Annotated in this window: 61 protein-coding genes (2 of these 61 cut by a window edge); 16 read left to right on the top strand and 45 right to left on the bottom strand. The window is 60.8% G+C overall.

Annotated elements, in window-relative coordinates; translation table 11 throughout:
• Positions 1-3,268, top strand: the 3' portion of a protein-coding gene (locus C0V73_RS09700) for a vitamin B12-dependent ribonucleotide reductase (RefSeq protein WP_102019806.1). The gene continues 515 nt to the left of window position 1, outside the view; the window shows 3,268 of its 3,783 coding nt (coding positions 516-3,783); its start codon lies off the left edge, out of view; it ends in the stop codon at positions 3,266-3,268.
• 108 nt (positions 3,269-3,376) lie between these two features.
• Positions 3,377-4,384, top strand: coding sequence for a hypothetical protein (locus C0V73_RS09695; protein WP_102019805.1), 1,008 nt, complete (start codon positions 3,377-3,379; stop codon positions 4,382-4,384).
• Positions 4,385-4,900: 516 nt separating this feature from the next.
• Here the strand turns inward: C0V73_RS09695 and C0V73_RS09685 are convergent.
• Positions 4,901-5,182, bottom strand: a complete 282-nt coding sequence (locus C0V73_RS09685) for a GIY-YIG nuclease family protein (protein ID WP_102019803.1) — start codon at positions 5,180-5,182, stop codon at positions 4,901-4,903.
• 1,261 nt (positions 5,183-6,443) lie between these two features.
• On the opposite strand from C0V73_RS09685, the gene C0V73_RS09680 reads away from it, so the two are divergent.
• The gene (locus C0V73_RS09680) at positions 6,444-6,755 is read left to right on the top strand and encodes a DUF1883 domain-containing protein (RefSeq protein ID WP_102019802.1); all 312 of its coding nucleotides are present in this window, start codon (positions 6,444-6,446) and stop codon (positions 6,753-6,755) included.
• Between the two features lie 59 nt (positions 6,756-6,814).
• On the opposite strand, the gene C0V73_RS09675 is transcribed toward C0V73_RS09680, so the two are convergent.
• From C0V73_RS09675 to C0V73_RS09655, 5 genes are all read right to left on the bottom strand, one after another.
• Entirely contained in the window at positions 6,815-8,230 is a 1,416-nt protein-coding gene (locus tag C0V73_RS09675) for an NAD(P)/FAD-dependent oxidoreductase (protein WP_102019801.1), read from the bottom strand.
• Positions 8,220-9,713, bottom strand: a complete 1,494-nt coding sequence (locus tag C0V73_RS09670; protein WP_102019800.1) for a diguanylate cyclase — start codon at positions 9,711-9,713, stop codon at positions 8,220-8,222. The genes C0V73_RS09675 and C0V73_RS09670 overlap by 11 nt, the downstream gene beginning before the upstream one ends.
• An 82-nt stretch (positions 9,714-9,795) precedes the next feature.
• Positions 9,796-11,109 (bottom strand): replication-associated recombination protein A, encoded by a 1,314-nt coding sequence (locus C0V73_RS09665; protein ID WP_102019799.1) that lies wholly within the window; start codon positions 11,107-11,109, stop codon positions 9,796-9,798.
• Positions 11,106-12,512 (bottom strand): DegQ family serine endoprotease, encoded by a 1,407-nt coding sequence (locus C0V73_RS09660; RefSeq protein ID WP_102020334.1) that lies wholly within the window; start codon positions 12,510-12,512, stop codon positions 11,106-11,108. The genes C0V73_RS09665 and C0V73_RS09660 overlap by 4 nt, the downstream gene beginning before the upstream one ends.
• A 107-nt stretch (positions 12,513-12,619) precedes the next feature.
• Positions 12,620-13,669 (bottom strand): serine hydrolase, encoded by a 1,050-nt coding sequence (locus C0V73_RS09655; RefSeq protein ID WP_102019798.1) that lies wholly within the window; start codon positions 13,667-13,669, stop codon positions 12,620-12,622.
• Between the two features lie 150 nt (positions 13,670-13,819).
• On the opposite strand from C0V73_RS09655, the gene C0V73_RS09650 reads away from it, so the two are divergent.
• Complete coding sequence (locus tag C0V73_RS09650; protein ID WP_102019797.1) at positions 13,820-14,185, top strand: hypothetical protein; 366 nt, start codon at positions 13,820-13,822, stop codon at positions 14,183-14,185.
• A gap of 142 nt (positions 14,186-14,327) precedes the next feature.
• Here the strand turns inward: C0V73_RS09650 and C0V73_RS09645 are convergent, their stop codons facing one another.
• Complete coding sequence (locus C0V73_RS09645) at positions 14,328-15,254, bottom strand: LysR family transcriptional regulator (RefSeq protein ID WP_102019796.1); 927 nt, start codon at positions 15,252-15,254, stop codon at positions 14,328-14,330.
• A 117-nt stretch (positions 15,255-15,371) separates the two neighbouring features.
• On the opposite strand from C0V73_RS09645, the gene C0V73_RS09640 reads away from it, so the two are divergent.
• Together C0V73_RS09640 and C0V73_RS09635 are read left to right on the top strand one after the other, a co-directional pair.
• A complete protein-coding gene (locus tag C0V73_RS09640; RefSeq protein ID WP_102019795.1) occupies positions 15,372-16,508 on the top strand; it encodes a TauD/TfdA family dioxygenase in 1,137 nt (378 codons plus the stop codon).
• Positions 16,505-17,269 (top strand): class II aldolase/adducin family protein, encoded by a 765-nt coding sequence (locus C0V73_RS09635; protein WP_102019794.1) that lies wholly within the window; start codon positions 16,505-16,507, stop codon positions 17,267-17,269. The genes C0V73_RS09640 and C0V73_RS09635 overlap by 4 nt, the downstream gene beginning before the upstream one ends.
• Positions 17,270-17,329: 60 nt before the next feature.
• Here C0V73_RS09635 and C0V73_RS09630 read toward each other — a convergent pair whose 3' ends face one another.
• Positions 17,330-17,782, bottom strand: a complete 453-nt coding sequence (locus C0V73_RS09630) for a DMT family transporter (protein ID WP_102019793.1) — start codon at positions 17,780-17,782, stop codon at positions 17,330-17,332.
• A complete protein-coding gene (locus C0V73_RS09625) occupies positions 17,779-18,192 on the bottom strand; it encodes a DMT family transporter (RefSeq protein ID WP_280951004.1) in 414 nt (137 codons plus the stop codon). The genes C0V73_RS09630 and C0V73_RS09625 overlap by 4 nt, the downstream gene beginning before the upstream one ends.
• A 108-nt stretch (positions 18,193-18,300) precedes the next feature.
• On the opposite strand from C0V73_RS09625, the gene C0V73_RS09620 reads away from it, so the two are divergent.
• On the top strand, positions 18,301-19,266 hold the full coding sequence (locus tag C0V73_RS09620; RefSeq protein WP_102019791.1) for a LysR family transcriptional regulator: 966 nt from the start codon (positions 18,301-18,303) through the stop codon (positions 19,264-19,266).
• A gap of 48 nt (positions 19,267-19,314) precedes the next feature.
• On the opposite strand, the gene ilvD is transcribed toward C0V73_RS09620, so the two are convergent.
• On the bottom strand, positions 19,315-21,150 hold the full coding sequence (gene ilvD, locus C0V73_RS09615) for a dihydroxy-acid dehydratase (protein WP_102019790.1): 1,836 nt from the start codon (positions 21,148-21,150) through the stop codon (positions 19,315-19,317).
• Between the two features lie 232 nt (positions 21,151-21,382).
• Between ilvD and C0V73_RS09610 the strand changes: the two genes are divergently transcribed.
• The 3 genes from C0V73_RS09610 to msrQ all read left to right on the top strand — a co-directional run bounded on the left by C0V73_RS09610 (position 21,383) and on the right by msrQ (position 23,737).
• Complete coding sequence (locus tag C0V73_RS09610; protein WP_210200158.1) at positions 21,383-21,985, top strand: thermonuclease family protein; 603 nt, start codon at positions 21,383-21,385, stop codon at positions 21,983-21,985.
• 157 nt (positions 21,986-22,142) lie between these two features.
• Positions 22,143-23,093 (top strand): protein-methionine-sulfoxide reductase catalytic subunit MsrP, encoded by a 951-nt coding sequence (msrP, locus tag C0V73_RS09605; protein ID WP_102019788.1) that lies wholly within the window; start codon positions 22,143-22,145, stop codon positions 23,091-23,093.
• Entirely contained in the window at positions 23,090-23,737 is a 648-nt protein-coding gene (msrQ, locus tag C0V73_RS09600) for a protein-methionine-sulfoxide reductase heme-binding subunit MsrQ (protein ID WP_172450151.1), read from the top strand. Before msrP ends, msrQ begins: the two co-directional genes overlap by 4 nt.
• On the opposite strand, the gene C0V73_RS09595 is transcribed toward msrQ, so the two are convergent.
• Complete coding sequence (locus C0V73_RS09595) at positions 23,734-24,156, bottom strand: DUF2809 domain-containing protein (protein ID WP_102019786.1); 423 nt, start codon at positions 24,154-24,156, stop codon at positions 23,734-23,736. The two genes, msrQ and C0V73_RS09595, sit on opposite strands and share 4 nt — an antisense overlap.
• A gap of 52 nt (positions 24,157-24,208) precedes the next feature.
• On the opposite strand from C0V73_RS09595, the gene C0V73_RS09590 reads away from it, so the two are divergent.
• From C0V73_RS09590 to C0V73_RS09575, 4 genes are all read left to right on the top strand, one after another.
• Complete coding sequence (locus tag C0V73_RS09590; RefSeq protein WP_102019785.1) at positions 24,209-25,081, top strand: DUF817 domain-containing protein; 873 nt, start codon at positions 24,209-24,211, stop codon at positions 25,079-25,081.
• A 111-nt stretch (positions 25,082-25,192) separates the two neighbouring features.
• Positions 25,193-25,630: a YciI family protein gene (locus C0V73_RS09585; protein WP_102019784.1), complete on the top strand. Its 438-nt coding sequence runs from the start codon at positions 25,193-25,195 to the stop codon at positions 25,628-25,630.
• Positions 25,631-25,636: 6 nt separating this feature from the next.
• Complete coding sequence (locus C0V73_RS09580; RefSeq protein WP_102019783.1) at positions 25,637-26,065, top strand: VOC family protein; 429 nt, start codon at positions 25,637-25,639, stop codon at positions 26,063-26,065.
• Between the two features lie 67 nt (positions 26,066-26,132).
• Positions 26,133-27,434, top strand: a complete 1,302-nt coding sequence (locus C0V73_RS09575) for a DUF6596 domain-containing protein (RefSeq protein WP_348627177.1) — start codon at positions 26,133-26,135, stop codon at positions 27,432-27,434.
• Positions 27,435-27,486: 52 nt separating this feature from the next.
• Here the strand turns inward: C0V73_RS09575 and C0V73_RS09570 are convergent, their stop codons facing one another.
• Complete coding sequence (locus C0V73_RS09570; protein WP_102019781.1) at positions 27,487-28,065, bottom strand: DoxX family protein; 579 nt, start codon at positions 28,063-28,065, stop codon at positions 27,487-27,489.
• A gap of 323 nt (positions 28,066-28,388) precedes the next feature.
• On the opposite strand from C0V73_RS09570, the gene C0V73_RS09565 reads away from it, so the two are divergent.
• Positions 28,389-29,027, top strand: coding sequence for a hypothetical protein (locus tag C0V73_RS09565; RefSeq protein WP_102019780.1), 639 nt, complete (start codon positions 28,389-28,391; stop codon positions 29,025-29,027).
• 106 nt (positions 29,028-29,133) lie between these two features.
• Here the strand turns inward: C0V73_RS09565 and rplQ are convergent, their stop codons facing one another.
• From rplQ to rpsL, 31 genes are all read right to left on the bottom strand, one after another.
• Entirely contained in the window at positions 29,134-29,556 is a 423-nt protein-coding gene (gene rplQ / locus C0V73_RS09560) for a 50S ribosomal protein L17 (protein WP_102019779.1), read from the bottom strand.
• Between the two features lie 116 nt (positions 29,557-29,672).
• Complete coding sequence (locus tag C0V73_RS09555) at positions 29,673-30,683, bottom strand: DNA-directed RNA polymerase subunit alpha (protein WP_006728661.1); 1,011 nt, start codon at positions 30,681-30,683, stop codon at positions 29,673-29,675.
• A gap of 97 nt (positions 30,684-30,780) precedes the next feature.
• Entirely contained in the window at positions 30,781-31,170 is a 390-nt protein-coding gene (gene rpsK / locus C0V73_RS09550; protein ID WP_015915761.1) for a 30S ribosomal protein S11, read from the bottom strand.
• Between the two features lie 128 nt (positions 31,171-31,298).
• Positions 31,299-31,667: a 30S ribosomal protein S13 gene (rpsM, locus tag C0V73_RS09545; RefSeq protein WP_006728664.1), complete on the bottom strand. Its 369-nt coding sequence runs from the start codon at positions 31,665-31,667 to the stop codon at positions 31,299-31,301.
• Between the two features lie 231 nt (positions 31,668-31,898).
• Positions 31,899-32,549: an adenylate kinase gene (locus C0V73_RS09540; RefSeq protein WP_102019778.1), complete on the bottom strand. Its 651-nt coding sequence runs from the start codon at positions 32,547-32,549 to the stop codon at positions 31,899-31,901.
• Positions 32,546-33,886: a preprotein translocase subunit SecY gene (gene secY, locus C0V73_RS09535; RefSeq protein ID WP_102019777.1), complete on the bottom strand. Its 1,341-nt coding sequence runs from the start codon at positions 33,884-33,886 to the stop codon at positions 32,546-32,548. The genes C0V73_RS09540 and secY overlap by 4 nt, the downstream gene beginning before the upstream one ends.
• 240 nt (positions 33,887-34,126) lie before the next feature.
• Entirely contained in the window at positions 34,127-34,606 is a 480-nt protein-coding gene (rplO, locus tag C0V73_RS09530; RefSeq protein ID WP_102019776.1) for a 50S ribosomal protein L15, read from the bottom strand.
• 16 nt (positions 34,607-34,622) lie between these two features.
• Positions 34,623-34,832, bottom strand: coding sequence for a 50S ribosomal protein L30 (gene rpmD / locus C0V73_RS09525; protein ID WP_006728669.1), 210 nt, complete (start codon positions 34,830-34,832; stop codon positions 34,623-34,625).
• 14 nt (positions 34,833-34,846) lie between these two features.
• Positions 34,847-35,416: a 30S ribosomal protein S5 gene (gene rpsE, locus C0V73_RS09520; RefSeq protein WP_102019775.1), complete on the bottom strand. Its 570-nt coding sequence runs from the start codon at positions 35,414-35,416 to the stop codon at positions 34,847-34,849.
• A gap of 143 nt (positions 35,417-35,559) precedes the next feature.
• Positions 35,560-35,922 (bottom strand): 50S ribosomal protein L18, encoded by a 363-nt coding sequence (rplR, locus tag C0V73_RS09515; protein WP_054150972.1) that lies wholly within the window; start codon positions 35,920-35,922, stop codon positions 35,560-35,562.
• A gap of 12 nt (positions 35,923-35,934) precedes the next feature.
• Positions 35,935-36,468 carry a 50S ribosomal protein L6 gene (gene rplF, locus C0V73_RS09510; RefSeq protein ID WP_102019774.1) on the bottom strand — a complete coding sequence of 178 codons (534 nt, stop codon included), beginning with the start codon at positions 36,466-36,468 and terminating at the stop codon, positions 35,935-35,937.
• 41 nt (positions 36,469-36,509) lie between these two features.
• A complete protein-coding gene (gene rpsH, locus C0V73_RS09505; protein ID WP_102019773.1) occupies positions 36,510-36,908 on the bottom strand; it encodes a 30S ribosomal protein S8 in 399 nt (132 codons plus the stop codon).
• 12 nt (positions 36,909-36,920) lie between these two features.
• Positions 36,921-37,226 (bottom strand): 30S ribosomal protein S14, encoded by a 306-nt coding sequence (gene rpsN, locus C0V73_RS09500; RefSeq protein ID WP_102019772.1) that lies wholly within the window; start codon positions 37,224-37,226, stop codon positions 36,921-36,923.
• A gap of 33 nt (positions 37,227-37,259) precedes the next feature.
• Positions 37,260-37,817, bottom strand: a complete 558-nt coding sequence (gene rplE, locus C0V73_RS09495; RefSeq protein ID WP_102019771.1) for a 50S ribosomal protein L5 — start codon at positions 37,815-37,817, stop codon at positions 37,260-37,262.
• Complete coding sequence (rplX, locus tag C0V73_RS09490; RefSeq protein WP_102019770.1) at positions 37,810-38,118, bottom strand: 50S ribosomal protein L24; 309 nt, start codon at positions 38,116-38,118, stop codon at positions 37,810-37,812. The genes rplE and rplX overlap by 8 nt, the downstream gene beginning before the upstream one ends.
• 14 nt (positions 38,119-38,132) lie before the next feature.
• Positions 38,133-38,501: a 50S ribosomal protein L14 gene (gene rplN / locus C0V73_RS09485; RefSeq protein WP_006728677.1), complete on the bottom strand. Its 369-nt coding sequence runs from the start codon at positions 38,499-38,501 to the stop codon at positions 38,133-38,135.
• Positions 38,502-38,729: 228 nt separating this feature from the next.
• Positions 38,730-38,966: a 30S ribosomal protein S17 gene (gene rpsQ, locus C0V73_RS09480; RefSeq protein ID WP_102019769.1), complete on the bottom strand. Its 237-nt coding sequence runs from the start codon at positions 38,964-38,966 to the stop codon at positions 38,730-38,732.
• A 12-nt stretch (positions 38,967-38,978) separates the two neighbouring features.
• Positions 38,979-39,179, bottom strand: a complete 201-nt coding sequence (gene rpmC / locus C0V73_RS09475; protein WP_006728679.1) for a 50S ribosomal protein L29 — start codon at positions 39,177-39,179, stop codon at positions 38,979-38,981.
• Between the two features lie 11 nt (positions 39,180-39,190).
• Complete coding sequence (rplP, locus tag C0V73_RS09470) at positions 39,191-39,604, bottom strand: 50S ribosomal protein L16 (protein ID WP_006728680.1); 414 nt, start codon at positions 39,602-39,604, stop codon at positions 39,191-39,193.
• 39 nt (positions 39,605-39,643) lie between these two features.
• Positions 39,644-40,375: a 30S ribosomal protein S3 gene (gene rpsC / locus C0V73_RS09465; protein ID WP_102019768.1), complete on the bottom strand. Its 732-nt coding sequence runs from the start codon at positions 40,373-40,375 to the stop codon at positions 39,644-39,646.
• Positions 40,375-40,764 (bottom strand): 50S ribosomal protein L22, encoded by a 390-nt coding sequence (gene rplV, locus C0V73_RS09460; protein ID WP_102019767.1) that lies wholly within the window; start codon positions 40,762-40,764, stop codon positions 40,375-40,377. Before rplV ends, rpsC begins: the two co-directional genes overlap by 1 nt.
• Before the next feature lie 2 nt (positions 40,765-40,766).
• On the bottom strand, positions 40,767-41,045 hold the full coding sequence (gene rpsS, locus C0V73_RS09455) for a 30S ribosomal protein S19 (protein WP_102019766.1): 279 nt from the start codon (positions 41,043-41,045) through the stop codon (positions 40,767-40,769).
• Positions 41,046-41,060: 15 nt separating this feature from the next.
• The gene (gene rplB, locus C0V73_RS09450) at positions 41,061-41,897 is read right to left on the bottom strand and encodes a 50S ribosomal protein L2 (RefSeq protein ID WP_006728684.1); all 837 of its coding nucleotides are present in this window, start codon (positions 41,895-41,897) and stop codon (positions 41,061-41,063) included.
• A 17-nt stretch (positions 41,898-41,914) separates the two neighbouring features.
• Complete coding sequence (locus tag C0V73_RS09445; RefSeq protein WP_006728685.1) at positions 41,915-42,208, bottom strand: 50S ribosomal protein L23; 294 nt, start codon at positions 42,206-42,208, stop codon at positions 41,915-41,917.
• A complete protein-coding gene (rplD, locus tag C0V73_RS09440) occupies positions 42,205-42,825 on the bottom strand; it encodes a 50S ribosomal protein L4 (protein WP_102019765.1) in 621 nt (206 codons plus the stop codon). Before rplD ends, C0V73_RS09445 begins: the two co-directional genes overlap by 4 nt.
• A 13-nt stretch (positions 42,826-42,838) precedes the next feature.
• The gene (rplC, locus tag C0V73_RS09435) at positions 42,839-43,477 is read right to left on the bottom strand and encodes a 50S ribosomal protein L3 (protein ID WP_102019764.1); all 639 of its coding nucleotides are present in this window, start codon (positions 43,475-43,477) and stop codon (positions 42,839-42,841) included.
• A 172-nt stretch (positions 43,478-43,649) separates the two neighbouring features.
• On the bottom strand, positions 43,650-43,958 hold the full coding sequence (rpsJ, locus tag C0V73_RS09430) for a 30S ribosomal protein S10 (protein WP_006728688.1): 309 nt from the start codon (positions 43,956-43,958) through the stop codon (positions 43,650-43,652).
• A gap of 376 nt (positions 43,959-44,334) precedes the next feature.
• The gene (gene tuf, locus C0V73_RS09425) at positions 44,335-45,510 is read right to left on the bottom strand and encodes an elongation factor Tu (protein ID WP_102019752.1); all 1,176 of its coding nucleotides are present in this window, start codon (positions 45,508-45,510) and stop codon (positions 44,335-44,337) included.
• A gap of 71 nt (positions 45,511-45,581) precedes the next feature.
• Positions 45,582-47,681: an elongation factor G gene (gene fusA, locus C0V73_RS09420; RefSeq protein ID WP_102019763.1), complete on the bottom strand. Its 2,100-nt coding sequence runs from the start codon at positions 47,679-47,681 to the stop codon at positions 45,582-45,584.
• Positions 47,682-47,713: 32 nt separating this feature from the next.
• Positions 47,714-48,184 carry a 30S ribosomal protein S7 gene (rpsG, locus tag C0V73_RS09415; protein WP_006728778.1) on the bottom strand — a complete coding sequence of 157 codons (471 nt, stop codon included), beginning with the start codon at positions 48,182-48,184 and terminating at the stop codon, positions 47,714-47,716.
• An 86-nt stretch (positions 48,185-48,270) separates the two neighbouring features.
• Positions 48,271-48,642 carry a 30S ribosomal protein S12 gene (gene rpsL / locus C0V73_RS09410; protein WP_003507760.1) on the bottom strand — a complete coding sequence of 124 codons (372 nt, stop codon included), beginning with the start codon at positions 48,640-48,642 and terminating at the stop codon, positions 48,271-48,273.
• Between the two features lie 508 nt (positions 48,643-49,150).
• On the opposite strand from rpsL, the gene C0V73_RS09405 reads away from it, so the two are divergent.
• Positions 49,151-49,444 carry a transcriptional regulator gene (locus tag C0V73_RS09405; RefSeq protein ID WP_102019762.1) on the top strand — a complete coding sequence of 98 codons (294 nt, stop codon included), beginning with the start codon at positions 49,151-49,153 and terminating at the stop codon, positions 49,442-49,444.
• A 202-nt stretch (positions 49,445-49,646) separates the two neighbouring features.
• On the opposite strand, the gene rpoC is transcribed toward C0V73_RS09405, so the two are convergent.
• Positions 49,647-53,858 carry a DNA-directed RNA polymerase subunit beta' gene (gene rpoC, locus C0V73_RS09400; protein WP_102019761.1) on the bottom strand — a complete coding sequence of 1,404 codons (4,212 nt, stop codon included), beginning with the start codon at positions 53,856-53,858 and terminating at the stop codon, positions 49,647-49,649.
• Between the two features lie 193 nt (positions 53,859-54,051).
• Positions 54,052-54,839, bottom strand: partial view of a DNA-directed RNA polymerase subunit beta gene (gene rpoB / locus C0V73_RS09395; protein WP_102019760.1) — the final stretch only. The gene runs 3,346 nt beyond the window's last position; the window shows 788 of its 4,134 coding nt (coding positions 3,347-4,134); its start codon lies off the right edge, out of view; its stop codon occupies positions 54,052-54,054.

Here is a 54,839-nt window from a genome sequence, read left to right as displayed (position 1 = left end):
GGGCCATTTCTATGTCGACCCCTTCACGGGCAAGCTCGTCAAGTCCAAGTCGGCCTATGAGCACCCGCAGCCGCATGCCTGCTTCATCCAGTCCGTCGAAGACGACCTGGTCAACGAAGGTGGCATCATGGACCTCTGGGTCCGCGAAGCCCGTCTCTTCAAGTATGGCTCCGGCACCGGCTCCAACTTCTCCTATCTGCGCGGTGAAGGCGAAAAGCTTTCCGGCGGCGGTCGCTCGTCCGGCCTCATGTCTTTCCTGAAGATCGGTGACCGCGCAGCCGGCGCTATCAAGTCTGGTGGTACCACCCGTCGCGCGGCGAAGATGGTCGTTGTCGACATCGACCATCCGGATATCGAAGCCTATATCGACTGGAAGGTGAAGGAAGAGCAGAAGGTTGCCGCCCTCGTCACCGGCTCCAAGATCGTCGCCAAGCACCTCAAGGCGATCATGAAGGCCTGCGTCAACTGCGAGGCTGACAACGGCGCTTGCTTCGACCCGAACGAGAACCCTGCCCTCAAGCGCGAAATCAAGGCCGCGAAGAAGGACCAGGTTCCGGAAAACTACATCAAGCGCGTCATCCAGTTCGCCCAGCAGGGCTACAAGGATCTTGATTTCAAGACCTATGACACCGACTGGGATTCGGAAGCCTATCTGACCGTCTCCGGCCAGAACTCCAACAACTCGGTTTCGCTGAAGGACGACTTCCTGCGCGCCGTCGAGAATGATGGCGACTGGAACCTCACCGCCCGCAAGGACGGCAAGGTCATGAAGACGCTGAAGGCCCGCGACCTCTGGGACAAGATCTCCTATGCCGCCTGGGCATCGGCAGACCCGGGCCTCCACTTCAACACGACGATGAACGACTGGCACACTTCGCCGGCAGCCGGCCCGATCCGCGCATCGAACCCGTGCTCGGAATACATGTTCCTCGACGACACGGCCTGCAACCTGGCTTCGCTCAACCTGCTCCGCTTCAAGGATCAGAAGACCAAGAACATCGACATCGCCGACTACGAACACGCCGTTCGTCTGTGGACCGTCGTGCTCGAAGTCTCCGTCATGATGGCGCAGTTCCCGTCGCGCCAGATCGCCGAACGCTCCTATGAATACCGCACGCTCGGCCTCGGCTATGCCAATATCGGCGGCCTCTTGATGTCCTCGGGCATCCCCTATGATAGCGCCGAAGGCCGTGCCATCGCCGGTGCGCTGACCGCCATCATGACCGGCGTCTCCTATGCGACGTCAGCCGAAATGGCTTCGGAACTCGGCCCCTTCCCGGGCTTTGCGCCGAACCGCGACAACATGCTGCGCGTCATCCGCAACCATCGCCGCGCAGCGCTCGGCCTGTCGGACGGCTATGAAGGCCTCTCCGTCAATCCCGTGCCGCTGGTCCACGCCGAATGCACGGATCCGGCCCTGATCGCCCATGCAACGGCTGCCTGGGACAAGGCGCTGGAACTCGGCGAGAAGCATGGCTACCGCAATGCCCAGGTCTCGGTTATCGCCCCGACCGGCACGATCGGTCTCGTCATGGACTGCGACACGACCGGCATCGAGCCCGACTTCGCGCTCGTCAAGTTCAAGAAGCTCGCCGGTGGCGGTTACTTCAAGATCATCAACGCTGCCGTTCCGGAAGCGCTGCGCACCCTTGGCTATTCGGAAAGCCAGATCGCCGAGATCGACGCCTATGCCGTCGGCCATGGCAACCTGAACCAGGCGCCGGGCATCAATCCCTCGACGCTCAAGGCCAAGGGCTTCACCGACGAGAAGATCGAAGCCGTCAACGGAGCTCTGAAGGCTGCCTTCGACATCAAGTTCGTCTTCAACCAGTGGACGCTCGGCGCCGACTTCCTCAAGGAGACCCTGAAGGTCTCCGACGAGCAACTCGCCGACATGAGCTTCAACCTGCTCGACCACATGGGCTTCTCGAAGAAGGACATCGAGGCCGCCAACATCCACGTTTGCGGTGCGATGACGCTTGAAGGCGCCCCCTTCCTCAAGAAGGAGCACCTGCCCGTCTTCGATTGCGCCAATCCGTGCGGCAAGATCGGCAAGCGTTATCTCTCGGTCGAATCCCACATCCGCATGATGGCAGCGGCCCAGCCGTTCATCTCGGGTGCGATCTCCAAGACGATCAACATGCCGAACGAAGCCACCGTCGAAGATTGCGGCTCCGCCTACATGCTGTCCTGGAAGCTGGCACTGAAGGCCAACGCGCTCTACCGCGACGGCTCGAAGCTCTCCCAGCCGCTCAACGCCTCGCTGATCGAGGACGAGGATGACGAGGACGGCGTAGACGAACTGCTGCAGCAGCCGATGGCGGCCCAGGCGGTCACGATCACGGAACGCATCGTCGAGCGCATCGTCGACCGCGTCGTGCGCGAACAGGAAAAGCTGCCGACCCGCCGCAAGGGTTACACCCAGAAGGCCAAGATCGGTGGTCACACCATCTTCCTGCGCACCGGCGAATATGACGACGGCCGTCTCGGCGAGATCTTCCTTGACATGAACAAGGAAGGCTCGGCCCTTCGCGCCTTCATCAACAACTTCGCCATCTCCGTCTCGCTCGGCCTGCAGTATGGCGTGCCGCTCGAGGAATATGTCGACGCCTTCACCTTCACCAAGTTCGAGCCGGCCGGCATGGTCACCGGCAACGACGCGATCAAGAATGCGACGTCGATCCTCGACTACGTCTTCCGCGAACTGGCGATCTCCTATCTCGGTCGCCACGACCTCGCGCATGTCGACACCTCGGACTTCTCGACCACGGCGCTTGGCCGCGGCATGAAGGAAGGCAAGGCTGACGTCGTTTCCAAGGGTCTGACCCGCGGTTACAAGCCGACGCTCGTCTCCAGCCACATGCCGGCAGCCGCCAGCGCCGAGCCCAAGGGTGCAGCAACCGCCGCCCCCGCCAAGGCCTCGGCCACCGTCACCGCCTTCTCGTCTTCGGGCGCCACTGCCCGCAAGCTCGAAGTGACGACCGCTGTTGCCACCTCTGAAGTCGTGTCCTTCAAGCGCGACTACGAGGAGCGCGCCGTGGAACTGGCCGAGGAGATCGCGTCGGAAAGCGTCTTCTCCGACGCCGCCGCCGACGAGGCAGCAGCCGCCAAGGCCGACGCCAAGAAGCTCGAGGCCTCGCGCCGCATGCGCTCGATCGCGCAAGGCTATACGGGCAACATGTGCTCGGAATGCCAGAACTTCACGATGGTGCGGAACGGCACTTGCGAGAAGTGCGACACGTGTGGCGCGACGAGCGGGTGCAGCTGATTAGCTGAGATTTGAGTGAGATTTCGGCCCGGGGGAAACCTCGGGCCGAAGTGCAAGGCGGAACGAAAGATATACGAATATGTAACATAAAGCGAACTGGAGCTCTGGATGCATTTTCGGGATTACCTGCGCCATGAACGTCTGTTTACAGATGATCCTTATCAACAAGAGCAGTTGAGGCCTAAGATCAGGCTTAGCGAACGTCCCCAAGCGGTGATGTTCGATAACGTTTACCGAAGCGCAAAGCACAAGATTTTCTGCCACATCTGCGGCTCCCACCGACATAAAAATGGGATCACTGGTCTGTTGGGAAGCGGTGACAGAATACTTTTTGGCAGCACGTGCGCGAAGGAGTTCTTCGGTAATGACGTGATGAGCCGATGCGCCGGGGAATTGCGGGCAAAGACGAAGAGGGCTCTCGACCGATTTTTAATCCTCGAAGTGGCTAACTCAATCGAACCCGTAGAAGCGTGGATAAATTCCTACAAGCCCATCGTTTTCCATGTGGAGCGTGCATGGGCTGACATCCACCTTCGTTACGAGGCACCTGTAACTGAGTTGATGAACCATCTTCAAAGAAATAAAGGGCGTCTTCTTCAGTCCGAGATCAAATCAGTCGGCGGCAGCGCGACAAGGCAACGCGACTTTGAACATCACACTATAATCACCACGATTGCCGAGCCTGAATCGATCAGGAATTTGCGGCAACTCTCCCAACGCCTCACCCTTATCGAGCAATTCATTTACGCTGTTAAGACGGTCAGAACCCAGCCTAGCGACCAGATGTTCTCCAATCTCTCTGGCATGTACCTAAAAACGATGAACGCAGCGATAGAGATTGATGCATGCCTGTCATTCACTAGAGACTTTTTCCAACAGCCGAGAATAACCATAATTGGCGCATGGCTGGAAGAAAAGCGTCGCAGTAGACTAGTGGATGTGAAGGTAATGACACGCCAAGACCTTAGTTACAAATTTGTAAAAATAATGGGTAGTGGCGTCGAGGCGCCACCCTCACTGGTTACGTCTTTGAATTCTACTGAAATTCCTGAAAAGCTCAGTTTACGTAACGCGTCTTCACAGATCGATATAGTTTCGCACTGCCGAAGAGGCTGAATTAATGGGGGCTAGCTACCTCTTCTAACCCACACCTCTCCCTTTTGTAGGAAAGGTTGCAAAATCGAAGGCTGAAGTGAACGAAAAGGCCTGTGTTTGGATCCTCGGGTCAAACCCGAGGATGACCGAGGGTGGGGAGGCTGCAGGTATCCTCCTCTACCGTCTTCATCGCACGACGCCTGAGGAGAATACCCAGCCACTCCCCTAAAGTCGTCATCCTCGTCCTCGGGTTAAACCCGAGGATGACCCGAGGATCCAAACACAAGCCCTTCAGCGGCAGCGACTGGCACAAGTGCCACCGGAACCCTAACATCAACTCGTAATGCCAAATCCCGCCAGCCCTCACGGAGCATGGGGGCGCTGCTGGGTCTTCTTCCCTACCGTCTTCACAGCACAAGGCCTGCGGAGAATACCCTTCCACTCCCCCAACGGTCGTCATCCTCGTGCTCGGGTTTAACCCGAGGATGACCCGAGGATCCAGACACAAGCCCTTCACCAGCGGCGGAAAGCACAGCCTCACAACTCGAAATACAAATCCCGCCAATCAGGATTGAACCCCTCGATCAGCTCGATCTTCCACTGCCGATACCAGCGCTTTAGCGACTTCTCCCTCTGGATCGCCGTTCCAATGCGGTCATGCTCCTCGTACCAGACCAGTTGCCGACAGCCATACTTGGAGGCGAAGCCCGGCGTTTGGCCTTCCCGATGCTCGTAGATCCGCCGCTCCAGATCGGATGTCACACCGATATAGAGCGTGCCGCGTTTGTGGCTGGTGACGATGTAGACATATCCCGCCATGCGTGCAGTGTGCTTGTGTTTGGATCCTCGGGTCAAGCCCGAGGATGACGGAGTGAGGGGGAGCGGCTGGTATCCTCCTCCACCGCTCCCATCGCACAGCGCATGAGGAGAATACCCTCTTCCACTCTAGGAAGGTCGTCATCCTCGGGCTTGACCCGAGGATCCAGACACAAGCCTTCCGAGGCCAGACAGTCACCTCAAACCACTCCGTCTTCCGAAAAAAAGGGGGGGACGAGTTTGACAAAATCCCGAACAAAATCAAACCCCGACATGTTTTTTCATCCCCCACCATTTGCACCCTTTTACACTCATCCCCGTCCCGCCCTCGGATACACCTGACGATGCGATGTCAGGCGAGGCGGGGCCGGCGCCGGGATGGAGGGTTGTCGCAGACCTAAAACCCCGGCCTGCTGCAACGGTCTCCCTCCGGACGAAGGGGTGGAAGTGATGGTGAACGGTCGGATGCCCGACGCCTGAAACCCCTGATCGGAAGGACGTGCCTCAGAGGCACACAGACAAGGCGCCAGCGCTGTCGCGAACATCCAGACAGCGGGGCGAAACAAACGGCGGGGATGAGCGCCGGGCCGCCAATGGCCAGACGATCATCCCCCGGGCGAGGGTCCCGGTCGGAATGGTGCACCATCCGGCGGGAACCTCCCGGGCCACCGGCCAGGCTGAAGCGTCATCATGTGACGCCGCAGCCGGACCCGCGCCCGGTCAATCTTCGGTCATCCTCGGGCCTGACCCGAGGACCGAAGACCGTCGTCGCCTTGCCAGAGAGACGCATGCAGCGGGAATAGACGCCGAACGGGGCGCCGGAAGGAGCCACATAAAACTACTTAGACAGGTTGCTTCTGGCGCCTCGTCCGAGACAAGCATGAACCGACCCGGAGGGAGCAATCCCGACCGGCGGCGAAGCTTGGGGTTTTTGACATCGATAGGTCACCCCTCATCCTGAGGTGCCCGACACAGTCGGGCCTCGAAGGACGAGGCCACAGATACAGCATCATCGAGGGATGCTTCGAGGCCCTCGCTTTGCGAGGGCACCTCAGCATGGGGGGCTAGGAATGCGCGGAGCCCATCTCCCCCACCAAGGGGGAGATGGGCCTCGCACACGCAGGTCCCTCTTTCATTCCGCTAAACGCAGCGTCCCAAAAAAGTCCGCCCTGCCCGGCCCTTCGGCACCCTCCGGCCAACGCTTCCTTAACGGCCTTGCGGTACATTACGATAGATTAAAAGACTGGACGGAGACCCGAGCGAAATGTCCAAACCGACCTTCCGCTTCACCCATTACGACCTGAAGGAACAGCGCGCCGGCACCATTATCGAGGTGACGCTGTCGGCCGTGAACAATGTGCGGCTGATGACGCCGACGAATTTCCAGCGCTTCAAGGAAACGCTCGATTACAAGTTTCTCGGCGGCGTGGCGAAGAAATCGCCGCTCAAGATCGTCATTCCGGAAAGCGGCCACTGGCACATGATCGTCGATATGGAAGGCCATCACGGGCTGGCCGAATCCAAGGTCAAGATGATCGCGGCCCCTGCCGTGCAGCCGAAGCAGAAGGCCTCTTGAGGCCTTCACCCCTCCCCTTGGCCACTGCCCTTCACCCCGCGTAATCGGCGGAGAGCGGACTAGCCCTTGCGATCTGCAAGGACCTCCCTGGCCGCCCGTTCACCGCTCAGCATCGCGCCATGCACCGTGCCGAAATAGTCGGCGCTCACATGTTCGCCTGCCAGCAGAAGGCGCGGGCCTGCAGGTTTTGACAGCGTGTCGTGATCGGCAGGCTCTGCACCGACAGCGGGGAAGGAGTAGGCCCCGAGCGCATGGGGATCGGTCGACCAGGCATGGCGGGCGATCGCTTTCGGCTCTGGCACGTCATCCCCGAACATGTCGCGCAGCACCGCCGTGATATCGGCGACAAGAGCCGCCTCATCCATGGCGTCGACATGGGCTGCGTAATCGCCGCTTGCGATCAGCGTCAGCACAGGCGCATCCTGGATCGACATCAGGTTCAGCATGTCGGCGAACCGGCCACGGTCATTCCCGGCATAGCCCAGGAAATGCTGGTCCTTCGGCCAGAAGGCCGCGTCGAAAGCAACCGAGACCTTGGCCAGCTGGCCGAAGCCGATGGCGGCAATCGCCTTCTGCTGCGGCTCCGGCAGCGGCGGATCAAAGGCGATGCGCCCCGCCTTGAGAACGCCGAGCGGCACGGTGACGATGCAATGATCGGCCTCGAAGCGGCCATTTTCCGTTTCGACGATGACGCCATCCTGCGTGTGGCGGATGCGATTGACCGGATGGCGGAGGCGGATATCGAGCCCCTTGCCCAGGAATGTCGGCAGGCGGTCATAACCTTCGCGGAGCACGGCGTCCGGCCCGTCGAACATCTCGCCGGCATCGACATGCAGGGCCGAAATCTGCGACAGGGCTGCCGCAAACTCGCCCTCATAGGTATCGGTGAGCGCCCAGTTGCCAATCGGCTCCTGAAGCAGGGCCGGGTCGAGAAGCTCGATGACATCGAGCAGCGACACGGATCCATCGCCATCGGCCTCCTCGACGGCTTTCTCGGCAATCTGCTCGAGATCGTCGAAGACATCGTCGATCTCGAAGTCCTCGGGCTCGACGCCACCGGGCTGGAAGAGCTGCCAGCGCTCCTGGTCGATGAAGAAGGGCGTGGCGCCGGCTTTTGCCGCGAGCTCAGCTGCCGGATTGCCGTTGAAGCCGTGGATGAAGTTGGCCCCGTGTTCGATTGGCACCCCGAGGCTGCGGTCGGTGAAGATACGACCGCCGATCCGGTCCCGGGCTTCGAGGATAATCACCTCGGCACCGGCCTCGGCGAGAGTCGTAGCGGCTGAGAGACCCGCCATGCCAGCGCCGACGACGATGACCTTCAGCCCCTTGCCGGCATCGGAGCTTGTCGCAGCCGCACCGCTTGAGGTTGGCGGCGAGGTTTGCGCCAGGGCACCGCGAACTGACCACGCGGTCGACAGGCCGGCGGTGGCGGCGAGCAGAAGGAGTAGCCTGCGGCGGATCAGATCAGGCCGCATCGACCGCCGGCTCCTCCTCTTCCGGGGCCAAATCCTCGGCGAAGAAGGCCCGACCGCGGCCGCCTTGCTTGGAGGCGTAAAGCGCCCGGTCGGCAATCGCCATGATCGGGCGGGCCGCTGCACCGTTTTCAGGCGCAATCGCAATGCCGAGGCTGATGCCGATATCCACCACCGCGCCGCTCGAGAGCGTGATCGGCTGGGAGATGGAGGTGATGATATGCTGGGCCAGCATCGCAAGGCGCGGACGGTCGCGGAAGGCGTTGATCAGCACGACGAATTCGTCACCGCCGACGCGCCCGACCAGCCCGTATTCGCCGACGGCCTCCCGCAGCCGATCGGCCACCACGCGGATGACCTCGTCGCCGGCGCCATGGCCGTGGAGATCGTTGACGGCCTTGAAGCGGTCGAGATCGCTCGCGATCACCGCAAAGGGCGCATGGGCAAGCCGGTCGGCGGCCTCGTTCAGCGCCTTGTCGAAGCAGAGGCGGTTGGCAAGCCCGGACAGGGCATCGCGATGGGCAAGTTCGCGGTTGCGGCGCTCGCTCTCCTCGAGCCGCTCCGAGAGGCGGCCGATATAGCGGCCGAGCACGAAGCTGGCGGCAAACAACAGACCGCAAAGCAGGACGACGGTCGGTACGACCAGTGTCCAGATATCGGCGCCCGGTTTGAAAAGGGTAAAGTCGAAACTGCCGAGAGTGTCACCATCGACGCCCTTTACCGCCAGCAGCCCGTCGCTGTTGCGGTTGAACTGTAGGCCGCCATATTCGAGCTGGCTGTTGATGTCGGCAACGAGTTCCGCGTCGATCGGCCGGGCTGAGACCAGAATGACGGGATCGCCCTCCGGCAGCGCCACCTCACCGTCGTCGGGCACGATCGCCATGGCCGTGGTCAGCATGACATCACCGTCAATCTCGGCGAAACCGAAGGCGGCGATGGCATGAACCTGCGAGGGGGGGACCTGCTTCTGGCCATAGCCGCCGTCGATCGTGGTGCGATGGGCGTGATGCTGGGTGAGCGCCAATTCGGCGATCGCCTTGAGATCCTCGCCGGGCTTGAGATCACGGGCGGTCAGATCCACCTCGTCCTGAACGGCCGACATCAAAAGGCGACCGCCGGGGCCGATCAGGAAGCTGCGCTCATGGCCGAAATCGTACCAGAGCGAGGAGACGAATTCCTCGACGACGTAAGAGGGGCGAAATTTCAGGGTGATGTATTTGACCGAGCGATCCCAGCGCGCCAGACCCAGCTGATCGCGGGCAAGAAGGCTGTGGCGATCCCGCAGGACGTTTTCCAGCATCAGGATCTGCTTTTCGACCGCGATATCGTCGGCCTTTCGCGACGCGATGTAGCCGATGAAAAGCAGCGACAGCGCCGAGAGCGTGATCAGCACCAGGGAGAAGAGCTTGACCAGCGTCGGCAAGCCAATGCGCGGCGGCTCCGTGCCTCCGGCGTGCAGATAGCTCAGTTCGGTCTTCTTCGGCATGCGCAATCCCTAGGTTCGGACAAGAACACTAGGGCATAGCGCTTAAAAGCAGCTTAAGCTGAAATGACGATAGGCAAGCGGCTTAGCCGCCTCCCCTCTCCCGGCGCAGTTTTGCCCACCAGTCGAGGCGCTTCTTTATCTCTCGCTCGAAGCCGCGCTCCGGAGGATCGTAGAAAGTCTGGCGTCCCATCTTTTCGGGGAAATAGTCCTGGCCGGAAAAGGCGTCGGGCTCGTCGTGATCGTAGCGATAACCCTCGTTATAGCCTTCAGCCTTCATCAGCTTGGTCGGGGCGTTGAGGATATGCTTGGGTGGCAGAAGCGAGCCGTGCTCCTTGGCCGCCCGCATGGCGGCCTTGTAGGCGACATAGACGCCGTTCGACTTCGGCGCGGTCGCGAGATAGACGCAGGCCTGGGCAAGCGCCAGCTCCCCTTCCGGTGAACCTAAATAGTCGTAGGCGTCCTTGGCGGCTTTGCAGACGACCAGCGCCTGCGGGTCGGCAAGCCCAATATCCTCGACGGCCATGCGCACGAGCCGGCGTCCGAGATAAAGCGGATCCTCGCCGGCATCGAACATGCGGCAGAGATAGTAAAGGGCTGCATCCGGATCGGACCCGCGCACGGCCTTGTGGAGCGCCGAGATCAGATTGTAGTGACCGTCCTGGCCCTTGTCGTAGACCGGTGCGCGGCGCTGGACGATTTTGCCTAAGCCCTCTGTGTCGAAGACCTCGCCCGGGCGGGCGGCGCGCCAGACTTCTTCGGCGAGCGTCAGCGAGGCGCGACCGTCGCCATCGGCCATGCGGATCAGGGTTGCGCGCGCATCCGCGTCGAGCGGCAGCGGCTTGGCTTCCGTTTCCTCGGCACGCTTCAGCAGCGTCTCGATGCTCTCGGCATCATGGCTCTTGAAGGTGAGCACCCGCGCCCGCGACAAAAGAGCCGCGTTCAACTCGAAGCTCGGGTTTTCGGTCGTGGCACCAACCAGGATGACGGTGCCATCCTCCATGACCGGCAGAAAGCTGTCCTGCTGGGCGCGGTTGAAACGGTGGATCTCGTCCACGAAGAGCAGCGTCTGGCGGCCCTCCATGCGGCGGAGCCGAGCGCTTTCGAAAACCTTCTTGAGGTCGGCAACACCCGAAAAGATCGCCGAGATCTGCTCGAAGGCGAGCCCCGCCTCACCCGACAGCAGCCGGGCAACGGTGGTCTTCCCGGTGCCGGGCGGGCCCCAGAAGATCATCGATCCCAGCGAGCCCGCCGCGATCATGCGGGCCAGCACGCCATCCTCGCCGGTCAGGTGTTCCTGGCCGGTGACTTCGGCCAGGTTTTTCGGCCGCAGACGATCGGCGAGCGGACGGCGCTCTGCCATTTCCTTCGACATCTGCGGCGCGAAGAGGTCACTCATCGGAAGATCTGCCGGATGCGCTGACCGTCCCGTTCGATCTCGACCCGCCAGAAGCCGGGATCGCTCTCGGCGATCTTCTGCAGATCCTCGACTGAGGCAATATCCTCGCCGTTGACGGCCACGACAATATCCCGGGGCTGGAAGCCGAGGCGGGCCGCGGGCGAACCGCGGACAATATCGGTGACCACGACGCCGGTCACTTCGGAGGCCATCTTCAGCTCATAGGCCAGACGCGGCGAGAGGTTGCCGGCGCGGAGGCCTGCAAAGGGGCTGCGGCCCTCGATCAGCTGGATGTCGCGCGGCCGGGTTTCGGGGGCCGCAGCAAGCGTGAGCTCGATGGTCTCTTCGCGACCGTCTTCCTGGACCGTCAACTCGGCTTTCTCGCCCAGTCCTGCCGTGGTCAGGCGATAGCCGAGGGCATCCGGGTGCTCGACGGGGATGCCGTTGACGGCCGTGACCACCTGGCCGGGCTTCAGACCCGCCTTGGCCGCCGGGCCATCCTCGGCGATGCGCACGACGAGCGCGCCGCGTACCGTTTTCAGGCCAAGGGCTTCGGCAACATCCGAGGTTACAGGTTCGAAACTTGCTCCGACATAGGGCCGCTCAAAGCTTGCCTCGCCGCGATCGGCGGCATCGAGGAAGACGCGGACGAGATTGGCCGGGATGGCGAAGCCAACACCGTTCGAGCCGCCACCGCGCGAGAAGATCGCCGTGTTGATGCCGATCAGCTCGCCGTTCATGTTGACGAGCGCGCCGCCGGAATTACCAGGATTGATCGCGGCATCGGTCTGGATGAAGAAGCCGAAATCGCCTTCGGTCACCTGGTTTCGGGCAAGCGCCGAGACGATGCCTGATGTGACCGTCTGGCCGACGCCGAAGGGGTTGCCGATGGCGAGCACGAGATCGCCGACTTCGGTCGCATCGGAATTGCCGATCGGGAGCGTCGGCATGACCTCGTTTGTTTCGAATTTCAGAACCGCGAGATCGAGGCGATCGTCCTTCAGCACAACCTTGACCGGGAATTCACGGCCGTCGGCCAGGGCCACCTTGATGTCGTCAGCACCGTCGATGACGTGGTTGTTGGTGACCACAACGCCATCGGCCTCGACGATCACGCCGGAGCCCAGAGAGGACTGCTTTTCGGTGCGGTTCGGCATGCGCTGGCCGAAGAATTGCTCGAGGAAGGGATCGCCGGCAAACAGGCTGGAGCGACGCTGGACGAGGCGCTCGGCATAGACATTGACCACGGCGCCCCGCGCCTGCTTGACCAAGGGCGCGAAGGAGAGCTGCATCTCAAGCTGGCTCTGCGGCACAGCCTTGTCCTGCGCTAGCGCTGGAGCGGAAAGCGGCACCACCAAGGCGGCAATCACGGCAATCGGTTTGAGACGGTCGAAGCGCGGCATGCAAAGATCCTTCATGCGATCATGGACGTTCTAGACCCGGTTCCTGCTCCGGCAAATAGGCAGAAGCAAGGACGACCAATCGCAGATGGGGATAACGTTTGCCCGGCTCAAGCCCCGACCGTTTCGATGATGCGCGTCATCAGGCCATGGAGCTCGTCACGATAGCCGGTGCGGGCGGAAGGGGCTGCCTCGTTCGATGTCATGGCGACGGTGAGACCCAGGCTTGGGGTGATGTAAAGCATCTGACCGCCATAACCCCAGGCATAATTTACCTGTTGGCCCGCCATCTCCTTCAGGAACCAGGCATAGCCGTAGCCATCGCCGTTGAAGACGGAATTGGTGCGGCGGATCCAGCTTTCGCGGATCCAGGCCTCCGAGATGACCCGCGTGCCGTCTTCGGTCACGCCGCCCCGGCGATAGAGTTCGCCAAAGGCATGCAGCGAGCGCGGCGTCATGGCCATCTGGTTGCCGCCGAGATAGAAGCCTTGGGGATCGCGATCCCAGGATCCGATGCGGAACCCTTCCAGCGGCTCCAGCCATTCGCGGGCAAGCGCCAATGTCGGTTTGCCCGAGACCTTGGTGAGAATGACAGACAGAAGATGGGTCGACGCGGTCGAATACAGCATGCCGCCGCCCGGCTCGTCGACGAAATCGGCGGCGAGCGCAAAGCGCGTCCAGTTGCGGCTCGCGACCCAGCGGCCGTAATTCGGTCCGGACATGCGGTCGAGGCCTGAGCGCATCGACAAGAGATGGCCAATGGTGATCTGCGACAGGCGCGGATCGGGATTGGCGGGAAACTCCGAGCGCAGCACGGTTTCGATGCGCTGGTCGACGCCTTCGAGCAGGCCCTTGTCGATGGCGATGCCGACCAGCGCCGAGACGACGCATTTCGAGGCGGATTTGATGTTGGTGGAGCCGGTGAGCGAATTGTTGCCATAGGCGCGCTCGCCGAGCGTTTCGCTATTGCGGGTGACGATGACGGTCTCCAGCGTATCCAGCCTGCGGGCGTCTTCGAGCAGCGTCGCGATGCGCGGGCGGAGCGCTTCTAGATTGGCGGAAGCCGGGGGTGCCGCGGGCTCGGTCGATTGCGCAAAAGCGCGGGCGGTGGAGATGACCGGCAGGGTGGCCATGGCGGCGAGGAGAGTTCTTCTGTTCATGACTTCGAACTTAGGCATGGTGGCCTAAAGATCAAATGCGCGATTATAGCAGCTCACCGTATCGTGAGGCCTGACCTGCGCCGACTGCATGGAACGATGGCCCGAGGACCGACGTTCACCGGCTAAATTGCACTCAAAGAGGAGGTTTCAATGCCCGACACCCAAGCCGCCGCGCGCGGCCTTGTCTTTGCGCTGCTTGCAGCACCGCTTCTCGCCGGTGCACAGCCGGCCAGTGCCGCTAGTTTCGATTGCAGAAAGCCGGATCTCGCAGCTGACGAGCAGGCGATTTGCCAAAACCCGCAGTTGAACGACATGGACGTGAAGATGGTCACGACCTTCGACCTGCTCTCCGGCCTGCTCGCCATGGGGGCGAGAGGCGATATGCAGGACCAGCAGATCAAGTGGCTGGGGCAGCGCGGCGAATGCCAGGGTAATCTCGACTGCATCGCTGCGGCTTATGCCGTGCGCATGGCGGAGCTCACCAGCATTTACGAAGGACTTCAGCGGCCGAAGTGACGCCTGGGTCGAGCAGCTTCCAGCGCATAGGCATTCACCTAATTGCCTATTTAGCGACGCTTTTGCACATAGAATTTACAGATCCTTGAAGGCCTCGGCATCGGCCTCGCCTCTCCATTCGCAAAACGTTGCGAACGCACCGTCAGAGGCGGCGGGGCTGATCAGTCGCCGCCAAAGAACTCTCCGCCCCCTCCCCCAACCATGCCACAAAAGCCCTGACTGCCGGGCGCTTTGCCGCCGGCGGCGCCACGGTGGCGAAATAGGCGGTGCCGAGGTTGAGGGCGCCATTGGGCCAGGATTTCAGACTGCCGTCGGCGACGAGGGTGTCGGTGATGGATCGCCAGCCGAGCATCAGACCGCGGCCGTCGAGGGCTGCCTGGACGGCTTGGACGTAGTTGTCGAAGATGTGGGACGGGCCGCGCGGCTTGGGCAGGTCGCGACGGGCAAGATAGTCGGTCCAGCCTTCCCAATGGCGCGCCTCGACGGTGCGGACATGGATCAGCGGGGCCGCGTCCAGCCCCTCGCCTCTTGCAAGTAAGTTTTCGACCAAGGCGGGGCGGCCGACGGGGCAGACGGTCTCGTGGAAGAGGCGGAGCGTCTCACCGTCGGTCCAGGTGCCGCGCCCGTAGCGCAGGACGAGATCGGTGCCGGGCCACATCTGCGGCAGGTCGGTGGGCGGGACCTGAACGTTGACGAAGAAGCCGGATTGGCGGGCATAGAAATCGCTGAGGCGCGGCATCAGCCAGTGGGTGGCGAGGCCCATGGTGCAGGCGACGGTGAGGCGCTGGTCTTCGAGGCCGGTGCTGGTGCGGATTTCTTCGATGGTGTCGGCGATGAGATCGAGGCCGTCGCGGGTGGCGCGGGCAAGCTGCTGGCCGGGTTCGGTGAGCCTTGCCGGCCGGGTCGAGCGGTCGATCAGGACGGCGCCGACATGGTCTTCCAGGGCTTTGAGGGCCTGGGTGACGGCGGGCTGGGTGACGTTCAGGGCGGTTGCGGCCTCGCGCATTGAGCCGAGCCGGGCGACGGCTTCGAACGTGGTTAGAAGGCGCAAGGGCGGCAGACGGCTCAACTTAACCTCCAGCTTAACTCAGTATAAGCATAATCGCTCTGGCTTCGCCTGCAAAGTCGGATGATGATCGTCAAATCCGATCTTCTCTTCCGCTGTCCAGACTTAAGGAAACGAGCGATGAATATGCATGTTGCGACCGGGGCCGTCACGCTGGCTGACAAGGGGCTTCATCTGCCGCTTGCCGAGGGTGGGCAGGCTTATTTCAATTACTACTGGCTGCGCGACAATTGCCCCTCCTCCTTCGACAGCACGACGCGCGAGCGCAGCTTCGACATCTTCCATCTGTCGGCTGCACCGCGCGCTGCCAGTGCCGAGATCGAGGACGGGAGCCTCGTGATCCGCTGGGCGGGCGAGAACCATGTGTCGCGCTATCCGCTGTCGCTGCTGGCGCTCTATACCGAGGGTAAACATCGGCCCGACCCCGCCGATCTGCCGCGCAAGGCGTGGTTCAGCGACCACTATCCCGAGATCCCGCGCTTCTCACAGCCTGAACTGATGCGTGATCCGAAGAAGGTGGCGGAATGGCTGGAGGCGATGATCGTCGAGGGGCTGACGATCGTGACGGACATGCCCGACAGCAACGAAGGGCTGACCGAAACCGTCAAGCTGATGGGGCATGTGCGTCCGACCTTCTTCGGCGAATATTTCGACGTGAAGACGCATATCAACCCGACCAACACGGCCTATACGGCGAAGGCGCTGGAGCTGCATACCGATACGCCGGCGGAAGAACATGCGCCGGGCATCCAGTTCCTGCATTGCCGGGCCAATACCGTCGAGGGCGGCATGAGCATCTATTCGGACGGCGTGGCTGTCGCGAACGCCTTCCGGGAGATCGATCCTGAGGGCTTCAAGCTCTTGTCGGAGATCGACATTCCCTTCTTCTGCGAACACGACACCTATGACATGCGCTCGCGGCAGCGGGTGATCGAGCTCGACAAACATGGCGAGGTATCCGGCCTCACGATCAGCCAGCATATGGCCGATCTGTTCGACCTGCCGCAGACCGTGCTCGACGACTATTATCCGGCCTTCTGCCGCTTCGGGAAGATGCTGCAGGACGACAAGTTCATGATGCGCTTCCTGATGAAGGCCGGGGAATGCATGGTGTTCGACAACCATCGCATCGTGCATGGCCGCATGGCCTATTCGGCCACCAGCGGCGACCGCTATCTGCGCGGCTGCTATGCCGATCGCGAAGAAATGCGCTCGACCTATCGGGCGCTGACGACGGAAGGACGGTTCAAGGCATGAACATCGCGGCTTCCAGAAACGATATGCTCGACGATGCGGCGCTGACCACGCTGCGTCAGGATCTTGCCGCTGCCTTCAGGCTTTGCCATCGCTTCGGCTGGAGCGAGTCGGTCGGCAATCATTTCAGCGCAGCGGTCTCGGCGAATGGGCGGAAATTCCTGCTCAATCCGCGCTGGCAGCATTTTGCTACGGTCAAGGCGAGCGATCTGCTGCTGCTCGATGCCGATGATCCCGATGTGATGAACCGGCCGAATGCCCCCGACCCATCGGCTTGGACCGTGCATGGCACGCTGCACCGGATGTTGCCGGAGGCGCGGGTGATACTGCATTGCCACTCGCCCTATGCAGTGGCGCTCTCCTGCCTGAAAGACCCGGCGCTTCTGCCGCTCGACAACAACACGGCGCGTTTCTTCGGGCGGATCGGCTATGACCTCGACTTCGGCGGGATCGCCGACGCGGCAGAAGAAGGCGAGCGCCTGGCGGAGATGATCCGCGGCAAGGCTGTGCTGGTCATGGGCAATCACGGTGTCTCGGTTGCCGGCGAGACGGTGGCGGATGCCTTTGAGGACCTCTACTTCTTCGAGAAAGCGGCGCAGACGATGGTGCTGGCACTATCGACCGGCAAGCCGCTGGCGGTGCTGTCGGACGAGATCGCTCAGGGCACGTCGGACGGGTGGATCCCCTATCGCGGCATGGCGGAGAAGCATTTCGCGTATTTGAAGTCGTGCCTGGATAAGGAAGATCCTTCCTGGCGGGATTGAAGGCTTGCCGGCACCCGACTCAACCGAAGAGGATTTCCTTCCCGTCGCCGATGGTTATCGTCAGGCCCTTCGGCGATTGCCGAGATAGATCAGTGCCATCGCGCCGGCCAGAAGTGCGATCGAAAGATAGCGGGTGGGGCTGAGCGGGATCGCGGCATTGTTCAACCAGCCGAAATGGTCAATCAGCAGGCTCATCGACAACTGTCCGGTGATGACTGCAACCGTTGCTGCGGCTATTCCGACTCGGGGTACCGCAAACACGCTGACGAGAATGTAGACCACCCCGAAGAGCGCGCCGATCAGTTGCCATTTCGGCGCGGTGACCAGCGTCATCGCATGGGGTGGTTCAAAGAAGAAGTACAAGAGGAATGAGATCGCGGCGCCGAGAACGAAGGTCAGCCAGGCGGTTTCCAGAACTCCCGCGGCATCGCCGAGGCGACCGTTGATCGACGATTGGGACGCGAGCGCGACACCTCCGCCCAGAGCGAGAACTACGGCAAGCAAGAAGGTCATGAGTGGAGAATCCCGAGTGCGACGAGAATGAGGGCGAGTGCGGACAGGCGATAACGGTCCATCTGTCGGCGCGGGGTGCCGAACAGCCCGAAATGATCGATCACCAGGCTGGCCGCCACCTGACCGCAGAGGATGCCGACCATCGTGATACCGACGCCGATGACCGGGGTCGCGAGAGTGAGAACTATGACATAGACGGGTCCGAGGATGCCGCCAGTCAGCAACCAGCGGGGTTGGGCCATGAGGTTCGACAGGCTGCGTTTGGGTGCAAAGACCAGAGCGACAGACAAAAGCAGGGCGCCGACCAGAAAGATCGACAGCGTGGCGGCCATGTGGCCGACGTCCTCGCCGAGTGGACCGAGCAGGCCCGCCTCGACGGATAGCCCCATTCCCGACACCACCACCAACATTAAAATTGCTATTTGGCCCATTCGGCACCCCATGCTGTTCAAGGGTGTCGATCTAAGCTATTGCCATGATGACAACAACAATACCAAATCTCAAAAGATAATTGCCCTATGAGCAATGATATAACCTTGCTAGCGCTCCGTCTCTTCATCGAGGTCGCGGCGACCGGCAGCTTCACTGCGACCGCCAAACGACGGGGCCTGCCACCGTCCTCGGTCTCGCGGCACATCCAGGGACTCGAACAGGCGCTCGGGCAGAAATTGCTTTATCGTCATACGCGCGCCGTGACTTTGACGGACACGGGCGTCGCCTATCTGAGCGAAGTCCGCGATGCTCTTGCTGCACTCGATATTGCCACCGACCAGGTGGCCGGGGCTGCCACCGAACCGCGTGGCCTGTTGCGCATCAACGCACCGGTCGCCTTCGGCCGGCGACATATCGCTCCCTTGCTCGCCGGCTATCAGGCCCGATTTCCGCAGGTCGAGGTGGAGTTGACGCTAACCGATGCGGTCGTCGATCCCGTGGCCGAGGGCATGGACGTGACGCTGCGGATCGGCGTGCTCAAGGATTCGAGCTTGACCGCCCGCAAACTCGCGGCGCAGCGCTATGTCGTCTGTGGGTCTCCCACCTATCTCGATTCCCGCGGAAGGCCCGGTTCCCCGGAGGATTTGGAGCGACACAACTGCCTGCTCTACAAGGGGATGGGCGGACGGGAGCGATGGCACTTCCGCGACAGCACATCGGATTTTCGCAATCATGAGGTTCATGGAAACCTGACCAGCAACAATGCCGAGAGCCTCGTGGAGGCAGCGTTGCAGCATCAGGGACTGGTGCTGTTCCCGACTTGGTTGCTGCATGACCATCTGCAAGCCGGTCGTCTGGAGGCGGTGATGCAGGACCATGTGGCTGCGGTCGATACAGTGGTGCACGATATCCACGTGATCCATGCGGAGAATCGCCTGCGCTCCTTCAAGGTCCTGTCATTCCGCGAGTATCTGTTCGAGCGGATCGGGACCCCGCCATACTGGGATGGAGCAGCCCAGGTCGGCCCGACCAAAGCATCCCCTACCCCATAAAAAAACCGCCGCCCGGGGGCAGCGGTTTCAAATCGGATATCGAGTGGCTCACTCCGGCAGCTGGCGCACCGCGCCCTTGTCGGCGGACGAGGCGAAGGCGGCGTAGGCCTTCAGCGCCGTCGTGACGTTGCGCTTGCGCTTTTCTTCCGGGAACCAACCCTTGGCATCCTGTTCAACGCGGCGGCGCTCCAGCTCGGCCGGGTCGACGACGAGGTTGATCGTGCGGTTCGGGATATCGATGTCGATCAGGTCGCCTTCGCGAACGAGGCCGATAGCGCCGCCCTGGGCTGCTTCCGGCGAGGCATGGCCGATCGAGAGGCCGGAGGTGCCGCCGGAGAAGCGGCCGTCGGTGATCAGCGCGCAGACCTTTCCGAGGCCCTTCGACTTCAGATAACTCGTCGGATAGAGCATTTCCTGCATGCCCGGGCCGCCCTTCGGGCCTTCGTAGCGGATGACGACAACGTCGCCGGCAACGATGTGGTTCGACAGGATCGCCTTGACGGCTGCGTCCTGGCTTTCGAAGACGCGGGCCGGGCCGGAGAACTTCAGGATGCTCTCATCGACGCCGGCGGTCTTCACGATGCAGCCGTCGAGCGCGATGTTGCCCTTGAGGACCGCCAGACCACCATCCTTGGAGAAGGGATGTTCGACGGAACGGATGACGCCCTTTTCGCCGTCGGTGTCGAGGTCTTCCCAGCGTGAGGACTGCGAAAAGGCCTGGGTGGTGCGGACACCGCCCGGAGCGGCCTTGAAGAATTCACGCACGGTTTCGGAATTGGTGCGGGTGATGTCCCAGCGGTCGATTGCATGGCCGAGCGTCTCGGCATGCACGGTCGGGCAATCCCGGTTGATCAGGCCACCGCGGTCGAGTTCACCGAGGATGCGCATGATGCCGCCGGCGCGGTGGACGTCTTCCATGTGCACGTCCTGCTTGGCGGGTGCCACTTTCGACAGGCAGGGCACCTTGCGGGACAGGCGGTCGATATCGTCCATGGTGAAGTCGATGCCGCCTTCATGGGCAGCGGCCAGGATGTGCAGAACCGTGTTGGTCGAGCCGCCCATCGCAATGTCGAGCGCCATGGCGTTTTCGAACGCTGCCTTTGAGGCCACGTTGCGCGGCAGAACGCTTCCGTCGTCCTGCTCGTAGTAGCGGCGGGTGATGTCGACGATCAGGTGGCCCGCTTCGACGAAGAGGCGCTTACGGTCGGCATGAGTTGCGAGCGTCGAGCCGTTGCCGGGCAGCGAGAGGCCGAGGGCCTCGGTCAGGCAGTTCATCGAGTTGGCAGTGAACATGCCCGAGCAGGAGCCGCATGTCGGACAGGCGGCTTTTTCGATCTCATCGACATCGGCATCGGAAATCTTGTCGTCGGCCGCGGCAACCATGGCGTCGACCAGGTCGAGTGCGACCTTGCGGCCCTGCAGGATCGCCTTGCCGGCTTCCATCGGGCCGCCGGAGACGAAGACCGCGGGGATGTTGAGGCGCATGGCAGCGGACAGCATGCCGGGGGTGATCTTGTCGCAGTTCGAGATACAGACCATGGCGTCGGCGCAGTGCGCATTGACCATGTATTCGACCGAGTCGGAGATGATCTCGCGCGACGGCAGCGAATACAGCATGCCGTCATGGCCCATGGCGATGCCGTCATCGACGGCGATGGTGTTGAACTCCTTCGCCACGCCGCCGGCCGCCTCGATTTCGCGGGCAACGAGCTGGCCGAGATCCTTCAGGTGGACGTGGCCTGGCACGAACTGGGTGAAGGAGTTGACGACCGCGATGATCGGCTTGCCGAAATCGCCGTCCTTCATGCCGGTGGCGCGCCACAGACCGCGGGCGCCGGCCATGTTGCGGCCGTGGGTGGTGGTTCTCGAACGATAGACGGGCATGGGTGTCACCTCGATGGCTTGTTCGCCGCCATGCCTGCACCCCGGGCGCCAAGGCAAGGCAGCCATTTTGGAACTGATCTAAGCCATGCGCCCTCACCTGTCACTAGCATCGAATGGCAAATCGGTACGCCTGGCGGTCACGGAGCGTGCGACTTCGTTCGCATTTGAGTGATCGGCTTAAGCCTGCGGCAAGATGTGTTTATTAGAGTTTACCGCGGAAGGAGGCGTCATGATGACCCGGAAACCCGCCCGCGTGATCCTGTTGAAAGATGCCCGCCAGAAGCTCAATCCCGAGCCTGCGCCGCGCTGGAGCCCGTTCAAGACGCTCTACCAACTGCGCCGCGTCTTTCTCTATGCCGGCCTCGCCGCACTCGCCGTCATTCATTTCGATAAACTTCCCTATTCCTACCTTGTTGTGCCAGCAGGCAACAAATTGATCGATTACAGCATCACCGGCGCCGTGGAGCCGCATCCCGAGCCGATCGAGGGGCGCTTCGTCACCTGCTCGGGCGCGCAGCGGGTCAATTGCGTCGTCGATGGCGACACCTTCTGGTACCGGGCAGTGAAATATCGGATCTCTGATATCAACACGCCGGAGATCGGGCGCCCGGAATGCGAGCGGGAACGCACGCTCGGGCTCGAGGCACAGGTGGCGCTGCTTAACAGCCTGAATGCCGGGGGGCTCACCATGGAGCGCCGGGAGCGGCGGGACGTGGACCAGTATGGCCGCAAGCTGCGCGTGGTGCTGCAGGACGGACGCTCGGTGGGCGACGCGTTGATCGCGCGCGGACTGGCCCATCGCTGGGAAGGCCACAAAGAGACCTGGTGCGGCTGACCGCTGTCGGCGAACCGAGCGGATTCTTACAGCTTGCCGAGACGACAGACCTACACGAAATTGTTCCCGCCTTGCTTCTTTTCGCGGCGGTGAAACTCTGGTCTCTATGCTTGCGTCTTCTATCTAGAGAGACAGAGAGAGCCTCAAGAGGTCTGCCATGCCCATTTACCACCCGCCGAAGATTGCCAGTTCCGAGATTACCCCGAAGTCGCTCTATCTGAGGCGGCGGCAGTTCATGGGCGTCGCGGCCGGTGGGGTTGCGGCGGTCGGCCTGGGCGCACCGGCAATTGCCGCTCCGCTGGCGGCCAAGCCGAGCATCTACAAGCTCGACGAGAAGCTGACCTCCAAGGAAGATGTGACGACCTACAACAATTTCTACGAGTTCGGCACGAGCAAGGAAGATCCGGCGCGCAATGCGGGATCGCTGACCACTCGGCCCTGGACGATCGAAGTCGGCGGGCTGGTTGCCAAGCCGCAGGTGATCGACATCGAGACGATCATGAAGGAAATCCCGATGGAAGAGCGCGTCTACCGGATGCGCTGCGTGGAAGCCTGGTCGATGGTGATCCCGTGGATCGGCTTCCCGATCTCGGCCCTGCTCGATCGGGTGGAGCCACTGGGGTCTGCGAAGTATGTCGCCTTCGAAACGCTCGTGCGGCCTGAAGAGATGCAGGGACAGGCCGGCATCTTCCAGGCGCTGGAATGGCCCTATGTCGAGGGCTTGCGGCTGGACGAAGCGCGTCATCCGCTGGCGATCCTCGCAACCGGGCTTTATGGCGAGACGCTGCCGAACCAGAACGGCGCGCCGATCCGCCTCGTCGTACCGTGGAAATACGGCTTCAAGGGCATCAAGTCGATCGTCAAGATCACGCTCACCGAGCAGGAGCCGCCATCGACCTGGAACAAGCTGCAGCCATCGGAATACGGCTTCTATGCCAACGTCAATCCCGCCGTCGACCATCCGCGCTGGAGCCAGGCGACCGAGCGACGCATCGGCGAGGCCGACGGCCTGTTCGGCGGAGCGCGCATCGATACCCTGCCGTTCAACGGCTATGCCGACGAGGTCGCAAGCCTTTACGACGGCATGGATCTGACGAAGTTCTTCTGATGGTTTCGCTCGCAATGCCCGCCCTGCCCGCCCGCTACAAGCCCGCCTCCGTTTGGGCGCTTTATGCGGTCGGGCTGTTGCCGGGGCTTTATGCCTTCTATCTCGGGATCTTTGGTGGGCTGGGCGCCGATCCGGTGCGCGCGTTTGAGCATCTTCTGGGGCTCTGGGCGCTCAGGTTTCTCTGCCTTGGCCTTGCCGTGACACCGTTGCGCGATCTGTTCGGCATTAATCTAATTAGCTATCGACGCGCGCTCGGGCTTCTCGCCTTCTACTATGTGCTGGCGCATTTTGCGGTTTACCTGACGCTCGACCGCGGCATGATCCTGTCGTCGATCGCCGGCGACATCCTGAAGCGGCCCTATATCATGCTCGGCATGGCCGGGCTTCTGATGCTGATCCCGCTCGCGCTGACCTCGAACCAGTGGTCGATCCGCAGGCTTGGGCCACGGTGGAACAAGCTTCACAAGCTCACCTACCCGATCCTGCTGGTGGCGATCCTGCACTATGCGCTGTCGCTGAAGGTGATCGATCCGGAAGCGGCCTTCTACATCGTCGTGACGATCGTGCTGCTCGGCTACCGGCTGGTGCGGCCGAAGATCATGGAGCGTCGGAGGGCCAAGCGCATGGCGGGTGCTGCCCGCTAGTGCGACGGCCGGCCGGAGCGCGTGAGACGACGCGCTTCAAAGAGGGCTGCCAGGGCGATGCCCAGGCCATAGGCCACGATATTCCACAAGGAGAAGATACGTCCGAGCAGGAGCGCGCCTGTCAGCGTCAGGCGGAATTCGTCGAGCCAGGGCGTGTGGTAAAGGCGGCTGAACTCCGTGAGGGCTGCGATAACCAGCGCGAGGATCGCCAGGCGTGCGAGCGGTTGTCGCGGCAGGAGCATGGCGATGAGGAAGAAGACCATCGCGCCCCAGAGGGTCGAGCCGCCATATTTGACCAGAAAATACGGCAGGCCGATCTCGTAGCCGCCGAGTCTCAAGGCCATACCACACGCGATGATGGCAAGCGCTATCCCCAGACGGCGTATGCGAAGTGACGTCGATGCCTTGATTTCGTCCATGGCCGCTTAGTAGTGAGGTTGCAACGGAATGCAACAGCGAAGGCGGTCGGGGATGACACTGGTGACAGATGGACGAAGCGGCCTCTTGAGCGCACTCGACCGCAGGCTGATCGACCAGACCCCGTATCCGGAACTCACCGGCATCAGCCGCTTCGTCGTCGAGTTCGTGATGTTCGGGATCAAGGAGGCGCGAGCGTGCCTGTTTGCCGGGTTGTTCTTCGTGTCGATCTTTGTCGTACCGCGCACAGGTGTGTTCGGCATTCCGCGCTATGACGTGCTGCTGATCATTGCGCTTGCCATCCAGATCTGGATGGTCTGGACGAAGCTCGAGACCATGGACGAGCTGAAGGCGATCTGCCTTTTCCATGTCGTCGGCTTCGCGCTCGAGGTGTTCAAGACGTCGGGCGCGATCCAGTCTTGGTCCTATCCCGATTTCGCCTATAGCAAGGTGCTCGGCGTGCCCCTGTTTTCCGGCTTCATGTATGCGGCCGTGGGCAGCTACATCATCCAGGCCTGGCGGCTCTTGGATGTCCGGATCCGCCATCACCCGCCCTACTGGATGGCCATAGGCGTGGCGCTCGCGATCTATCTCAACTTCTTCACCCACCACTATATCGGCGATTATCGCTGGTACCTGGCAGCGCTTGCGATCGGGCTCTATGCCCGCACCACCGTCACCTTCCGGCCCTTTGATCGGGATCGGCAGATGCCGATGCTGCTTGCCTTCATCCTCATCGGTTTCTTCATCTGGGTGGCGGAGAACATCTCCACATTCTTTGCCATCTGGCACTATCCGAACCAGCTCGGTGCCTGGTCGACGGTGCATCTGGGCAAGTGGAGCTCGTGGACGCTGCTGGTGATGATGACCTTCACCATTGTCGCCTCGCTGAAGCATATCCGGGCGACGATCCACATTCCGAAGTGATCACTGCAACTTTGATACGATTTTTTTCGCATGCCGTGTCGAAATCGGTTTAGCTCGTTCGTTGGGAAGCAGGATCGCAAAAGCGGCCCAGAGAACGAGAGGAGTGAAGACATGCGTGTCATGGTTATGGTGAAGGCGACTGAAGACAGCGAAGAAGGCATCATGCCGCCGCCGAAGCTTTTCGAAGACATGGGCAAGTTCAACGAGGAACTGGTGCAGGCCGGCATCATGCTCTCCGGAGACGGGTTGAAACCGTCGAAGATGGGCAAGCGGATCGCCTTCGACGGTGCGGATCGCCGGGTGATCGACGGGCCCTTCGCAGAAACCCGGGAGTTGGTCGCCGGCTACTGGATCTGGGAGGTGAAGGACATGGACGAGGCCGTTGCCTGGGTGAAGCGTTGCCCCAACCCGATGTTGGGACCGAGCGAGATCGAGATCCGGCCCTTCTACGAGATGGAAGACTTCGCCGAGATCGCCACACCAGAGGGACAGGCGAGCCACGACCGGGCGGCGGAGGGGCTGGCAGCGCAGCAGAAGACCAAGGGTTGAGACGCCATGAGCAAGATGATCTTCATCAACTTGCCGGTCACCGATCTCGATGCCTCGACGCGCTTCTACGAGGCGCTGGGGGCCACTCGGAACCCGCAGTTTTCCAACGAGAATGCGGCCTGCATGATGCTGTGCGACACGATCGGCGTGATGATCCTGACGCACGACTATTACGGCACCTTCACGAAACGGCCTATCGCAGACGCTAAAGCCACCAGCCAGGTGTTGCTGGCGCTGACAGTCGAGGCGCATGCGGATGTCGACCGGGTGCTGAGTGCCGCCACAGCCGCAGGGGGACGTCCGGATCCGAACCCGCCGCAGGACCACGGCTTCATGTGGAGCCGGTCGGTGGAGGATCCGGACGGGCATGTCTGGGAGATCTTCTGGATGGACCCAGCCGCCGCTGCCGGCGACACGACCGGTGTCGACGCCTGAGGCGATGGTCCCGGTTGACCGGGCGGCAGGGGTGTCCATACTCCGGCTCATGACTCGGGACGGAAAAGTGGTCACTTCCTCGGCGAACCGGCACTTTGTCGGCGCAGAGGCAGCAGCTCGGGATATCGAGGCTGTATATCGCATGGAGCGGGTCCGGCTGATCGCCGGGCTCGCAAAACATGTCGGCGACCTCAGCCTTGCCGAGGAGCTAGCGCAGGAGGCACTGGTTGCGGCGCTGGCGACATGGCCCGCCTCCGGCACGCCGCCCAATCCCGGCGGCTGGCTGATGACGACGGCGAAGCGGCGGGCGGTCGATCTCTGGCGGCGTCGCCGGATGATGGCGCGGCATGAGGCGTCGATTGCCCATGACATCGAGACCGACCGACCGGACGACTATGCGACCGTCGACGCTGCGCTGGACGACGCGATCGGCGACGAGCGGTTGGCGCTGATCTTCACCGCCTGCCATCCCCTGCTCTCGCGGGACCAGCGTGCGGCGCTGACACTGAAGATCATCGGCGGACTGACCACGGAGGAGATCGCCCGGGCTTTCCTCACCCAGGAGACGACGGTGGCGCAACGGATCGTTCGGGCGAAGAAGATCCTGCGGGATGCCGATGTCGCGTTCGCGGTGCCGATGGGACAAGAGCGCGACGCCCGCCTCGCCTCGGTGCTGGAGGTCATCTACCTTGTTTTCAACGAGGGCTATGCCGCAAGCCGTGGCGAGGATCTGATCCGGGTGCAGCTTTGTGAGGAGGCGATGCGGCTCGGGCGTATCGTGGTGGGGCTGGCACCACAGGAACCGGAGGCGCATGGGCTGCTGGCACTGATGGAGTTGCAGGCATCACGCTTCAAGGCGCGGGTGGCGGCCGATGGGAGTGCGCTGACGCTCGAAACTCAGAACCGCGGGCTCTGGGACCGGCTGTTGATCCAGCGCGGACTGGCGGGGCTTGCAGCGGTGGGAAAGCTCGGCGGCGCGGATGGCGTTTATGCGCTGCAGGCGGCGCTGGCTGCCGTGCATGCGCGGGCGGCGCGGTTTGCAGACACGGACTGGGGGATGAGTGCTGCGCTCTACGACCGACTGCTGGAGCGGAGCCCCTCGCCTGTCGTGGCCCTCAACCGGGCGGTGGCGCATGCGAAGGCCCGTGGTCCGGAGGTGGGGCTGGCACTGCTGGCAGAGATCGAGGAAGAGCCCTCGCTCCTGGACTATCTGCCGCTGCATGCGGCGAAGGGGGACTTCCTGTTCCGGTTGGGGCGTCTGGCGGAAGCGCGGACCGCGTTCGAGACGGCTGCAGCACTTAGCGGCAATGATCGGGAGCGCGCTTTCCTGCTGGATCGTGCTGGGCAATGCGGCCAGGATGGCGGCTGACATGAAAGGTACATCCGGCCTTTCGACCGGATGTCCATGCATCGGGCTGCGATCAAAACTGCTTTCTGAACATCAGACGATCGAGCGAGAGATAACCGCCGCCGAAGGCTGCGAAGAGGAAGGCGCCGCCGGTCCAGAAGAGCGAGGCGAGTTCCGCCTTGGACTGGACCTGATGCAGGAAGGTGTGGCCGCCATCGGCGAGACGCGCCATGGCTTGCGGGGTGAAGAACTCGCTGCCGGCCTTCAGCGCGTCGATACCGGCCTGGGTCAGGAAAGCATCGCCGTAAGGGTTGGCCATGTGGAAGTAGAGGGTGATGGCCAGCATCACCCCATTGGCCAGCGCTGCCGGGCGGGTGAAAAGGCCAAGCGCGATCAGGAGGCCGCCGAGGACCTGCAGGACGGCAAGTGTCGGGGACCAGAGCCAGCCCGGGTAGAAGCCGAGCTTTTCGACAAAGCCGACCTGGGCGAAGGGCGCCATGATCTTCGGCCATCCCTCGATCACCAGCATGCCGCCGACGGCAAGGCGGAAGATCGTCCAGGCCATGGGCTGAGCGATGCGGTCATAGAAGGTCGAGAGCGGCGGAATAATGAGATGGTTCTTGTCGTTGCTGAAAATGGATGCGTCAACCATGGGGAAACCTCGCTTACATCGATAATTCGATGGAATGAGGTTAGCGCTGTCTTGGCGATCTCCCTTGACGCAGATCAATTGTTTCCGTGTACATCCACTGATCTGCAATCTCTAATTCAGGCGGAGCCTATCGCCAGACATGGCCGGAGATTGCACGATGACTTGTCGTCCCGCTCCCAATGCCGAACTCTGCCACCTCTTTGCCGTACCGCGATCATCGATGACCTTGGACTGTTCTTGGTGGTCTCAACGAATGCCGATTGCGTGACGGGGATTTCCGCGTCACAAATTTCGGGTCCGCGACCATGCCCCAGGAGCGAGCGATGAAGCGTGTACTGTCGACACTGATGCTCACCGCTGCCTATCTCATGGTCGCCCCGCAGGTCTGGTCGCAAGACAAGATCATGATGGCTACACCGGTTTTCGGCCAGATCGTCGTCTATCCATTGCCGCCGGGATTTGCACCGAGCTTCGAGGATCTGAAGGGCACGTTCTACATCCAGGAATCGGTGCTGAGTGGTGAGAGTGTCGACGACTGGTCGCAGATGTTCACGATGACGGGCCTCAAACTGGGCAAGCAGACCGTGACCCTCGACCAGGCTGCGCAGAACATGGCGGGACCGTTTCAACAAGCGTGTAGCAAGGCCTTCTCAGCCATCTCCTATGGGCCGACCCAAATCGATGGCAGACCGGCGATGGTCATCCTTTTGAGTTGCGGTGCGATGCCGCGTGTGAATGGAGGCAGTGAGGCGCAAAGCGAGACCGCTTTAATCGCGCTGGTTCAGGCCCCCTTCGGCCTGATCACCATACAATGGGCGGAACGTGGGGATGCGTTCGATACACCGGCCAGCGATGAGGCCGACCGCTGGATGACGCGGATGGCCCCCATGCTGGCCATGCGCTTCTGCGATGCGGTCCCTGGTGAACAACCACCCTACCCGAGCTGCGTCTCGCGACCATAAACTGTCTAAGGCTACGACCGCCCGGCGCGCGCCCAAGTCACAACACGCAAAAAAGCCGGGTGATCGCTCACCCGGCTTTTTTATCCTTCCCTTACGGGCAAGAAACTTACGCTGCTTCAGCTTCGGCTTCAGCGGCGACGCGGGCCTTGTCGGCTGCGCCCTTGGCATCGACGTCGCGCTCGACGAACTCGATAACAGCCATGGCGGCATTGTCGCCCAGGCGGAAACCGGCCTTCATGATGCGCAGGTAGCCGCCGTTGCGGGTGGCGTAACGCGTTGCGATGGCGTCGAAGAGCTTCTTGACGGCATCGACGTCCTTGATCTGCGAGATCGCCTGACGACGAGCGTGCAGGTCGCCGCGCTTGCCGAGGGTCACCAGCTTCTCGACGATCGGGCGAATTTCCTTCGCCTTCGGGAGCGTCGTGACGATCTGCTCATGGGTGATGAGCGAAGCAGCCATGTTGGCGAACATCGCCTTACGGTGGCTGGCGGTACGGTTCAGCTTGCGGCCGGCTTTCTGGTGGCGCATTGCTATTCTCCTTTAAGTGCAGGCTCTGTCTCAGAGGCTGCCGTTTCCTGACACATACGGGCATTCGCCCGCAGTTTGACGGGGAAAGGCAGGCTTAGAGGCTGCCTTCACTGTTATTAATATTGGTCTTCGTAACGCTTCGCGAGATCTTCGATGTTCTCGGGCGGCCATGCCGGTACTTCCATACCGAGGTGCAGGCCCATGGAAGCGAGAACTTCCTTGATTTCGTTCAGCGACTTGCGGCCGAAGTTCGGCGTGCGCAGCATCTCTGCCTCGGTCTTCTGGATCAGATCGCCGATGTAAACGATGTTGTCGTTCTTCAGGCAGTTTGCCGAGCGGACCGAAAGCTCCAGCTCGTCGACCTTCTTGAGCAGCGCCGGGTTGAAGGCGAGCTCGGTGACGGCTTCCTCTTCGGCTTCCTTCTGCGGTTCGTCGAAGTTGACGAAGACGCCGAGCTGGTCCTGAAGGATGCGTGCAGCAAAAGCGACAGCGTCCTCACCGGTGACGGAGCCATCGGTTTCGATGGTCATCAGCAGCTTGTCATAGTCGAGAACCTGGCCCTCACGGGTGTTTTCGACCTTGTAGGACACCTTCTTGACCGGCGAGTAGAGGCTGTCGACCGGGATGAGACCGATCGGGGCATCTTCCGCGCGGTTGCGCTCGGCCGGGACGTAACCCTTGCCGTTGTTGACCGTGAACTCCATGCGGATCTCTGCGCCTTCATCGAGGGTGCAGATAACATGGTTGGGGTTCAGGATCTCAATGTCGCCGACCGTCTGGATGTCACCGGCGGTTACAACGCCCGGACCCTGCTTACGGACAACCATGCGCTTGGCATCGTCGCCGTCCATCTTGATGGCGATTTCCTTGATGTTCAGGACGATGTCGGTGACATCTTCGCGAACGCCCGGGATAGACGAGAACTCGTGCAGAACGCCGTCGATCTGGACAGCCGTAACAGCTGCACCACGAAGCGACGACAGGAGAACGCGACGCAGAGCGTTGCCGAGCGTCAGGCCGAAGCCACGCTCGAGCGGCTCAGCGACGAGCGTCGCCTTGGTGCGGCCGGAGGAGGAAAATTCCACCTTGTTCGGCTTGATCAGTTCCTGCCAATTCTTCTGAATCATGATTTTACCTTCCGTTCGCCATCACCATTCAATCGTGACGGCCGAATATGAGAAGCACCGGGAAGGCGAACCGCCTGCCCGGCAAGACGAAGAATGATTAGACGCGACGCTTCTTGCGCGGACGGCAGCCATTGTGCGGGATCGGGGTCACGTCACGGATCGACGTGATCATGAAGCCGGCAGCCTGGAGGGCGCGCAGAGCGGATTCACGACCCGAACCCGGACCGCAGACTTCCACTTCGAGAGACTTCATGCCGTGCTCCTGGGCCTTCTTGGCGCAGTCTTCAGCAGCGATCTGGGCAGCGAACGGTGTCGACTTACGCGAACCCTTGAAGCCCTTCGCACCAGCAGACGACCAGGCGATAGCATTGCCCTGTGCGTCGGTGATGGTGATCATCGTGTTGTTGAAGGTCGAGTTTACGTGGGCAACGCCCGACGAGATATTCTTGCGTTCGCGACGGCGGACGCGTGTGGCTTCCTTGGCCATGGTCTTCCTTTCAGTTGATCTAAACACCGCCGTAATGCCAGCGGCTACACCAATCGAGGCAACAGGATGAAGGCAGTGAGCACCAGGTCACCCTGCTGCCCACTGCCTTTTCCCAATGCCGCGAAAAATTACTTCTTCTTACCAGCGATCGCCTTCGCCGGACCCTTACGGGTGCGGGCGTTGGTGTGCGTGCGCTGACCGCGAACCGGCAGACCACGACGATGGCGCAGGCCACGGTAGCAGCCGAGGTCCATCAGACGCTTGATGTTCATCGCGGTATCGCGACGCAGGTCGCCTTCGACCTGGTAATCGCGGTCGATGGTTTCGCGGATCTGGAGGACTTCTGCGTCGGTCAGCTGGTGAACGCGCTTTTCAGCCGGAAGACCGACCTTCTCCATGATTTCCGATGCGAACTTCGGTCCAATCCCGTGAATATAGGTCAGCGCGATAACAACGCGCTTCGCAGTCGGGATGTTGACGCCAGCGATACGTGCCACGCCTATTCTCCTTGCTTCCAGTTGCCATCCGGCAAGTGGTGTCTCGTTACACGGCCCAGATGGACCGCAATTACAAATCGGGTTCTCAACAAACCAAAACGACCGAACCCGGTCTTCCAACGTTTTGGAAGAACGCGCCGATCGCAGTCATGTCGCGAGTTGGCGCGGTCTTTAACGGAATCGGTCGACAAAAGCAACCGGCCCCGCGAAGATTCTTAGAACTGACAGGCTTCAGAGCCCGGCCAGGATGGCCTCGATCTCGCCGGTGACGGCATCGATCTCACCCATGCCGTCGACCGAATGCAGCTTACCCTTGGCGTGGTAATAGCCGATCAGCGGCGAGGTTTCCTTGTAGTAGGCCTGCAGACGGGTGCGGACCGTATCCCTGTTATCGTCGGGCCGGCGCTTGAAGTGGGTCGAACCACACTTGTCGCAGACACCGTCGACCTTCGGCTTCAGGTTCTCGTCGTGGTAGCCGGCGCCACAGTTGGCGCAGGTGTACCGGCCGGCGATTCGATCAGCCAGGATCTCATCATCGACGCGGATCTCGATCACCGCCGAAAGGTCGAGGTCCTTGCCGCTCAGCATCGCCTCGGTGGCATCCGCCTGGACAAGCGTCCGCGGGAAGCCATCGAGAATGAAGCCATTGGCGCAGTCGGGCGCATCGATGCGCTCAGAGACGATGGCGATGACGATGTCGTCGGAGACGAGCTTGCCGGCGTCCATGACAGCCTTGGCGCGCTTTCCGACCTCCGTGCCAGCCGATACGGCGGCACGGAGCATATCACCGGTGGAGAGCTGCGGGATGCCGTGCTTCTCCACGATCCGCTGGGCTTGGGTCCCCTTGCCCGCGCCCGGCGGTCCTAACAGAATCAGTCTCATCGTCCCCTCTTTCCTCCACGCAACTTCGACTTCTTGATCAGACCTTCATATTGCTGGGCGATCAGATGTCCCTGAACCTGTGCTACAGTATCAAGGGTGACGCTGACAACAATCAAAAGCGAAGTACCACCAAGGGCTAATGGGATGCCCGTGCGTGCGATGAGGATTTCAGGCAGAACGCAGACGAAGACGAGGTAGACGGCGCCGACCACTGTGATGCGGGTCAGGACGTAGTCGATGTATTCGGCCGTGCGATCACCGGGGCGGATGCCCGGGATGAAGCCGCCATGCTTCTTCAGATTGTCGGCCGTATCCTTCGGATTGAAGACGATGGCCGTGTAGAAGAAGGCGAAGAAGGCAATCAGCGCACCGTAAAGCAGCATGTAGATCGGGTGACCATGCTGCAGGGAAGCGATGATGGTCGTTGCCCAGCCGGGCAGCGCCTGGTTGCCGGAGAAGCCGGCAGCCGTTGCAGGCAGCAGCAGCAGCGACGAAGCGAAGATTGCCGGGATAACGCCTGCGGTGTTGAGCTTCAGCGGCAGGTGCGAGGTGTCGCCCTGGAACATGCGGTTGCCGACCTGTCGCTTCGGATACTGGATCAGAAGGCGACGCTGGGCGCGCTCGACGAAGACGATGAGGGCGATGACACCGATCGCGACAACGATGACGGTGAGAATCAGCAGCGTCGACAGAGCGCCGGTGCGGCCGAGTTCCAGCGTGTGGGCAACAGCGGTCGGAAGACCTGCTGCGATGCCGGCGAAGATGATCAGCGAGATGCCGTTGCCGATGCCGCGCGAGGTGATCTGCTCACCGAGCCACATCAGGAACATGGTGCCGCCGAGAAGCGTCAGCACGGTCGAAATACGGAAAAACCAGCCCGGATCGGCGACGATGCCCTGCCCCGATTCGAGGCCGACGGCGATACCGTAGGCCTGAAGCGTGCCGAGCAGCACGGTGCCGTAGCGGGTGTACTGGTTGATGATCTTGCGGCCCTGCTCGCCCTCTTTCTTGAGCTGCTCGAGGGCCGGCACGACCGACGTCATCAGCTGCACGATGATCGACGCGGAGATGTAGGGCATGATGCCCAGCGCGAAGATCGCCATGCGCTCGACAGCGCCACCAGCAAACATGTTGAAAAGACCGAGGATACCACCCGACTGCCCCTGGAAGGCGGCGGCATAGGCCTCCGGATTGAGGCCAGGCAGCGGAATATGCGTGCCGAGGCGATAGACCAGCAATGCGGCCAGAGTGAACCACAGACGCTTCTTCAGATCTTCCGCCTTGGCGAAAGTCGAGAAGTTCAGGTTCGAGGCCAGTTGTTCCGCTGCAGAAGCCATAGAATTCTCCGCCAACCTAGACCGGCGACGGGAACCCGTCCGAACCGGAGGCTATTCGTTCAAACTGTTTTTCAGAAAACAGGGCGCGGGGAGAAGTTGCCGAGCAACCGCATGCCTCACACCCTTGTTTTCCAGATGACCCGGAAGACGAAACGACGTCCATTCCGTCCTGGGATCGTGAGGCTCACATATGGGAGCAAAATCGCCCGGTGTGAAGCACCCCGGGCGATTGTCTGTCACTTATTCAGCGGCTTCCTTAGCTGCTTCGAGCAGCTTGATGGAACCGCCAGCCTTTTCGATCTTCTCGACGGCGACCTTGGAGGCGCCGGCGACTTCGATCGTGAGCTTTGCCTTCAGTTCGCCGCCGGACAGGACGCGAACGCCGTCCTTGACGCGACGGATAACGCCGGCTGCCTTGAGCGAAGCGGCATCAACCGTTGCCTTAGCGTCGAGCTTGCCAGCATCGATCGCGGTCTGGATACGGCCGAGCGATACGGTGACGTATTCAGAAGCGAAGATGTTGTTGAAGCCGCGCTTCGGCAGGCGACGATAGATCGGCATCTGGCCGCCTTCGAAGCCGTTGATGGCGACGCCGGAACGAGCCTTCTGACCCTTTACACCGCGACCACCGGTCTTGCCCTTGCCGGAACCGATACCGCGACCTACGCGGATACGTTCCTTGGAAGCGCCTTCGTTGTCTTTGATTTCATTCAGTTTCATGATGACTTCCCCCGTCTCACTTCTCGTCGACGACGCGAACGAGATGCTGGACAGCACGGATCATGCCACGAACGGAAGGGGTATCTTCCAGGGTGCGGACCCGGTGCATCTTGTTGAGGCCCAGACCGACCAGCGTTGCGCGCTGGACTGCCGGACGGCGAATAGGCGAACCGATCTGCTCGACCGTGATCGTCTTTGCTTCAGTCTTCTTCGTAGCCTTGGCCATGGTTCAGACTCCTCTTATTCTTCAGCAGCGTTGCCAGAAGCAGCGCGGCGAGCCTGGAGGGTAGCATACTTCAGGCCACGCTGAGCAGCGACGTCCTTCGGATGCACCTGGTGCTTCAGAGCGTCGAACGTAGCGCGAACCATGTTGTACGGGTTCGACGAACCGGTCGACTTGGCGACGACGTCGTGCATGCCGAGCGTTTCGAAAACGGCGCGCATCGGGCCACCGGCGATGATACCGGTACCGGCCTTGGCGGAGCGCAGCAGAACCTTGCCGGCGCCATGACGGCCGTTGACGTCGTGATGCAGCGTACGGCCGTCACGAAGCGGAACGAAAATCATGTCGCGCTTGGCAGCTTCCGTTGCCTTGCGGATGGCTTCCGGCACTTCACGTGCCTTGCCATGGCCGAAGCCTACGCGACCCTTCTGGTCGCCGACGACGACGAGGGCTGCGAAGCCGAAACGACGGCCGCCCTTGACGACCTTAGCGACGCGGTTGATCGCGACAAGCTTGTCGACGAACTCGCTGTCGCGCTCTTCACGGTTCTGGCGATCATCGCGCGAACCACGCTTTTCTTGTGCCATTGTCCTTTTCCTTTTTCTTTTCCGGGTGCAATCGGCAGATTACGCAAAGTTCCACCCTGCCCTGTCGGGTCAAGGTGGAATCCGGTGTGACCGGCTTAAAGCCGGAAATCCACCCGAACGCAAGTCCGGGTGGAAATTCTATCTTAGAAGGTCAGACCACCTTCACGAGCCGCTTCGGCGAGAGCCTTGATGCGGCCGTGATAGATGAAGGCGCCACGATCGAAGACGACTTCATTCACGCCAGCCTTGACGGCGCGCTCTGCAACCAGCTTGCCAACGGCAGCAGCTGCTGCGATATCGGCGCCGGTCTTGAGCTCGGCCTTCAGGCCGCCATCGAGGGTCGAAGCAGCCGCAAGGGTCTTGCCAGCGACGTCGTCGATGATCTGAGCGTAGATGTTCTTCGAAGAGCGATGTACCGACAGACGCGGACGGCCATTTGCCACCGCCTTGATCTGTCGCCGTACGCGGTTCGCACGGCGAACAAGTGCTTCTTTTCTGCTTGCCATTTCGCGCGATCCTTACTTCTTCTTGCCTTCTTTGCGGACGATCCGCTCTTCGGCATACTTGACGCCCTTGCCCTTGTAGGGCTCCGGACCGCGATATTCGCGGATCTCGGCGGCAACCTGGCCGACCTGCTGCTTGTTGATGCCGGACACGATGATTTCGGTCGGCTTCGGAACAGCGATGGAGATGCCAACCGGCGGCTCATAGACGACGTCGTGGCTGAAGCCGAGTGCCAGCTGCAGGTTCTTGCCCTGAAGCGACGCGCGGTAACCAACGCCGTTGATTTCGAGCTTGCGCTCGTAACCGTCCTTAACACCCTTCAGGATGTTTTCGATCATCGTGCGGGACATGCCCCACTTCGAACGAGCATCCTTGGAGTCGTTGATCGGCTGTACGACAACAGCGTTGTCTTCGAGCTTCACGGAGATTTCGTCATTTGCGACGAAGAAAAGTTCACCCTTCGGGCCCTTGACGGAGACCTTCTGGCCTTCGACAGAGGCGGTCACGCCAGCCGGAACCGGAACGGGCTTTTTACCGATACGAGACATAGTTTTTCCTGTCTGTTCGCTATGGAGATCCCCTGCCCGTCTTAGAAGACGGAGCAGAGTACCTCACCACCAACGTTCTGTTCGCGAGCCTGGTGATCGGCCATCACACCCTTCGGAGTCGAAAGGATGGTGATGCCGAGGCCGTTCGCGACCTGCGGGATGGACTTAACCGAGACATAAACTCGGCGGCCCGGCTTGGATACGCGGCCGATTTCGCGAATGACCGAAGAACCTTCGTAGTACTTCAGTTCGATCGTGAGCTCAGACTTGCCATTGCCGTAATCGACCTGGCTGTAGCCACGGATGTAACCTTCGGCCTGCAGAACGTCGAGAACGCGGGCACGGAGATTGGAGGCCGGAGTGGAGACGGAGCTCTTGCGGCGAGCTGCGCCATTCCGGATGCGGGTGAGCATATCGCCCAACGGATCAGTCATCGTCATATTGGCGTCTCCTTACCAGCTCGACTTCACAACGCCCGGCACCTTGCCGGTGTTGCCAAGCTCGCGAAGCGCGATACGCGACATTCCAAGCTTGCGATAGAATGCACGCGGACGACCGGTGACTTCGCAACGGTTGCGAATACGGGTCTTGGAGCCATCGCGCGGCAGTTCTGCCAGCTTCAGGGTGGCCTTGAACCGCTCTTCAATCGAAAGAGACTGGTTCATGATGATTGCCTTCAAACCGGCACGCTTTGCGGCCTGGCTCGCGGCAATCTTGCGGCGGCGCTTGTTCTTTTCAACTGCGCTTGTCTTCGCCATATCGAAGTTCCTCTTCTACGCTCGTCGTTACGGTTACTGACGGAACGGGAAGTTGAACTCTTTCAGAAGAGCCCGAGCTTCGTCGTCGTTGGTCGCCGTCGTGCAAACGATGATGTCCATGCCCCACATCTGATCAACCTTATCGTAGTTGATCTCCGGGAACACAATGTGCTCCTTGATGCCCATGGCGAAGTTGCCACGGCCGTCAAAGGACTTCGGGTTCAGGCCGCGGAAGTCGCGAACGCGCGGAAGCGCGATGTTGACCAGGCGGTCCAGGAACTCATACATGCGGGCGCCGCGCAGGGTAACCTTTGCGCCGATCGGCATGTTTTCGCGGACCTTGAAGCCAGCGATCGAATTGCGGGCCTTGGTGATAACCGGCTTCTGGCCGGCGATCGCTGCAAGGTCAGCCGCAGCAACAGTGGGCTTCTTGGAGTCGGCAGTTGCCTCGCCCACGCCCATGTTGATCACGATCTTGTCGAGCTTCGGGATCTGCATTTCGTTGGCGTAGGAGAACTGCTCCTGCATAGCCTTGCGAATGCGGTTTACGTATTCAGCCTTGAGCCGCGGCTCATACTTTGCCTCAGCCATCGATCACTTCTCCCGAACGCTTGGCCACACGAACCTTCTTGCCGTCAACGACCTTGAAACCGACGCGGGTCGGCTTGCCGTCCTTGTCGGCGATCGCGATGTTCGACAGATGGATCGAGGCTTCCTTGCTGATGATGCCGGCTTCCGTGGTCTGCGTCTGGCGCTGGTGGCGCTTGACAACATTGATGCCACGGACGACCGCACGGTCTTCCTTCGGCATGACCTGGAGGACTTCGCCCGAACGGCCCTTGTCCTTGCCAGCGAGTACGACGACCTTGTCGCCCTTGCGGATCTTATTCATCGCTTCCCGCTCCCTTACAGTACTTCTGGAGCCAGCGAGATGATCTTCATGTGGTTCTTGGCGCGAAGTTCGCGCGGAACCGGTCCGAAGATACGGGTGCCGATCGGCTCTTTCTTGTTGTCGATAAGAACAGCTGCGTTGTTATCGAATCGAATGACGCTGCCGTCAGCGCGACGGATGTCCTTGGCGGTGCGAACAACAACCGCCTTCATCACGTCACCCTTCTTCACGCGGCCGCGCGGGATAGCTTCCTTGATCGAAACGACGATGATGTCGCCGATGGAAGCGTACTTGCGCTTAGAACCGCCCAGCACCTTGATGCACATGACACGACGTGCGCCGGAATTATCCGCGACGTCGAGGTTAGTCTGCATCTGAATCATGTCAGGTCGCCTTCTTGTTGTAACCCGAACGGTTGGGCCGAGGCCCCCTATTCGGGCTTATGATAAATTTCTGGTGTGCGCGGGAAGATAAATACAGGGTGGTTTCCCATAGGGACCTTCCGTGCGCTCAAAGCAAAAGAACGCCCGATTCCGAGCGTTCTCTGCCAGTGGCCTGCTTCATACAGATTTCTGCGCAAGGTGCAAGCCCTTGCGCAGGAAGTCCGTAAATTAAGCCTGGGCGGCAATCACCGTCCAGCACTTGTCCTTGGAGATCGGTGCACATTCCTGAATGGAAACGACGTCACCGGTCTTGTACTGGTTGTTCTCGTCATGTGCCTTGTACTTCTTGGACCGGCGAACGGTCTTCTGAAGCAGCGGGTGGGCGAATCGACGCTCAACGCGAACGACAATGGTCTTGTCGTTCTTATCGCTGACAACTACGCCCTGCAGAATGCGTTTCGGCATATTTCTCGGTCCTTAGGCCTTGGCTTCTGCCGCCTTCTGGCGGGCAATGGTTTTCACGCGTGCGATATCACGACGGACTTCCTGAATACGGGAAGACTTCTCGAGCTGGCCAGTGGCCTTCTGGAAGCGCAGGTTGAACTGCTCCTTCTTCAGCTTTGCAAGCTCGTCGTTCAGCTGGTCAGCGCTCATGGCGCGTACATCTACGGCTTTCATCGACTTGTTCCTCACTCTGCAATGCGCTGTACGAAGCGCGTCGTGACAGAGAGCTTGGCGGAACCGAGGCGAAGAGCCTCGCGCGCGATCTCTTCCGATACGCCGTCGATCTCGAACATGATACGACCAGGCTTGACCTTGCATGCCCAGTATTCGACCGAACCCTTACCCTTACCCATACGAACTTCGGTCGGCTTTGCCGTGACCGGAACGTCAGGGAATACGCGGATCCACACGCGACCAGCACGCTTCATATAGCGGGTGATCGCACGACGGGCTGCTTCAATTTCGCGAGCGTTCACGCGGTTCGGTTCCAGAGCCTTGAGGCCAAATTCACCGAATGCCAGATCAAAACCGCCCTTGGCGACGCCCTTGATGCGGCCCTTGAACTGCTTGCGGTACTTTGTACGCTTTGGCTGCAACATTTTCTTACTTCTCCGAGCTTATCTTTCGCCAGCGTTCAATCAAGCGTTCTCGCGGCGACGGTCGCCACGATCACCGCGTTCACGGCTTGCGGGACCCTGGGCATCGCCCTCCATCGCACGACGTTCCGATGCCATCGGATCGTGCTCGAGGATTTCGCCCTTGAAGATCCAGACCTTTACGCCGCAGATGCCGTATGCGGTTTCGGCTTCAGCCGTACCGTAATCGATGTCTGCACGCAGGGTGTGGAGCGGAACGCGACCTTCGCGGTACCATTCGGTACGAGCGATTTCGGCACCACCGAGACGGCCGGCGCAGGTGATCTTGATGCCTTCGGCACCGAGACGCATGGCCGACTGAACGGCGCGCTTCATGGCGCGACGGAACGCGATACGACGCTCGAGCTGCTGGGTGATCGACTGAGCAACCAGCGTTGCGTCGACTTCCGGCTTGCGCACTTCAACGATGTTGAGGTGCGTTTCCGAGTTCGTCATCGTCGAGATCTTCTTGCGAAGCTTCTCGATGTCTGCACCCTTCTTGCCGATGATCAGACCCGGACGAGCCGAGTGGATCGTGACGCGGCACTTCTTGTGCGGACGCTCGATGACGACCTTGGCGATGCCGGCCTGCTTGAGCTCTTCCATGAGGTAGGCGCGGATCTTCAGGTCTTCATGCAGAAGCTTGCCATATTCGGCGTTGTCTGCAAACCAGCGGCTATCCCAGGTGCGATTGATCCCGAGACGGAAGCCAATCGGATTGATTTTCTGACCCATTATGCGGCCTCCCCTTTGGCTTCGACTTCACGCACCACGATGGTGAGGTGCGAGAACGGCTTTTCGATGCGCGAAGCGCGGCCGCGGCCACGAGCGTGGAAACGCTTCATGGTGATCGACTTGCCAACATAGGCCTCGGCGACGATCAGCTGATCGACGTCGAGATCATGGTTGTTCTCAGCGTTGGCGATCGCGGACTCAAGGGTCTTGCGGACCGCGCCTGCGATGCGCTTACGGGAGAATTCCAGGTCAGCGAGAGCGCGCTCGACCTTCTTGCCGCGGATGAGCGCGGCAACCAGGTTGAGCTTCTGGGGGCTGACGCGGATCGTGCGGGCGACTGCCTGCGCTTCGTTGTCTTTCAGCCGGCGTTCGGCTTTTGCCTTGCCCATCGTTACTTCCTCTTCGCCTTCTTGTCCGCACCGTGACCGTAATAGGTCCGGGTGGGAGCGAATTCACCGAACTTGTGGCCGACCATGTCTTCGTTGACAGAGACGGGCACATGCTTGCTGCCGTTGTAGACGCCGAAGGTGAGACCTACGAACTGCGGCAGGATGGTGGAGCGACGGCTCCACATCTTGATCACTTCATTACGACCTGTCTCGCGAACCTTCTCAGCCTTCTTGAGAAGATAGCCGTCGACGAACGGGCCTTTCCATACTGAACGAGCCATTTCTGACTACCTCTCTTACTTCTTCTTCAGGTGGCGCGAGCGCATGATGAACTTGTCGGTCGACTTGTTCGAGCGAGTCCGCTTGCCCTTGGTGGGCTTACCCCACGGGGAAACCGGGTGGCGACCACCGGAGGTGCGGCCTTCACCACCACCGTGCGGGTGGTCGACCGGGTTCATGACGACACCGCGGTTATGCGGGGTCTTGCCGCGCCAGCGGGTGCGACCGGCCTTGCCGTCGTTGGTGTTGCCGTGGTCCGGGTTGGAAACGGCGCCGATGGTGGCCAGGCAGGAGCCCGGAACCAGACGCTGCTCACCCGAGTTCAGGCGCAGGATCGCCATGCCGGCATCGCGGCCGACGAGCTGGACGTAGGTGCCAGCCGAACGTGCGATCTGACCGCCCTTGCCGGGCTTCATTTCGACGTTGTGAACGATCGAACCAACCGGGATGTACTGCAGCGGCATGGTGTTGCCGGGCTTCACGTCAACGGCCTTCTCAGACGCGATGACCTTGTCGCCGGCAGCGATGCGCTGCGGTGCCAGGATGTAAGCCTGTTCGCCGTCCGTGTAGGTCACGAGAGCGATGAAGGCCGAACGGTTCGGGTCGTATTCCAGGCGCTCGACAGTGCCTTCAACGTCGAACTTGCGACGCTTGAAGTCAACCAGACGATAGGTGCGCTTGTGACCACCACCGATGAAGCGAGCGGTGATGCGACCGTAGTTGTTACGGCCACCGCTCTTGGAGAGACCTTCCGTCAGCGCCTTGACCGGCTTGCCCTTCCAGAGGCCAGAGCGGTCGACGATGACCAGCTGACGCTGGCTCGGGGTCGTCGGATTGTAGCTTTTCAATGCCATTGTTCTTGTTCCCTACCTCAGACGCCCGTCGACACGTCGATGGACTGACCTTCGGCGAGCGTCACGACGGCCTTCTTGACGTCCTTCTGCTTGCCGGCGAAGCCGCGGAAACGCTTAGTCTTGCCCTTGCGGACGAGCGTATTGACGGCGGTGACCTTGACGCCGAAGAGAGCCTCGACAGCAGCCTTGATTTCCGGCTTGCTGGCACCCTTGGCGACGTTGAAGACGACCTGGTTGAACTCAGACACCATGGTCGACTTTTCCGTGATCGACGGAGATACGATCACGTCGTAGTGGCGAAGATCCGTCATTTGAACCGCTCCTCCAGAGCTTCCACAGCAGCCTTCGACAGGACGAGCTTGCCGCGGCGCAGGATGTCATAAACGTTGATGCCCTGAACCGGCAGAACATCGATGTTCGGGATGTTCGAAGCGGCGAGCTTGAAGTTGCTGTCGATTTCGGCACCGCCGATGACGAGAGCGTTGGTGAGGCCGAGCGAGGCGAAGGTACCGACGAGCAGCTTGGTCTTGGCTTCAGCCGCAACCAGGTTGTCGACGATGATCACGTCTTCCGACTTCATCTTTGCAGAGAGGGCGTGGCGCAGAGCGAGCGCACGAACCTTCTTCGGCAGGTCATGGGCGTGGCTGCGAACAACCGGGCCATGAGCCTTACCACCGCCGCGGAACTGCGGAGCGCGGGCCGAATGGTGACGAGCACGACCGGTGCCCTTCTGCTTGTACATCTTCGAACCGGTGCGGGAAACTTCCGAACGGCCCTTGGTCTTGTGCGTACCCTGGCGCTTCTTGGCCAGCTGGTAGCGGATCATGCGCGCGATCAGATCTTCGCGGGGATCCAGACCGAAGATTTCGTCCGACAGAGAAACCTTGCCGGCGTCCTTGCCCTCGAGGGTCTTGACGTTGAATTCCATGTGCTTGGCTCCCTTACTTCGCCGACTTGACGGCGTCGCGGACGATGATCCAGGAACCCTTGGAACCGGGAACAGCGCCCTTCACAAGGATGAGACCACGATCTTCATCGGTCGAAACGACTTCGAGGTTCTGGGTGGTGACGCGGGTCTGGCCCATGTGACCAGCCATGCGCTTGCCCTTCCAGACCTTGCCCGGATCCTGGTTCGAACCGGTCGAACCATGCGAGCGGTGCGAAACGGAAACACCGTGGGTCGCGCGAAGACCACCGAAGTTGTGGCGCTTCATGGCACCGGCAAAACCCTTACCGATCGTCGTGCCCGTGACGTCGACCAGCTGGCCGGCTTCAAAATGGCTCGCGGTCAGCTGCGCGCCGACATCGATGAGGTTTTCTTCGGAAACGCGGAATTCGACGAGCTTGGCCTTGGGCTCAACGCTCGCAGCGGCGAAGTGACCACGGAGACCCTTCGACGTGTTCTTGACCTTCGACGTACCGGCACCGAGCTGAAGCGCTACGTAGCCGTTCTTGTCGGCCGTGCGCTGAGCTACGACCTGTACGTTATCCAGACGCAGAACTGTTACCGGGATATGTTCGCCGGCGTCGTTATAGACGCGGGTCATTCCCACTTTCTGTGCAATCACACCTGAACGCATTGGTTCATTCCTCTTGAGAGTCGCGGCCGGGAAAAGTGATCCAGGCCTTTCCTCTTTGTTTAAGGATTCCACTCAGGCCCTTCCGAACCATCGGGTTTCCCGTTTCGAGAAGTCGTTGGCAGGTCTTGCCACGTACCTTCCTTGTTATTACGGCTCTCGCCGGAATCTCTTCTTAGAGCTTGATCTCGACGTCTACGCCGGCAGCCAGGTCGAGCTTCATCAGCGCGTCCACGGTCTGCGGGGTCGGGTCTACGATGTCGAGAAGACGCTTATGCGTACGCATTTCGAACTGTTCGCGGCTCTTCTTGTCGACGTGAGGCGAACGGTTGACGGTAAATTTTTCAATGCGTGTCGGGAGCGGTACCGGGCCGCGAACGCTTGCACCGGTGCGCTTGGCGGTCGAGACGATCTCCCGCGTAGAGGCATCGAGAACCCGGTGATCAAACGCCTTGAGGCGGATGCGGATATTCTGGCCGTTCATTCGACTTGTCCTTGTTTCTTTTCTTGCGTCCCGCATACGCAGAGACAGTGAATTACCATGACTGGCCGGCCCCAAATTTTCAAAAATCACAGCGGACACGCCTGGCGCCGCTGTCACTCTTTGTCGTCATGAGGAGCCCTGCCGAACTCGACCCGTCACCAGGCCTTGAAAACTGCAGCGCTTAGAACTGCGGTGCAAATCACCGCACGATTCTGATCGTGGCCGGCGACATACACCGCAATCGGCCGCTCGTCAATCCGCCTAGCCAGACGAATTGGCGACATGCGCATTGTCTGCATGACTGGCTTGCACCAACATTCAGACGGAAACGAAAAGCGGCCTCGGACACCAGGCCCGAGGCCGCTCTTTAAAAGGCTTACTCGATGATCGAGGCGACGATGCCGGCGCCGACGGTACGGCCGCCTTCGCGGATAGCGAAGCGCAGCTTTTCTTCCATCGCGATCGGAACGATCAGCTCAACAGCAACCGTGACGTTGTCGCCCGGCATAACCATTTCCGTGCCTTCCGGAAGCGACACGATACCGGTCACGTCCGTGGTGCGGAAGTAGAACTGCGGACGGTAGTTCGTGAAGAACGGCGTATGACGGCCGCCTTCTTCCTTCGTCAGGATGTAGGCTTCTGCCATGAACTTCTTGTGCGGCTTGACCGAACCCGGCTTGCACAGAACCTGACCACGCTCGACGTCGTCACGCTGGATACCACGAACCAGTGCGCCGATGTTGTCGCCGGCCTGGCCCTGGTCGAGCAGCTTGCGGAACATTTCAACGCCGGTAACCGTCGTCTTCTTGGTGTCGCGGATGCCGACGAATTCGACTTCTTCGCCAACCTTGACGATACCACGCTCAACGCGGCCCGTGACAACCGTACCACGGCCAGAGATCGAGAACACGTCTTCGATCGGCATCAGGAAGGGCTGGTCAACCGGACGCTCAGGCGTCGGGATGTAGTCGTCGACAGCCGCCATCAGCGCGCGAACTGCGTCTTCGCCGATTTCCTTGTTGCTGTCGTTCAGAGCAGCCAGAGCCGAGCCCTTGACGAACGGGATGTCGTCGCCGGGGAAGTCGTAGGACGACAGGAGTTCGCGAACTTCGAGTTCGACGAGTTCCAGAAGTTCTGCGTCGTCGACCTGGTCAACCTTGTTGAGGAAGACAACGATCGCGGGAACGCCAACCTGACGGGCGAGCAGGATGTGCTCGCGGGTCTGCGGCATCGGGCCGTCGGCGGCCGAGCAAACCAGGATCGCGCCGTCCATCTGGGCAGCACCGGTGATCATGTTCTTGACGTAGTCGGCGTGGCCGGGGCAGTCGACGTGGGCGTAGTGACGGTTGGCCGTCTCATACTCGACGTGCGCCGTCGAGATGGTGATGCCGCGTGCCTTTTCTTCCGGAGCTGCGTCGATCTGGTCGTAGGCCTTGAACTCACCGAAGTACTTGGTGATCGCTGCCGTCAGAGACGTCTTGCCGTGGTCGACGTGGCCGATCGTGCCGATGTTGACGTGCGGCTTGTTGCGCTCAAACTTACTCTTTGCCATTTTCGGCTCTCCATTTCTTGGTCCCCATCAGGGGAAATTCAGTATTCAATTGGATGGGCGGGGTATCCCGGTCACTTCTGACCGGAATACTTTGCCTGGATTTCAGCAGCAACGTTCGACGGGACCGGTGCGTAGTGATCGAAGGTCATCGAGTACTGGGCGCGGCCCTGCGACATGGAGCGCAGGTTGTCGACGTACTTGAACATGTTGGCGAGCGGAACGTGAGCATTGATCACGATCGCGATGCCGCGCTGTTCCTGGCCCTGGATCTGGCCACGACGGGAGTTCAGGTCACCGATTACGTCACCGACGTAGTCTTCCGGCGTCACGACTTCCACCTTCATCATCGGCTCCAGCAACTGGGCGCCGGCCTTCTTGGCTGCTTCACGGAAGCAAGCACGCGAGGCGATTTCGAAGGCGAGAACCGAGGAGTCGACGTCGTGGAAGGCACCATCGATGAGGGTGGCCTTGACGCCGAGCATCGGGAAGCCTGCGAGCGGACCCGAAGACAGAACGCTTTCGATGCCCTTCTGGACGCCCGGGATGTATTCCTTCGGAACAGCACCACCGACGATCTTGGACTCGAACTTGAAGTCTTCGCCATCCGGGTTCGGTTCGAAGACGAGCTTGACGCGCGCGAACTGACCGGTACCACCGGACTGCTTCTTGTGCGTGTAATCTTCTTCGTGCGTCTTCGTGATGGTTTCGCGGTAAGCAACCTGCGGAGCACCAACGCTGGCTTCGACCTTGAACTCGCGACGCATACGGTCGACGAGGATGTCGAGGTGAAGTTCACCCATGCCGGCGATGATGGTCTGGCCGGATTCCTGGTCGGTCTTGACGCGGAACGACGGGTCTTCGGCAGCGAGGCGATTGAGCGCGAGGCCCATCTTTTCCTGGTCGCCCTTGGACTTCGGCTCGATCGCGATCTGGATGACCGGCTCCGGGAATTCCATGCGCTCAAGGATAACCGGCTTCAGGGGATCGCAGAGCGTGTCACCCGTCGTGGTTTCCTTGAGGCCTGCGAGAGCAACGATGTCGCCTGCGAAGGCTTCTTCGATGTCTTCACGGCTGTTGGAATGCATCTGCAGCATGCGGCCGACGCGCTCGCGCTTGTCCTTGACCGTGTTCAGAACCGACACGCCCTTTTCGAGCTTGCCCGAGTAGATGCGTGCGAAGGTGAGCGAACCAACGAAGGGGTCGTTCATGATCTTGAACGCGAGCATAGCAAGCGGCTCGGCATCATCTGCATGACGCTCGATTTCGGCTTCCGTCTTGAAGTCGATGCCCTTGATCGCCGGAATATCCAGCGGGGACGGCAGATATTCTACAACGGCGTCGAGGAGCGGCTGAACGCCCTTGTTCTTGAATGCGGTACCGCAGAACATCGGGTGGAACTTGACGTCGATGGTGCCGCGGCGAACCAGGGCACGGATCTTGTCGTTGTCCGGCATGATGCCGTTCAGGTAGTCTTCCATCGCCTGTTCGTCGATCTCGACAACGGTCTCGATCAGCTTTTCGCGATACTCGTCAGCCTTGGCCTTCAGGTCTTCCGGGATCTCGACAACGTCCCAGGCAGCGCCGAGGGACTCGTCACGCCATACGAGGGCGTTCATCTCGATCAGGTCGACAACGCCCTTGAATTCGGTTTCTGCACCGATCGGGAGCTGCATGACAACAGCGGTGGCGCCGAGACGGGTCTTGATCATCTCTACCGAGCGGTAGAAGTCAGCACCGGTCTTGTCCATCTTGTTGCAGAAGATCATCCGCGGGACGTGGTACTTTTCAGCCTGACGCCATACGGTTTCGGTCTGCGGCTCAACGCCAGCGTTGGCGTCGAGGAGAGCAACTGCACCATCGAGAACGCGCAGCGAACGCTCGACTTCGATCGTGAAGTCAACGTGGCCGGGGGTGTCGATGATGTTGAAGCGGCGCATCTTGCCGTCGCGACCCTTCCAGAAGGTCGTCGTGGCAGCGGAGGTGATCGTGATGCCACGCTCCTGCTCCTGCTCCATCCAGTCCATGGTGGCTGCGCCGTCATGAACTTCGCCGATCTTGTGAGACTTACCGGTGTAGTAAAGAATACGCTCGGTGGTCGTGGTCTTGCCGGCGTCGATGTGCGCCATGATACCGAAGTTGCGGTAGTCTTCGATTTTATATTCGCGAGCCATAACGGACTGCCTTTCAATATTTAATCGGTGGATTACCAGCGGTAATGCGAGAAGGCGCGGTTTGCATCGGCCATCTTGTGGGTGTCTTCGCGCTTCTTGACGGCGCTACCGCGGTTGTTCGCTGCGTCGAGCAGCTCGCCGGAGAGGCGGTCAACCATAGTCGTCTCGTTGCGCTTGCGGGCAGCAGTGATGAGCCAGCGGATCGCGAGAGCCTGACGGCGCTCCGGACGAACGTCGACCGGGACCTGGTAGGTTGCACCGCCGACGCGGCGCGAACGAACTTCAACATGCGGCGCGACGTTGTCGAGCGCCTGATGGAAGATCGCAATCGGTTCCTGCTTGGACTTGTTCTGAACGACGTCGAAGGCACCATAGACGATGCTTTCAGCGACGGACTTCTTGCCGTGAAGCATGATGGCGTTCATGAACTTGGTGACGACGAGATCGCCGAACTTCGGGTCCGGATTGATTTCGCGCTTTTCTGCACTGTGGCGACGGGACATACTATTTGTCTCTCAACGGTTAGGACGCTTTAGAACGCGGAGGACCTCGCGCAGCGCCGGTATCTGATTAGAAGAAGAGCCGAAGCTTACTTCGGACGCTTCGCACCGTACTTCGAACGGCGCTGCTTGCGGTTCTTGACGCCCTGGGTGTCGAGTACGCCGCGGATGATGTGGTAACGAACGCCCGGCAAGTCCTTTACGCGGCCGCCACGGATCATGACGACAGAGTGTTCCTGCAGGTTGTGGCCTTCGCCCGGAATGTAGCCGATGACTTCGAAGCCATTGGTCAGACGGATCTTGGCAACCTTACGGAGAGCCGAGTTCGGCTTCTTCGGGGTCGTTGTGTAGACGCGGGTGCAAACGCCGCGCTTCTGCGGGTTTTCCTGCAGAGCAGGAACCTTATTGCGCTTTACCTGTGCCTGACGCGGCTTGCGGATCAGCTGGTTTACGGTAGGCATATACCCATCCCTTGCAAAATCTAGTCTCAAGCCCTTTCAGGCCCTTGTGGTTTGCCGTTTCCGGCGGCGGCCGCACAGTTTTCTTCATGCGCAAAATGTGGCCCGATCCGTTTTCGCGGATGGACCACAAAGAACAGAGGACGCACTACGAGAGTGCGTCGTGCGAGCAGCATTTCTGTCGTCAACGTGCGTTTGGAGACCTGTTTGAGACGAACTTCAGGACGCGTCGTCCCGAAAAACCCGGTCTCACATGGGCTCCGATGGCCGGGGTACTACTGTTTTCCCCCTTCAACGTCAAGTCACATCTGAGAATTAATGGCCAAAGCGCCCTGCCCCGCCGGGAGTCTCAGCCTTTCCGCGGGGGAAAATCACGGGGTCGAGACGATTTGGCTTGGCTTGCGGTTGGAAACTTCTAGATAGGTACAGGCAGAGGGTCAATCACCCTGCCCGGCTGGTCGAATCGGCCAAAGCCCGAGAATCGATCGCCACAACAGGAAGACCAGGCGCCATGATCACCAGTCCCGACAATGACAACAACCGCGACGAGCCGATGGTGTTCATCGTAATTGCCAAGGCCTACGAGACCGAAGGCGGCCAGCCGGTCGACCTGCACGTGATGCTGACGGCGCCCGATGACGATTCTGCCGTGCGGCTGACGCTGAACGCGCTGTCCGAGGAAGGCTTCATCGAGGCAGACCTCGACCAGATCGGCATGATCACCGGCGCACCGGACGAAGAGCCGCATGCTTCCGCCTATCAGGGCGCGCTCGAAGGCGAAGTCGCGATCATCCGCTTCACCTGAGCTTGCCTGCACAGCACTGTTTTGCCAGAGGCCGGTCCATCTTGACCGGCCTTTTCGTTTGTCCGCTCCAGGGCCTGTTCTGGTTGCCTGTGATGCTTTCTCAAGCCCCCTCACCGCTGATCGCCACAGATGCCAAGCCACAACGGAAAAGGCCGCCCGGATTGCTCCGGGCGGCCTTTGATCTTTGAACCCTTGTCGCCGATTACTCGGCAGCCGGAGCGCTTTCGCCGGCGAGGTTCTGCAGCATCGGGGTCGCAACGTCTGCGCCCGTGCCCTTCTTGCGTTCCTCGAGGATGAGGTCGTCGCGCGAAGAGGCGATGCGGCGGATCTGCGTCATGGTGCCGCCGGTACCAGCCGGGATGAGGCGGCCGACGATGACGTTTTCCTTGAGACCCTGCAGCGTGTCGGTCTTACCGGCGATCGCAGCTTCAGTGAGAACCTTGGTGGTTTCCTGGAAGGATGCGGCCGAGATGAACGACGGCGTCTGCAGCGAGGCCTTGGTGATGCCGAGAAGGACCGGATCGCCGTATGCGGGCTTCTTGCCTTCTTCGACCAGGCGGTCGTTGTTGTCATCGAGCTCGATGCGGTCGACGTTGTCACCCACGATGTAGTGGCTGTCGCCCGCGTCGGTGATCTCAACCTTCTGCAGCATCTGGCGAACGATCACCTCGATGTGCTTGTCGTTGATCACAACGCCCTGCAGTCGGTAGACTTCCTGGATTTCGTTGACCAGGTACGAGGCGAGTGCCTCGACGCCCTTGATCGCCAGGATGTCGTGCGGAGCCGGGTTACCGTCGAGGATGTAGTCACCCTTTTCGATGTAGTCGCCTTCCTGAAGGTGGAAGGGCTTGCCCTTCGGGATCAGGTATTCGACAGGCTCGACACCGTCTTCTGCCGGCTCGATGATGACACGACGCTTGTTCTTGTAGTCGCGGCCGAGGCGGATCGTACCATCGATCTCAGCGATGATGGCGTGGTCCTTCGGACGACGGGCTTCGAACAGTTCGGCAACGCGCGGCAGACCACCGGTGATGTCCTTGGTCTTGGCGCTTTCCAGCGGCGAACGTGCAAGCACGTCACCCTGGGAGACCTTCTGACCAGGCTCGACCGACAGGATCGCTTCGACGGACAGGTGGAAGCGGGCTTCGCCACCACGTGCAACCTTCAGAACGTTGCCGCTCGCATCCTTGATGACGATCGCCGGCTTCAAGTCGGCACCGCGTGGCGTCGAGCGCCAATCGATAACCTGACGCTTGGTGATACCGGTGGATTCGTCGGTGGCTTCGAGCACGGAGAGACCGTCGACGACGTCCTCGAAATGCACGATACCCTCGACTTCCGTCATCATGGGGCGTGTGTACGGATCCCACTCGGCCAGACGCTGGCCGCGCTTTACCTTGTCGCCATCGTCGACAAAGACCTTCGAACCGTAGGCTACACGCTGCGAGGACCGCTCGACACCACGTTCGTCGAGGATCATCACGGCCATGCTACGGCCCATGGCGATCAGGGTGCCATCGGAGTTGCGCAGCATGTTGCGGTTCTTGATCTGAACCGTACCTTCGTACGAGGCTTCCAGGAACGACTGGTCGACCACGGTCGCGGTACCGCCCAAGTGGAAGGTACGCATGGTGAGCTGGGTACCCGGCTCACCGATGGACTGTGCAGCGATAACGCCGACGGCCTCACCCATGTTGACAGGCGTACCGCGGGCCAAGTCGCGGCCGTAGCAGATCGAGCAGACGCCGGTCTGAACTTCGCAGGTCAGAGCAGAGCGGATGCGGATCGACTGGATGCCAGCCTTCTCGATTTCCACGACATGCGGCTCAAGGATCATCTGGCCGGCATCGACGATGCGTTCACCCGTGACCGGATGATCGATGTCGTCGAGAGCCGTACGACCGAGGACGCGGGCGCCGATGGAAGCAACGACCTGACCGGCATCGACGATCGCCGTCATGGTGAGGCCCTTGTCGGTACCGCAATCCACGAGGTTGACGATGCAATCCTGGGCCACGTCGACGAGACGACGGGTCAGGTAACCGGAGTTCGCGGTCTTCAGAGCGGTGTCTGCGAGACCCTTACGGGCACCGTGGGTCGAGTTGAAGTACTCGTTAACGGTCAGACCTTCCTTGAAGTTCGAGATGATCGGCGTCTCGATAATTTCACCCGACGGCTTGGCCATCAGGCCGCGCATGCCGCCCAGCTGGCGCATCTGGTTCGGTGAACCACGAGCACCCGAGTGCGACATCATGTAGATGGCGTTCATCGGCTTTTGGCGGTTGGTTTCCGGATCGAACTCAACGGCCTTAATGCGGGCCATCATGTCCTCGGCGACCTTTTCGGTTGCCTTGCCCCAAGCGTCGACGACCTTGTTGTACTTTTCGCCCTGAGTGATCAGGCCGTCATTGTACTGCTGCTCGTATTCCTTGACCAGCGTTTCGGTGTCGCCGACGATCTTCGCCTTGGTTTCCGGGATGATCATGTCGTCCTTGCCGAACGAAATGCCAGCCTTGCAGGCGTGGGTGAAGCCGAGCTGCATGATCCGGTCGCAGAAGATGACCGTGTCCTTCTGGCCGCAATGACGGTAGACCGTGTCGATCATCTTGGAGATGTTCTTCTTGGTCATTTCCTGGTTGCAGGTTTCGAACGGCACGTTGACGTTCTTCGGCAGAAGTTCGCCGATGATCATGCGGCCAGGCGTGGTTTCATAGATCTTCGAAACCGGCTTGCCTTCGGCATCGACGGTCTTGAAGCGGCCACGGATCTTGGCGTGCAGGGTAACGACCTTGTTCTCCAGAGCATGGTGCAGTTCGCCCATGTCGGAGAAGGCCATGCCTTCGCCCGGCTCGTTCTGGTTCTGGATCGACAGATAGTAGAGGCCGAGAACCATGTCCTGCGACGGAACGATGATCGGTGCACCGTTGGCCGGGTGCAGGATGTTGTTCGTCGACATCATCAGGACGCGGGCTTCAAGCTGAGCTTCAAGCGACAGCGGCACGTGAACGGCCATCTGGTCGCCGTCGAAGTCGGCGTTGAAGGCCGTGCAGACGAGCGGATGCAGCTGGATGGCCTTGCCTTCGACCAGGATCGGTTCGAAGGCCTGGATGCCCAGGCGGTGCAGCGTCGGTGCGCGGTTCAGGAGCACCGGATGCTCGCGGATGACCTCGTCGAGGATATCCCAGACTTCCGGCTTTTCCTTTTCAACCAGCTTCTTGGCCTGCTTGACGGTCGAGGAGTAACCCTTGGCGTCGAGACGGGCGTAGATGAACGGCTTGAACAGTTCGAGCGCCATCTTCTTCGGCAGGCCGCACTGGTGCAGCTTCAGTTCCGGACCGGTCACGATGACCGAACGGCCGGAATAGTCGACGCGCTTGCCGAGAAGGTTCTGGCGAAAGCGGCCCTGCTTGCCCTTGAGCATGTCGGACAGCGACTTCAGCGGACGCTTGTTGGCGCCGGTGATGACGCGGCCACGGCGGCCGTTGTCGAAGAGCGCGTCTACAGATTCCTGCAGCATGCGCTTTTCGTTGCGGATGATGATGCCCGGAGCGCGCAGTTCGATCAGGCGCTTCAGGCGATTGTTACGGTTGATGACGCGGCGATAGAGATCGTTCAGGTCAGAGGTCGCGAAGCGGCCGCCGTCCAGCGGCACGAGCGGACGCAGGTCCGGCGGGATGACCGGAACGACCTTCATGATCATCCATTCCGGACGGTTGCCGGATTCCATGAAGTTCTCGACGATCTTCAGGCGCTTCATCAGCTTCTTCTGCTTGAGATCCGAGGTGGTCTCGGCAAGCTCAGAACGCAGGTCGCCAGCGATCTTCTCGAGGTTCATCGAGGCCAGCATCTCGTAGATGGCTTCAGCGCCGATCATGGCGGTGAACTGGTCCTCGCCGAACTCGTCGACGGCGATCATGTATTCTTCTTCGGAAAGAAGCTGGTTTTCCTTGAGCGAGGTCAGGCCCGGCTCAGTGACGATGTAGTTCTCGAAGTACAGAACGCGCTCGACATCCTTCAGCGTCATGTCCAGCAGCGTGGAGATGCGCGACGGCAGCGACTTCAGGAACCAGATGTGGGCAACGGGTGCAGCGAGCTCGATATGGCCCATGCGCTCGCGGCGAACGCGCGACAGCGTGACTTCAACGCCGCACTTTTCGCAGATGATGCCCTTGTACTTCATGCGCTTGTACTTGCCGCACAGGCACTCGTAGTCCTTGATCGGTCCGAAGATTCGCGCGCAGAAGAGACCGTCACGCTCAGGCTTGAACGTACGGTAGTTGATGGTTTCCGGCTTTTTGATCTCGCCGTAGGACCACGAAAGGATCTTCTCCGGGCTCGCGATCGAGATCCGGATGGAATCGAAGTGCTGAGCCGGCACCGACGGGTTGAAAAGGTTCATGACCTCTTGGTTCATGCCTGTCTCCTTTTGGGGCTAGAAGCCCTCTTTCGGGTCTCGGTGGCGGCGGATTCCCGGGATGCCGCACCAGACCCTCAAATGACAATAACCGCGAAATGCGGCGAAACTCCCCTTCCCGTCCCGTATTTGGCCGCGGGTCAGTCAGGGGATGGCGTGCGCGGCTTGAACCACGCACGCCTTTGTCAAAGCGTTATTCGGCTGCGTCCGGCAGCTGACCGTCTTCCGGCAGGAGCTTGGAGTTCTCGAGTTCCACGGAAAGGCCGAGAGAGCGCATTTCCTTGACGAGAACGTTGAAGCTTTCCGGAATACCGGCCTCGAAGGTGTCGTCACCGCGGACGATCGCTTCATAGACCTTGGTACGGCCGGCCACGTCGTCCGACTTCACCGTCAGCATTTCCTGCAGGGTGTAGGCGGCGCCGTAAGCTTCCAGAGCCCAGACTTCCATTTCCCCGAAGCGCTGACCGCCGAACTGCGCCTTACCACCGAGCGGCTGCTGGGTGACGAGGGAGTACGGACCGATCGAACGAGCGTGGATCTTGTCGTCGACAAGGTGGTTCAGCTTGATCATGTACATGTAGCCAACGGTGACCTTACGGTCGAAGGCTTCACCGGTACGACCATCGTACAGAACCGACTGACCCGACGGGTCGAGACCAGCACGCTCCAGCATCGAGGAGACGTCGCTTTCATGCGCACCGTCGAAGACCGGGGTGGCGATGGATACGCCACGCTTGGCTTCTTCGGCGAGCTTGACGAGCGCGTCGTCATCGAAGTGCTTCACTTCGTCATGGGCTTCCGACTCGTAGATCTCCGTCAGTTCCTTGCGAAGATCGGTGATGTCGAGGTGCTTGCGGTAGTCTTCAAGCATCTGACCGATCTTCTTACCCATGCCGGCGCAAGCCCAGGCAAGGTGGGTTTCGAGGATCTGACCGACGTTCATACGCGAGGGAACGCCGAGCGGGTTCAAGACGATGTCGA

It is taken from the genome of Rhizobium sp. TH135 (genome assembly GCF_002855515.1).
In the GTDB taxonomy this organism is placed as follows: domain Bacteria; phylum Pseudomonadota; class Alphaproteobacteria; order Rhizobiales; family Rhizobiaceae; genus Allorhizobium.
Note: the sequence above shows the minus strand (reverse complement) of the source record. Positions and strands in the feature narration are given on the sequence as shown.

What these genes read in the sequence shown, in the direction of transcription:
- rpsG (WP_006728778.1), bottom strand. Translation starts at nt 48,184, where the DNA reads ATGTCCCGTCGCCACAGTGCAGAAAAGCGCGAAATCAATCCGGACCCG.
- C0V73_RS09620 (WP_102019791.1), top strand. Translation starts at nt 18,301, where the DNA reads ATGAGCAATGATATAACCTTGCTAGCGCTCCGTCTCTTCATCGAGGTC.
- rplF (WP_102019774.1), bottom strand. Translation starts at nt 36,468, where the DNA reads ATGTCTCGTATCGGTAAAAAGCCCGTTCCGGTTCCGGCTGGCGTGACC.
- C0V73_RS09595 (WP_102019786.1), bottom strand. Translation starts at nt 24,156, where the DNA reads ATGGACGAAATCAAGGCATCGACGTCACTTCGCATACGCCGTCTGGGG.
- tuf (WP_102019752.1), bottom strand. Translation starts at nt 45,510, where the DNA reads ATGGCAAAGAGTAAGTTTGAGCGCAACAAGCCGCACGTCAACATCGGC.
- rplQ (WP_102019779.1), bottom strand. Translation starts at nt 29,556, where the DNA reads ATGCGCCACCAGAAAGCCGGCCGCAAGCTGAACCGTACCGCCAGCCAC.
- rplP (WP_006728680.1), bottom strand. Translation starts at nt 39,604, where the DNA reads ATGTTGCAGCCAAAGCGTACAAAGTACCGCAAGCAGTTCAAGGGCCGC.
- C0V73_RS09670 (WP_102019800.1), bottom strand. Translation starts at nt 9,713, where the DNA reads ATGCCGAAGAAGACCGAACTGAGCTATCTGCACGCCGGAGGCACGGAG.
- msrP (WP_102019788.1), top strand. Translation starts at nt 22,143, where the DNA reads ATGCCCATTTACCACCCGCCGAAGATTGCCAGTTCCGAGATTACCCCG.
- rpoC (WP_102019761.1), bottom strand. Translation starts at nt 53,858, where the DNA reads ATGAACCAAGAGGTCATGAACCTTTTCAACCCGTCGGTGCCGGCTCAG.
- fusA (WP_102019763.1), bottom strand. Translation starts at nt 47,681, where the DNA reads ATGGCTCGCGAATATAAAATCGAAGACTACCGCAACTTCGGTATCATG.
- rpsK (WP_015915761.1), bottom strand. Translation starts at nt 31,170, where the DNA reads ATGGCCAAGGAAGCCACACGCGTCCGCCGTCGCGAACGCAAGAATATC.
- rpmD (WP_006728669.1), bottom strand. Translation starts at nt 34,832, where the DNA reads ATGGCCAAGGCTACGAAGAAGACTGAAGCAAAGACGATCACGGTCGAG.
- rplV (WP_102019767.1), bottom strand. Translation starts at nt 40,764, where the DNA reads ATGGGCAAGGCAAAAGCCGAACGCCGGCTGAAAGACAACGAAGCGCAG.
- C0V73_RS09555 (WP_006728661.1), bottom strand. Translation starts at nt 30,683, where the DNA reads ATGATTCAGAAGAATTGGCAGGAACTGATCAAGCCGAACAAGGTGGAA.
- C0V73_RS09585 (WP_102019784.1), top strand. Translation starts at nt 25,193, where the DNA reads ATGCGTGTCATGGTTATGGTGAAGGCGACTGAAGACAGCGAAGAAGGC.
- C0V73_RS09680 (WP_102019802.1), top strand. Translation starts at nt 6,444, where the DNA reads ATGTCCAAACCGACCTTCCGCTTCACCCATTACGACCTGAAGGAACAG.
- C0V73_RS09630 (WP_102019793.1), bottom strand. Translation starts at nt 17,782, where the DNA reads ATGACCTTCTTGCTTGCCGTAGTTCTCGCTCTGGGCGGAGGTGTCGCG.
- C0V73_RS09610 (WP_210200158.1), top strand. Translation starts at nt 21,383, where the DNA reads ATGACCCGGAAACCCGCCCGCGTGATCCTGTTGAAAGATGCCCGCCAG.
- C0V73_RS09580 (WP_102019783.1), top strand. Translation starts at nt 25,637, where the DNA reads ATGAGCAAGATGATCTTCATCAACTTGCCGGTCACCGATCTCGATGCC.
- C0V73_RS09650 (WP_102019797.1), top strand. Translation starts at nt 13,820, where the DNA reads ATGCCCGACACCCAAGCCGCCGCGCGCGGCCTTGTCTTTGCGCTGCTT.
- rplX (WP_102019770.1), bottom strand. Translation starts at nt 38,118, where the DNA reads ATGAATAAGATCCGCAAGGGCGACAAGGTCGTCGTACTCGCTGGCAAG.
- secY (WP_102019777.1), bottom strand. Translation starts at nt 33,886, where the DNA reads ATGGCTTCTGCAGCGGAACAACTGGCCTCGAACCTGAACTTCTCGACT.
- rplC (WP_102019764.1), bottom strand. Translation starts at nt 43,477, where the DNA reads ATGCGTTCAGGTGTGATTGCACAGAAAGTGGGAATGACCCGCGTCTAT.
- ilvD (WP_102019790.1), bottom strand. Translation starts at nt 21,150, where the DNA reads ATGCCCGTCTATCGTTCGAGAACCACCACCCACGGCCGCAACATGGCC.
- rpsN (WP_102019772.1), bottom strand. Translation starts at nt 37,226, where the DNA reads ATGGCGAAGACAAGCGCAGTTGAAAAGAACAAGCGCCGCCGCAAGATT.
- C0V73_RS09675 (WP_102019801.1), bottom strand. Translation starts at nt 8,230, where the DNA reads ATGCGGCCTGATCTGATCCGCCGCAGGCTACTCCTTCTGCTCGCCGCC.
- C0V73_RS09625 (WP_280951004.1), bottom strand. Translation starts at nt 18,192, where the DNA reads ATGTTGGTGGTGGTGTCGGGAATGGGGCTATCCGTCGAGGCGGGCCTG.
- C0V73_RS09540 (WP_102019778.1), bottom strand. Translation starts at nt 32,549, where the DNA reads ATGAGACTGATTCTGTTAGGACCGCCGGGCGCGGGCAAGGGGACCCAA.
- C0V73_RS09565 (WP_102019780.1), top strand. Translation starts at nt 28,389, where the DNA reads ATGAAGCGTGTACTGTCGACACTGATGCTCACCGCTGCCTATCTCATG.
- rpsS (WP_102019766.1), bottom strand. Translation starts at nt 41,045, where the DNA reads ATGGCTCGTTCAGTATGGAAAGGCCCGTTCGTCGACGGCTATCTTCTC.
- C0V73_RS09640 (WP_102019795.1), top strand. Translation starts at nt 15,372, where the DNA reads ATGAATATGCATGTTGCGACCGGGGCCGTCACGCTGGCTGACAAGGGG.
- rplO (WP_102019776.1), bottom strand. Translation starts at nt 34,606, where the DNA reads ATGAAACTGAATGAAATCAAAGACAACGAAGGCGCTTCCAAGGAACGT.
- C0V73_RS09570 (WP_102019781.1), bottom strand. Translation starts at nt 28,065, where the DNA reads ATGGTTGACGCATCCATTTTCAGCAACGACAAGAACCATCTCATTATT.
- rplN (WP_006728677.1), bottom strand. Translation starts at nt 38,501, where the DNA reads ATGATTCAGATGCAGACTAACCTCGACGTCGCGGATAATTCCGGCGCA.
- rpsJ (WP_006728688.1), bottom strand. Translation starts at nt 43,958, where the DNA reads ATGAACGGCCAGAATATCCGCATCCGCCTCAAGGCGTTTGATCACCGG.
- rpsQ (WP_102019769.1), bottom strand. Translation starts at nt 38,966, where the DNA reads ATGCCGAAACGCATTCTGCAGGGCGTAGTTGTCAGCGATAAGAACGAC.
- C0V73_RS09665 (WP_102019799.1), bottom strand. Translation starts at nt 11,109, where the DNA reads ATGAGTGACCTCTTCGCGCCGCAGATGTCGAAGGAAATGGCAGAGCGC.
- C0V73_RS09685 (WP_102019803.1), bottom strand. Translation starts at nt 5,182, where the DNA reads ATGGCGGGATATGTCTACATCGTCACCAGCCACAAACGCGGCACGCTC.
- rplR (WP_054150972.1), bottom strand. Translation starts at nt 35,922, where the DNA reads ATGGCAAGCAGAAAAGAAGCACTTGTTCGCCGTGCGAACCGCGTACGG.
- rplE (WP_102019771.1), bottom strand. Translation starts at nt 37,817, where the DNA reads ATGGCTGAGGCAAAGTATGAGCCGCGGCTCAAGGCTGAATACGTAAAC.
- C0V73_RS09655 (WP_102019798.1), bottom strand. Translation starts at nt 13,669, where the DNA reads ATGAACAGAAGAACTCTCCTCGCCGCCATGGCCACCCTGCCGGTCATC.
- rpsL (WP_003507760.1), bottom strand. Translation starts at nt 48,642, where the DNA reads ATGCCTACCGTAAACCAGCTGATCCGCAAGCCGCGTCAGGCACAGGTA.
- rpmC (WP_006728679.1), bottom strand. Translation starts at nt 39,179, where the DNA reads ATGAAAGCCGTAGATGTACGCGCCATGAGCGCTGACCAGCTGAACGAC.
- C0V73_RS09445 (WP_006728685.1), bottom strand. Translation starts at nt 42,208, where the DNA reads ATGACGGATCTTCGCCACTACGACGTGATCGTATCTCCGTCGATCACG.
- C0V73_RS09660 (WP_102020334.1), bottom strand. Translation starts at nt 12,512, where the DNA reads ATGCCGCGCTTCGACCGTCTCAAACCGATTGCCGTGATTGCCGCCTTG.
- rplB (WP_006728684.1), bottom strand. Translation starts at nt 41,897, where the DNA reads ATGGCATTGAAAAGCTACAATCCGACGACCCCGAGCCAGCGTCAGCTG.
- C0V73_RS09405 (WP_102019762.1), top strand. Translation starts at nt 49,151, where the DNA reads ATGATCACCAGTCCCGACAATGACAACAACCGCGACGAGCCGATGGTG.
- rpsC (WP_102019768.1), bottom strand. Translation starts at nt 40,375, where the DNA reads ATGGGTCAGAAAATCAATCCGATTGGCTTCCGTCTCGGGATCAATCGC.
- C0V73_RS09635 (WP_102019794.1), top strand. Translation starts at nt 16,505, where the DNA reads ATGAACATCGCGGCTTCCAGAAACGATATGCTCGACGATGCGGCGCTG.
- rpsE (WP_102019775.1), bottom strand. Translation starts at nt 35,416, where the DNA reads ATGGCACAAGAAAAGCGTGGTTCGCGCGATGATCGCCAGAACCGTGAA.
- rpsH (WP_102019773.1), bottom strand. Translation starts at nt 36,908, where the DNA reads ATGACGATGACTGATCCGTTGGGCGATATGCTCACCCGCATCCGGAAT.
- C0V73_RS09590 (WP_102019785.1), top strand. Translation starts at nt 24,209, where the DNA reads ATGACACTGGTGACAGATGGACGAAGCGGCCTCTTGAGCGCACTCGAC.
- rplD (WP_102019765.1), bottom strand. Translation starts at nt 42,825, where the DNA reads ATGGAATTCAACGTCAAGACCCTCGAGGGCAAGGACGCCGGCAAGGTT.
- C0V73_RS09695 (WP_102019805.1), top strand. Translation starts at nt 3,377, where the DNA reads ATGCATTTTCGGGATTACCTGCGCCATGAACGTCTGTTTACAGATGAT.